This window comes from Novosphingobium arvoryzae (genome assembly GCF_014652615.1).
GTDB classification, from domain to species: domain Bacteria; phylum Pseudomonadota; class Alphaproteobacteria; order Sphingomonadales; family Sphingomonadaceae; genus Novosphingobium; species Novosphingobium arvoryzae.
Genome location: NZ_BMZD01000004.1, coordinates 1 through 56339, shown reverse-complemented (window position 1 = coordinate 56339; position 56339 = coordinate 1). Strand labels below are relative to the sequence as shown.

The following is a 56339-nucleotide window of genomic DNA, read 5'->3' as shown; positions in this document are numbered from 1 at the left end:
TTTCCGGCATCCTCGCCACCCTGTCGGAAGCACTGCGCTTTGCCGAGGCCGCGCATCTCGATCTCGACAAGGTCTACGAGGCGATTTCCGGCGGTGCCTCGCAAAGCTGGCAGATGGACAACCGCTGGCACACGATGGCCCGCGACGAGTTCGACTTCGGCTTCGCGATTGACTGGATGCGCAAGGATCTGGGCCTGACGCTGGAGGAAGGCCGCTCGCTGGGCGTTTCCCTGCCCGTGACGGCGCTAATCGACCAGTTCTATGCCGAAGTGCAGGCCATGGGCGGCGGGCGGCAGGATACCTCCGCGCTCGTGCGCCGCCTGCCACGCCGGGGGAAAGCGTGATCCGTCTCGCGATCACGAGCGCACTCGCGCTTGCCCTCGCTGCCCCCGCCCAAGCTGACACGCTGATCGATAACGTGGACGGCATGACCCTGGACGCAACGGGCGGGGTTGATCGCTTCACCGGACTGCTGGTGGGCGACGATGGCCGCATCGTGCAAGTGCTGCGCCGGGGTGACAAGCGACCGGGCAAAGTCGATTACTTCGTCGACGGCAAGGGCCAGTTCCTGATGCCGGGGCTGATCGACAGCCACGGCCACGTCATGGGGATCGGGTTTGGCGCGCTGACGCTGGACCTGTCGGAAACGACTTCGCTGGCGCAGGCGCAGGCAAAGATCGCCGCCTATGCTGCCGCGCATCCAGACCGCCCGTGGATTCTGGGGCGCGGCTGGAACCAGGAACTCTGGGGCCTTGGCCGGTTTCCGACCGCTGCCGAACTCGACGCGGTGGTGGGCGACAAGCCGGTCTGGCTGACCCGCGTCGATGGTCATGCCGGCTGGGCAAACAGCAAGGCGCTGGCGGCGGCGGGCATTACCGCACTGACGAAAGACCCGGCGGGCGGCAAGATCGAGCGCGTGGCGACGGGCGGCAAGCCGACCGGTGTACTGGTCGATGCCGCAATGGACCTGGTGGAGAAATTCGTGCCCACCCCGCGCCCCGAAGACCGCGATCTGGCGCTCGCCACGGCGCAGGACCTGCTGCTGGCCCGCGGCGTGACCGCGATGGCCGACATGGGCACTACGATCGAGGACTGGCAAGCCTATCGCCGGGCGGGCGACAACGGCACGCTGCGGCTGCGGATCATGGCCTATGCCGGCGGGACCGAGGCGATGGAACTGATCGGTGGCCCCGGCCCTTCCCCCTGGCTCTATGACGACAAGCTGCGCCTCAATGGCGTGAAGCTCTATGTCGATGGCGCGCTGGGATCGCGCGGGGCGTCGCTCAAGGCGCCCTATGCCGATGCGCCGCACACGCGGGGACTGCGCATCACCAGCGACACCCAGCTGAAAAACCTGATGAGCCGTGCCGCGCTCGACCGGTTCCAGCTTGCGATCCATGCGATTGGCGACGAGGCCAACGCCGGCGTGCTGGCCGCGATCGAGGACATGAGCGCGACCTACACAGGTGACCGACGCTGGCGGATCGAGCATGCGCAGATCGTCGATCCGGCGGATTTCGCGCGGTTCGGCCGGCATGGCATCATTGCCTCGATGCAGCCGGTCCACCAGACCTCCGACCGGCTGATGGCCGAAGCCCGACTGGGGCCGCAGCGCCTGACGGGCGGCTATGCGTGGAAATCGCTGGCCACGACCGGCGCAAAGCTGGCGTTCGGATCGGATGCGCCGGTTGAACTGCCGGACCCGTTTGCGGGCCTCGCCGCCGCGATCACCCGGCAGGGACCGGACGGCCAGCCCTTTGGCGGTTGGCAGCCGCAGGAGCGCCTGACCCGAGAGGAAGCGTTGGCGGCTTATACCATGAACGGCGCTTATGCCGGTTTTGCGGAAGGCCGGTTCGGGCGCCTGGTGCGGGGCGAACGCGCCGACTTCCTGCTGGTTGACCGCGATCCGCTGCTCGCCACCCCGTCCGACTTGCGGGCCACACAAGTGCGGCAGGTCTGGATCAACGGGCGATTGGCCTGGGATGCGGCAACGGCCAAACGCTGAGCGACCTCAAGGAGCAGCGGTTTCCTCGGCCTCGGCCGCGGCCGCTTCGGCGGCGTCCTTGCGCTCGCCCAGCCGCATGATCAGTAGCGAGCCTTCGAACAGCAGCCACATCGGCACCAGCAGCATCAGCTGCGAAACAACGTCCGGCGGCGTGATGACCGCCGCCAGTGCGGTGATCGCCACGATCACATAGCGCCGCGCCGCCGTGAGTTGCTGACGGCTGACGATCCCCGCGCGGTTGAGCAGCAGCAGCAGGACCGGCAGCAGGAAGCTGATTCCGAAGGCCAGGATGAACTGCATCACCAGTGACAGGTAATCCCCCGTCCCCGGCAAGGCTTCCAGGCTGAGCCCGCCCTTGTTGCCTTCAAACGTCAGGAAAAACCGGAACGCGGTGGGCATCACCAGGTAATAGGCCAGCGCCGCCCCGGCGGTGAACAGGATCGGGGTGGCGATCAGGAACGGCAGGAACGCCTTTTTTTCCCGCGCGTAGAGCCCCGGCGCGACGAACGCCCAGAGCTGGTTGGCGATAATCGGAAAGCTGACGAAGAATGCCGCGAACAGCGCCACCTTGATCTCCACGAAGAACGCTTCGTAGAGCTTGGTGTAGATCAGCTTGCCCTCGCCCGCCGGGAAAGCGGCGGTCAGTGGCTTGACCAGAAAGCTGAAGATATCGTCCGCAAAATAGAAGCACACGCAGAACGCCAGCCCCAGCGCCAGGAACGAACGCACCAGCCGAGTCCGCAGCTCGATCAGATGGTCGAGCAGCGGGGCCTGCGTTTCATCGATGTCGCGGACGTTGAAGACCATGTGTGTGCGCTCTCAACGCTGCTCTGCGGGCGGCGGGGCGGCCGGTTCGACCGGCGTGGCCGTGCCAGTGCCGGGATCTGTCCCGACCAGCGCGGTTTCCGCCGAGCCGGGCGGATGCTGCGCCATGATCCGCGCGTTCTGTTCGCGCCACTGCTTTTCCATCTCTTCCAGTTCCGCTTCGCGGATCATGGTTTCGATGCCGGTGCGGAAATGGCCGGAAACGCGCCGCACTTTCGCAATCCAGCGCCCCGCCGTGCGCAGCGCGCGGGGCAGTTCCTTGGGACCGATGACGATGATCGCGATGATCACCGTCAGCAGCATTTCATCCCAGCCGATATCGAACATGGCGTGTCTCCGCCGGAACCGGCGGAATTACTGCGGGTTCGACGGCTTCGACGCGTCGATCACGGTTTCGCTGGCCGGGGCAGCCGGACTGGCGGCGGGCGGCGGAATCTGCTGGGCCGGCGGAGCAGGCGGCTGCTGGGCATTGGCTTCATCGGCCATGCCCTGCTTGAAGCTCTTGATGCCCTTGCCAAAGTCACCCATCATTTCGGAGATGCGGCCACGGCCGAACAGCACCAGCACCACCAGCGCCAGAACGATCAGGTGGGGAAGCGACAGACCCATCGAAACAACTCCTGCAAATCACGGGGCACGGCGACAAGGCGCCTGCCGGTTTACCCCTGCCCGGGTGCATTTAGGCGATGTTGCCCCGCATTGCGAGTCAGTCTGCCGATTCTTCGTCAGGTGAAGCCGCCTGCTCATCCCCGGCCTCCATGGCCGAAGCCAGCGCGTCCTCCACCGGATCGAGCAGCCCGGCAGCGCGCAATTCGTCGATCCCCGGCAGGTCGCGGCGCGATTCAAGCCCGAAGTGAGTCAGGAAATCCGCGGTGGTGGCATAGATCACCGGCCGCCCCGGCACTTCACGCCGCCCGGCAATCCGCACCCAGCCTGCCTCCAGCAACACGTCGAGCGTGCCCTTGGCCGTCTGCACACCGCGAATGCTCTCGATCTCGGCGCGGCTGACCGGCTCGTGATAGGCAACGATTGCCAGCACCTCCGTCGCGGCGCGCGACAGCCGGCGCACGTCCTCCTTCTCGCGCCGCAGCAGGTGCGCCAGATCGGGCGCGGTCTGGAAATGCCAGCGCCCGCCGCGCTCCACCAGGTGAATCCCGCGCCCGTCATAGTGCCGCGCCAGCTCCAGCAGCGCCCCCCGGACATCGGCCCCACCCAGATGCGCGCCAATCGCCTCGGCGCTCATCGGCTCTCCTGCCGCAAACAGCGCGGCCTCCACCGCCCGGACCAGATCATCGGGCGGCGGCGTGGTCATGCCCGGATGCCTTTCAGCAGCAACGGACCAAAAGTTTCCTCCTGACGCAGCTCAGCCTTGCCCAGCCGCGCCAGTTCCAGCGCGGCAACAAAGCTGGACGCCAGCGCCGAGCGCTTGAGGCGCGGGTCCGCATGGGGCGGCAGGAAATCGCGCAGCTCCATCCAGTCCAGGTTTACCCCCAGCAGCGAAGACACCCGCGACAGCGCGGAATCCAGCGTCATCACCATCCGGTCGCGGACCATGTGCACCACGGGCGCGGTGCGCGCCTTGACCTGACCATAGGCCTGGATCAGCGCGAACATGTCGCACTGCCACTTGTGTTTGCGCTCCACCCGCAGTCCCTCGGGTGCGCCGCGCAGGAACACGTCGCGGCCCAGCCGGTCCCGCCCCATCAGCCGCGCCGCCGCATCGCGCATCACCGCCAGCCGTTGCAGCCGCAGATGCAGGCGCAGTGCCAGTTCTTCCGGGCTGGGATCAGGCTGCTCCTCACGCGGGAGCAGCAGCGCCGATTTCAGGTAGGCCAGCCAGGCGGCCATCACCAGATAGTCCGCCGCCAGTTCCAGCCGCAGTTCGGTCGCCCGCTCGATATAGGTGAGATACTGATCGACCAGTTCGAGGATCGAAATCCGCCGCAGATCGACCTTTTGCCGCCGGGCAAGATCGAGCAGCAGGTCGAGCGGCCCTTCCCACCCGTCCAGTTCCAGATAGAGCGCGGCATCATCCGGCGCAGCGGCCGTGCCGACGCCTTGCCAGTCATCGTCCAGCGTGATGGCAGGGCCGTCGATCAACTCGCTCACGCCGCTGCCTCCACCAACCGCAGCAGCGCATCGCGCTTTGCCAGCAATTCAACCTGAATGCCCGATGCCCCGTCCAGCCGGGTCACGGCCAGCGCGCGGTCCAGCCGCTGCGCCGCCGCCGCGCTCATCGCCGGACAGCGCGCGGCGATCCCGGCCATGTCGTCCAGCTTGGCCCAGCAGTTGAGCGCAATGTCGCAGCCTGCCGCCAGCGCCACTTCCGCCCGCTGCGGCACCGTGCCGTCCAGTGCCTGCATATCAAGGTCATCGGTCAGCAGCAGCCCGTCAAACCCGATGCGCTTGCGGATGATCTCCGCCACCACGAACGGTGACTGCGTGGCCGGATGATCCGCATCCCACGCGGTAAAGCGGATATGCCCCGTCATCGCCATCGGCGCATCGGCAAGCGCCTTGAACGGGGCGATATCGCTTTCCAGTTCAGCCGCGCTGGCGGTGACGGTCGGCAATTCCTTGTGACTGTCGGCCATGGCGCGGCCATGCCCCGGCATGTGCTTGATCGTGCCGACCACGCCCGCGCGGGCCAGCCCGTCCAGCACCGCCCGGCCAATCGCCGCCACACGCAGCGGCTCGCTGCCATAGGCGCGATCGCCGATTACATCATGGGCGCCGGGCTGGCGCACATCGAGCACGGGGGCGTGCGTGCAAGTGATGCCGACTTCGGCAAGGTCATGACCCAGCGCCTCGGCATTGGCGCGGGCCGCCTCAATCGCGGAAGCGGGGGCGAGGTCAAACAGCCGGTCGAATGCCGCACCGGCCGGATAGGACAACCATTCCGGCGGTTTCATCCGGGCCACCCGCCCGCCCTCCTGATCGATCGTGATCAGCAGGCGGTCCCGTCCGTGCAAGTCGCGCAAACTGTCGGTCAGCGCGCGCAGCTGGGCGCGGCTTTCGACATTGCGGCCGAACACGATATAGCCCGCCGGGTCCGCGTCCTTGAAAAAGGCGCGCTCGTCAGCGGTCAGGGTCAGACCGGACAGGCCGAAGATAGCGGGCGTCATGGACGATCGATTCGCAGCAACCGGCCGATTTCGCAAGCGCAGGCGCGCACCGGAATGTGCAAAAGCCCCGGCCGGTCGCGCCTTATTTGACCTGGCAGGAAATCCCGGCGGCCTTCAGCTTGCCGCAGAGCGCTTGCGCCGAGGCCGCGTCGGGCGCCACCGCCTGCAGGCGATAGACCGTGCCGATATCGGCATTGCCCGCGATCACGCGGTGCGGCACGCCCGACAGGACGGCCCCGGCCTGGCCGACCAGCTTGGTCCAGCCTGCCTCCGCCGTCGCCTTGGACGAGAACGCGCCAACCTGCACGCCAACCCCGCCACTGGCCGCAGCCGGTGCGCCCGTGGGTGCAGCAGCGGGAGCCGCTGTCTGCGCAGGGACCACCGCCGGCGCGGGCGCCGGGGCAACCGGGGCACCAGCCTCACCGCCCAGTTGCGGCGGGCGGTTCTGCCCTTCGGACACGGCAAAGCTGCTGTCGCCGGTGCCATCGAACGTCTTGCCGCCCGGATCCTGCGGTGCCTCCTTGTAAGGCTGGTCGGGCGCTTCAATCACGCTGCCATCGGCCACCAGATCCGGATCGGGGCCGCGATTGGTGATCCACCAGATGCCGCCGACGATCGCTGCCAGCGCCACCAGCCCCATCAGCACGAACCCGGCAAGCTTGCCGTTAGCGGAATCCTGCGGCTCGTCCCAGTCATCCTCGGGCGATTCCAGCCAGGGCAGGCGCTCTTCCTCTTCGGCCAGGGTCAGCTGCTCGGTTTCGAGCGGCTGATCGTCGTGCTCCTGATCCCCGGTTTCCCAAGGCTGGAGTTCGTCATCCCGGTTCCGATCGTCGGTCGCGCCCATCATTCCTACATTTCCTCCACCGCCTCGACGCCCAGCAGCGCCAGTCCGTTGCGGATCAGTTGCCCGATTTGCGTGGCAAGATAAAGCCTTGCACCAGTAAGGTTAATATCCTGTGCCACGATGAAGCGCTTTTCCGGGCGATCGTTGCCAAGGTTCCAGTAACCATGAAGCGCGGCGGCCAGATCGTAGAGGTAGAAGGCCACTCGGTGCGGCTCCCGCGCGGCGGCGGCGGCTTCGATCAGGCGGGGGAACTGCGCGGCCAGCTTGATCAGGCCCAGCTCCTCCTCGCCCAGCAGTTCCAGATGATCAGCAGACGGGGCCATGCCTTCACCCGCGGCCTTGCGCAGGGTCGAACGGATCCGGGCGTGTGCATACTGCACATAGAACACCGGGTTGTCCTTGCTCGCTTCGACCACCTTGTCGAAGTCGAAGTCCATCTGCGCATCGGGCTTGCGGGTCAGCATGGTAAACCGGACGACATCCTTGCCGACCATTTCGACCACGTCGGCCAGCGTGACGAAATTGCCCGCCCGCTTCGACATCTTGAACGGCTGGCCGCCCTTCATCAGCTGGACCATCTGCACCAGCTTGACCTCGAACGGCGTCGGCTTGCCCTCTGCCCCGGTCATCGCGGCAACCGCGGCCTTGATCCGCTTGACCGTGCCGGCATGGTCCGCGCCCCAGATATCGACCAGCGCATCGGCGCTCTGGGCCTTCTGGAAGTGATAGGCCAGGTCCGCGCCGAAATAGGTCCAGCTGCCGTCCGACTTCTTGATCGGGCGGTCCTGATCGTCGCCGAACTTCGTGGAGCGGAACAGCGGCAGTTCGACCGGTTCCCAGTCTTCGGGGGTCTTGCCCTTGGGCGCTTCCAGATGGCCGTCATAGACCAGATCATGCGCGCGCAGCCACGCTTCGGCCTCGTCCGGCTTGCCCGCGGCCTGCAGTTCAGCCTCGGAACTGAACAGGTCATGATGGATGCCAAGCAGCGCCAGATCGGCCTTGATCATCACCAGCATGGCCGCAACCGCGCGGTTGCGGAACAGCGCCAGCCATTCGCTGTCGGGAGCGGCGGCATACTTGTCGCCAAACTCGCGCGCCAGGTCCTGCCCGACCGGGATCAGGTATTCGCCGGGGTAGAGTCCTTCGGGAATGTCCCCGACGTTCTCGCCCAGCGCCTCGCGGTAGCGAACATGGACAGAGCGCGCGAGCACGTCGACCTGCGCACCGGCATCGTTGACGTAGTATTCGCGGATCACCTTGTGCCCGGCCGCTTCCAGCAGGCTGGCCAGCGCATCGCCCACCACCGCGCCGCGGCAGTGGCCCATGTGCATCGGCCCGGTCGGGTTGGCGGAGACGTATTCGACGTTGACCGTGGTGCCCGCCCCGACGGTGGAGCGGCCATAGTCGTTGCCCAGCGCGGCGATCGTGCGCAGCTCGTCCAGCCAGGCGGCGGCGTTCAGGCGCAGGTTGATGAAGCCCGGCCCGGCAATCTCGGCGGCAGTGACGGACGGGATCTTCGCCAGTTCCGTCACCAGCGCCTCGGCCAGCGCGCGCGGGTTCAGGCCGGCGGGCTTGGCCAGCACCATCGCGGCGTTGGTGGCCAGATCGCCATGGGCGGGATCGCGCGGCGGCTCGACCGCCACGGCGGCGCGGCTGAGCCCGGCAGGCAGCGTGCCTGCGGCTTTCAGCGCATCCAGCGCAGCGGCAACATGGCCCGCAAAGGCCGCGTGAAGAGTGGTCTGCTGTGTCATGGCGCGGCGGTTAGCGGGTTTCGGCCCGCTTGCAAATCCTCCGCGTCAGCGCTCCATCACCGCGTGGCGTTGTAGGTCAGCTGATCCTGCGACAACTGGAAGCCCACCAGCACTTCGAAGGTAGCGCGGGTGACAGCCGCCTTGACCTCGGGCCGCGACAGCGGATCGACCGCCGCATCGGCATCGCCCGCCTTGCGCTTGCGGGTGATCTGTTCGCGGATATCGGCCGGAATCGTCGCCTCGGCCTTGTCGATATAGGCCGAACCCGCCCCGCTGGCCGAAGCGCGTTCCTGCCCATCGGCAAAGTTCAGCGTCACTTCGCCCACGCGCTTGGAAATCACGGCGGTGCCGCCGCGCAGCACGGTGACGAAATAGGGCACGGTCACACTGCGCGCGCCGCGCGTGTCGGTGCGGCGGGCCAGCACGTCGAACGTGGCGGTCGCGTAGACCTTGTCGCCCGAATCGTTGCAGGTGTTGCGCACGTTGGTCAGCGCGGCGACCAGATCGATATTGTCCGCCGTGGTCACACCGGGCGTGCGGAACAGGGTGATATCGCCAGTGTAATCGGGCACCCCAACTGCCGGGCAGGCGGTGCGGACCGCGGTGATGCCCACGCCTTCGTCAACCACGATGTCCCCGGTCCCCCGGCATCCGGCCAGGGCAATGGCAAGAACGGTGGCGGTAGTCAGGCGGGTGCGAAGCTTCATCTATTCGGTCCTTCACGCGGATGCGTGCGCCTGCCCTAGCGGTGCGCGCGGCAAAGCGCTAGTGGGGCGAACATGAACGCGCCCTTTCCAGCTTCCGAAAAGCCCTCCCTCCGCCTGCTGCTGGCCGCCCCGCGCGGCTTTTGCGCCGGGGTCGACCGTGCGATCGAGATTGTCGAGCGCGCGCTCGAACGGTTCGGCAAGCCGGTCTATGTCCGGCACGAAATCGTTCACAACCGCTATGTCGTCGATGGGCTGAAGGCCAAGGGCGCGGTGTTCGTCGAGGAACTGGATCAGGTCCCGGATGGCGCGCAAGTGGTGTTCAGCGCCCACGGCGTGCCCAAGTCGGTCCCTGCCGCCGCCACCGCGCGCGGGCTGGACTGGCTGGATGCCACCTGCCCGCTGGTCAGCAAGGTTCACCGGCAGGCCGAACGCCAGATCGAGGCGGGGCGGCACATCCTGTTCATCGGCCATGAAGGCCACCCCGAAGTGATCGGGACGATGGGACAGGTGCCGGCTGGCAGCATCACGCTGGTTGAAACGGTCGCCGATGTGGCCGGGCTGGACTTTCCCGCCGGCACGCCGCTGGCCTTCCTCACCCAGACCACGCTGTCGGTCGACGACACGGCGGAAATCGTCGCGGCGCTGCAGGCGCGCTTTCCCCAGATCGTGGCGCCCAAGGCCGAGGACATCTGCTATGCCACCTCCAACCGGCAGGCGGCGGTCAAGGCGATCGCCCCGCAGTGCCAGCTGGTGCTGGTGATCGGCGCGCCCAACAGTTCCAATTCGCTGCGGCTGGTTGAAGTGGCCGAACGCTGCGGCGCGCGCGCATATCTGGTTCAGCGCGCGACCGAGATCGACCCGGCGTGGTTCGACGGGGTGGAAACCATGGGCCTGACCGCCGGGGCGTCTGCGCCGGAAACGCTGGTCAACGAAGTGGTCGACCGGATTGCGCAGCTGCGCGATGTTACCGTGGAACAGGTCGTTTCGGCCGAGGAGAACATGGTGTTCAAGCTTCCTCGTCAGCTGCTGGACTGAGCGCGCACCATGGCCGTCTACACTCATCTCGGGGCGGAAACGCTGGCCAGCCTGATCGCCGAATTCGACGTCGGTGAACTGATCAGTGCCAAGGGCATTGCCGAGGGGATTTCCAACAGCAACTGGCTGATCGACACCACCGGCCGCGATGGGGCGGGCGCACGCTTCATCCTGACGATGTATGAATACCGCATCGAGCTGGAGGATCTGCCGTTCTTCCTCTCGCTGCTGGATCATCTGGCCGCAAAGGGCTGCCCGGTGCCGCGCACGATCCATGACCGGTCGGGCCAGCTCTATCGCAAGCTGGGCGACAAGGCGGTGGCGCTGATCGAATTCCTGCCCGGCGTTTCGGTGAGCGAACCCACCCCGGGACAGGCCTGCGCGGTGGGTCAGGCGCTGGCGCAGTTGCACCTCGCCGCCGCTGACTTTCCGCAGGCCCGTGCCAACGGCATGGGTCCGGCCGAATGGCTGCGGCTGGCCGATGCCTGCGGGGCAGCTGGCCTGGCCAGCATCGATGCCGGGTTTGCGGCGCAAGTCGCGCAGGAATTGCCGCAACTGGTCGCGCAGTGGCCCGCCGACCTGCCGCGCGGCGTGATCCATGCGGACCTGTTTCCCGACAACGTGCTGATGCTGGGCGATACGGTCAGCGGGCTGATCGACTTCTATTTCGCCTGCACCGACCTCTTGGCCTATGACGTGGCTGTGACCCACGCCGCGTGGTGCTTTGATGGCACGGGTCGCGATTTCGACCCCGCGATCTCCAGCGCCCTGCTGGCAGGCTATGAAAGCGTCCGCCCGCTCACTCCGGCTGAACGCGCGGCCCTGCCGCTGCTGGCGCGCGGAGCGGCCATGCGTTTTGCCATGACGCGGGCGTGGGACTGGATGAACACGCCGGCAGATGCGCTGGTGATGCGCAAGGACCCGCTGGCCTATGCCCGGCGGCTGGCGTTCTATGGCGATCCGGCCAACGCAGGCGTGTTTGAGCAAGGATGACCGACGCCGCCGGCATGAAACGGGTCGAGGTGTTCACCGACGGCGCGTGCAAGGGTAACCCCGGCCCCGGCGGCTGGGGCGCGGTGCTGCGCATGGGCCCGCATGAAAAGGAACTGTCGGGCAGTGAACCCGGCACCACCAACAACCGCATGGAACTGACCGCGGTGATCGAGGCGCTGGGCGCGCTCAAGCAGCCCTGCGAGGTGCACCTGCACACCGACAGCCGCTATGTGATCGATGGCATCACCAGCTGGATTTTCGGCTGGCAGAAGAACGGCTGGAAAACCGCCGCAAAGAAGCCGGTGCTGAACGCCGACTTGTGGCAAGTCCTGCTGGCCGCCACCCGCCCGCACAAGATCAAGTGGATCTGGGTAAAGGGCCACGCGGGCCATCCCGAGAACGAGCGCGCCGACAAGCTGGCCAGTGACGCGGCAGAGAGTTTGCGGCGGTAAGGCGCGGCGGTCAACCGCCCGGCCTTGGCAGGACGGGCGGCCAAGTCATTTATTCAACCGTCGTGTCAACCACTTCGGCTTCAGGTCCGTTCTTCTTGATCGATTCGATCGCGTTCTTCGCGCTGGCCTTGCTGCTGTAGCCTTCGGTCCAGAAAATCGTTTCCGAATTGTAGCAGAAATAGGCCACGAACTCGCCAGCCTTGTTCTTGCGGATTTCAAAACGGTGGGCCATGCCATCCTCCTTCGCGGGTGATGGCACAGCTTACCGTAAATATCCGGATTCGCTAGCGAAAGCGCGCAGGCGTGTATGGCGCGGGATCAACCGTTCCGGCGGCCTGCCCCAGCAACTGGCGCAGCGCCACCTCGGCAGCTGCCGGAGCGGTCTGAATGCCGAACCCGCCCTGCCCCGCAAACCAGAAGAACCCATCCACCGCCGGATCGAAGCCATAGACGGGTAACCGGTCGGGCGCGAAGCTGCGCAGACCGGCCCACTTGTGCTCGATCCGCTGGATCCGCCAATCGACGACATGCTCGAACCGGTCGATCGCCAGTGCCACGTCCAGTTCCTCCGGCGCGGCATCACAGGGCGGGCTGGGGGTTTCGTCATGCGGGCTGAGCCACAGCTTGCCCGCTTCGGGCTTGAAATAGAACAGCTCGTCGATGCCCAGCACCAGCGGCAGATCGGCCGGCGGGGGCGGTTCCAGCCGCAACTGCGCCACCGTGCGGCGATAGGGCTGGATGCCGATGCGCGGCACCCCGGCCCGTTCTGCCACTTCGTCCGCCCAGGCTCCGGCAGCGTTGACCAGCACCGCGGCGCAAAGCTCGCGCCCGTCCGCCAGCGTGATCCGCCAGTGATCGCCGTCCCGCACCGCACCGGTCAGCCGCGCATGGCACAGCAGCTCGGCCCCGCCGCGCCGCGCTTCGCCCAGCCAGTGCTGGTGCAGCCCCGCCACGTCGATGTCGCAGCAGTCCGGCTCCAGCGCGCCGGCTGCCCATTCGCCATGCAGCCCCGGCAGCCGCAGTTCCAGCGCTCCGCGTTCCAGCCGTTCCACCCGCACGCCCAGCGCGCGGTAGGTGGCGATGAAATTGTCCAGCTCGGCCAGTTCGCTGGTGCGCGCCAGAGTCAGCGCGCCGCGTTCCGTCAGGAATCCGTGCTTGTGCAGGAACGGTCCCGACGCGGTGGTCAGCGGCTGCACCCCCGGCCCGCCATAGCTTTCGGTCCAGAACGCCGCAGACCGCCCGGTGGAATGATAGCCCGGCTGCGCCTCTGCCTCCACCAGCGCGACGCGCCCATGCGCCACCAGTCCGGCGGCAAGCGACGCGCCTGCGATCCCGGCCCCTATGACCGCGAAATCAAACTGCTCGGCCATCGTGGTTACTGCTCCCCGCCCCCGGCAATCCGGTCCAGAAAGGCATCGGCAGCGGCCAGTGCTGGCACCCGCACCGCATCCGCCTCACGCAGCACCTCGTGGTGCGAAGCCGTGCCATAGTTGACCAGCTGCGCGTTCGGCAGCCGCGCCGCCGCGCGGGCGATGGCCCCATAGCCGACCAGCTTGTCGTTGTCGGTCGCCAGGATCAGCACCGGCTGGCGCACGCCTTCCAGCGACCGCCCCGCAAACAGCCCGCGCATCGAGGCATAGGCCCGTTCCACCCAGCCCCAGCTGCCCGGCCCCATCACCAGTTCGGGCCGCGCCTCGCGCCACCACAGTTCATCGGCGTAGCGATCCGCATCGTGGGTCAGCAGGTGGGCGCGCGCCTCCAGCGGTTCGCCGGGCTTCTCGCTCCACTTCCAGGCCGGACGGCGCGGATCGCCCAGTGCCTTCATCAGCCGCGCGGCAGTGTGCATCACCGGATCGGGCAGGACACTGGCAGTAAAGCCAAGCATCGGCGCGGACAGCAGCAATCCGGCGGGATCGAGGCGCCCTTCGGCCACCGCGCGCAGTGCCAGGTGCCCGCCCATCGAGTGGCCGGCCAGTACATGCGGCCCCGGCGTGGCCGCCCGCCAATCGGCCCAGAGCGCGGCCAGATCGTTTACCCAGGTGGCAAAGTCATCGATGTGGCCGGTGACGGCATCGTTGCCGAGCCTCCCTGACCCGGCCTGACCGCGCCAATCCGCCGCCGTGACGTGCCAGCCCAGGCCATGCCAGTGATCCAGCGTTTCCAGATACTTCTCGTAGAAGTCCCCCCGCCCCGGCAGGAACAGGATCGAACCCCTGGCGGCTTCTGGGGCGGTCGGCCAGTCAATCCGGCGGATGACATGGCCATCGGGTGCGGACCAGCGGCTTTCGCGCGCGGAAATCGGGATGGAGCGCCGGTCGAACGGGTCTGTCACGTGGCTAATTCCAGCCTCTTGGGGGTGGTTACTTTTTGGTAAGCCCTGCCCTGTACACCCCCTGATGACCTTGGGGGGCGCAATGCCGGACTTCGAATTTCGTTACCTATTGCTGGGGGGCTTGGCAATCGCGCTGCTGATCGCGGCGATTACCGATATTCGCCGCCGCCAGATCGACAACTGGCTGACGCTGACCATCGCCGCCGGCGCACCGCTGTACTGGTGGGCCAGCGGCATGAGCTTCATGCCCGGCATCGCCTGGCAGCTGGGGCTGGCCGCGCTGACCTTTGCCGTTCTGTTCGCCATGTTCGCGCTGGGCGTGATGGGCGGCGGCGACGTGAAATTGCTGACCGCCGTGGCGCTGTGGATCGCGCCCTTGTGGTTCATGCGGCTGGTGATCGTCATGTCGATCATCGGCGGGCTGCTGACGCTGGCGATGTGGATCCACCACCGCGCCACAAAGCGGACCGGCCGCCTCGCCATTCCCTACGGAGTAGCCATCGCCAGTGCGGGATTGTGGGCCCTGTTTGCCCAGCATCGCGCACTGTTTCACCTACCGGTCAATGCGGCCGGGTTCGGGTGAACCGGATTTTAACCAGTTTGCCCGATTGAGACGTCTGAATGTCGGGATTTTTTCTAGGGGGCTTGCACAGCCATGGATAAGAAGAAGCTGATGCTGCTGCTTGGCGCACTGGTCATTGCGATCGGTACGGCCACGGCTGCGCGGAACCTGCTGACGGGTGGCTCCACCCCCGATGCGGAAGCGGCCCAGCAAGTGCCCAAGGGCCCCAAAGTGCTGGTCGCCCAGCGCGGACTGCCGATCGGCACCATCCTGACGGCGGATTCCGTTTCCTTCCAGCAGTGGCCGAAGGAAATGGTGCAGGACGCCTACTTCCTGGATGGCGAAGCGGACATCAACAAGCTGCTCGGCACGGTCGTGCGCTATCCGATCACCGCCGGCCAGCCGCTGACCCAGGGCGCGCTCGTCGCGCCGGGTGACCGCGGCTTCCTGGCCGCCGCCCTCGGGCCGGGCATGCGGGCCATCACCATTCCCGTTTCGCAGAAGACCGGCGTGGCCGGGTTCGTCTTTCCGGGCGACCATGTCGACCTGATGCTGACCCAGACCGTCAAGGCTACCGACGGCGGGGAATCGCTGAAGACCGCCGAGACGATCCTGCGCAACGTCCGCGTGCTGGCCACCGACCAGTCGACCCAAAGCGAAACCAAGGACAACGGCAAGACCGTGGTCCGCGCGTTCCGTACTGTCACGCTGGAAGTGACGCCCAAGATCGCGGAAAAGATCACCGTCGCCCAGACGCTCGGCACGATCAGCCTCGCCCTGCGCTCCATCGCGGACAACCAGGCCGAACTGGATCGCGCGATTGCCAACGGCAGCGTCAAGGTGCCGGCTGGCGCGACCAAGGAGCAGGAAGAAGCCCTGCTCAAGACCGCGCTGGGCCGTCCCAATGATGGCGGCACCACCTTCGTGACCGGCGGCGACGTGTCGCGCTTCCAGCGCCGCACCGTTCCGCCGACCCGGCTGGAAGCGGCCAAGCAGGTCGCCGAGGCTGCCGTTAACGCCTATGCCGACCGCGCGGGCATGCCGCCCGCCGCAGCCGCCAAGCCCGCCGCTCCGGCCGGACCCGTGGTCCGCGTGACGCGCGGCAAGAACACCGTCGAAGAACAGGTGGGCCGTTAACATGAAGCGCAATTCCATCCCCGCCGTTACCGGCGCCCAGAAAGGCACCCCGATGAAGCGCCTTGCCTCCAACCTCGCCGCAGCCGCCTGCCTGGCCGCGCCGCTGGCCATGCTGCCCGTGGCGGCCCAGGCCCAGTCGGTCAGCCGCCCGGCCAGCGATGTCGTCCTGTCCATCGGGCGCGGCCAGCTGATCACCGTTGGCGGGGCGATGGCCGACGTGTTCGTCGCCAACGACCAGATCGCCGACGTGCAGGTGAAATCGCAGCGCCAGCTCTATGTGTTCGGCAAGGCCGGCGGTGAAACCACCGTCTATGCCAGCAACGCGGCGGGCGACATCATCTGGTCGGCCAACGTCCGCGTCGGCTCCAACATCGAGAGCGTCGACCAGATGCTGCGCCTGGCCATGCCGGACGCCAAGGTCGCCGTTTCGACGATGGGCACCAACACGTTCCTGCTGACCGGCACGGTCGGCGCGCCGGAAGACGCCGCCGAGGCCGAGCGCCTGGTCCAGGCCTATGTCGGCAAGGACGCGAACGTCATTTCGCGCCTGAAGATGTCGACCCCGCTGCAGGTCAACCTGCAGGTCCGGTTCGCGGAAGTCAGCCGGTCGCTGGTGAAGGAATTCAGCAGCAACCTGGCGACGCGCGACCTTACCGGGGGCTTCACCTTCGGGATGTCGCGCGGCCGCACCCCGGGCGTGATCGGCAACATGATCGACACCACGATGTTCCCGCGGCTTGACGCGTCGACCGCGCTGGGTCTGCCGGCCGGGTCGATTGCCCTGCCCTACAACCCGCAGACCGGTCAGTTCATCGTCGGCGGAACGTCCTACACCTTTGCCGGCAACCAGGCGTCCCAGACGGCGCTGGGGCTGGCGGGCAAGCTGTTCGGCATGGACATCCTGGCCGGGCTCGACATGGGCGAAAAGGTCGGCCTGGTCACCACGCTGTCCAATCCGAACCTGACCGCGCTGTCGGGCGAGACGGCCGAATTCCTGGCGGGCGGGGAATACCCGATCCCGATCAGCCAGGGCCTGGGTACGACTTCGGTCGAATACAAGAAATACGGCGTCAGCCTGGCCTATACCCCGTTCGTGCTGGCCAATGGCCGGATCTCGCTGCGGGTCCGCCCGGAAGTGTCCGAACTTTCGAGCCAGGGCGCAATCACCATCAACGGCTTCCAGGTGCCCGCACTGACCGTGCGCCGCGCCGAGACGACCATCGAACTCGGCTCTGGCCAGAGCTTCATGATCGCCGGGCTGATGAGCAACAGCGCGCAGAACACGGTTGAAAAGCTGCCGGGCGCAGGCGACCTGCCGATCCTGGGATCGCTGTTCCGCTCCACCAACTTCCGGCGGGGCGAAACCGAGCTGGTGATCATCGTCACGCCGTACCTGGTCAACCCGGTCGACGCGAACGACATCAAGCTGCCGACCGACGGCTATCAGAGCCCGGACGACATCCAGCGCGTGCTGGGCAACATGGGCAGCGACGGGAAGATGGGCGGCAAGCGCCCCGTGCCCACCGCCGCCCCGGACGCCGTCCAGTCGCCCAAGGTCGGCGACCTGATCGAACCCGCCGCCCCGGCCGCCGTGCCGACCGGCAAGAAGCCCAAGCGCAGCAAGACCCGCACCGCCAGCGCGGATGCCGCCGCTGCCGCCCCCGGCTTTGGCCTGAACTGAGAGAGGTGACCATCATGCGCATTCACTCGACCCGCACGGCCCTTGCCGCCGCGATCACCCTCTCGCTGGGCCTGTCCGCCTGTGGCGGCATTCCCACCAACCGTGGCCTGGAAAGCAACCGCCAGCCGGTGGTCCAGCGCACCAATTACACGCTGGACATCACCGCCGGCCCCGGCGGGCTGTCGCTGCCCGAACAGCGCCGTCTGGCCGGCTGGTTCGAGGCGATGGACCTGCGCTATGGTGATCGGATCGCGATCGACGATCCGCTGAAGAACGCAGCCACCCGCGCCGCGATCGAAGCCGTGGCCGGGCGCTATGGCATGCTGCTGGGCGACGAAGCGCCGGTTACCGCCGGATACGTCAACGCCGGGTCGGTGCGCGTGGTTCTGACCCGCTCCACCGCCAGCGTGCCGAACTGCCCGGACTGGTCCGCCAATTCCGACGCCAACCCGCTGAACGCGACCAATCCGAACTACGGTTGCGCCGTGAACAGCAACCTGGCCGGCATGGTCGCGGATCCGGAACACCTGATCAAGGGCGCGACGGCCAAGGGCCAGACCACGATCATGAGCTCCACCAAGGCCATCGAAACCTATCGCGGGGCCACGCCGACCGGTGAAGGCGGCCTGAAGGCCCAGTCCAGCCAGAGCGGGAAGTAAACCATGAATGCTCCTTGGAAACCCGGCACCCCGGGCAATCGCGACGCTTTCAACGCGTTCATCTGCGACGATGCGGCACTGGACGTCCTGCGCCCGGTCGTGATCGAAATGGGCTGGCAGCCTGAAAAGTGCAACAAGGGCGGCCTGCGCAATGCGGTGCAGTCGCTCTCGATCACCGCCAGCCCGAACATCCTGATGGTCGACCTGTCGGAAAGCGGCGACCCGCTGAGCGATATCAACGCGCTCGCGGAAGTCTGCGAACCGGGCACGGTCGTGATCGCGGTCGGCCAGGTCAACGATGTGCGCCTGTACCGCGACCTGCTGGCCAGCGGCATTCAGGACTACCTGCTGAAGCCGCTCTCGCCGGGTCAGGTGCGCGATGCGCTGGTCAACGCGCAGGCGATCTTCACCGCGCCCAAGAACCAGGACGTGTCCGCCGCCAAGCGGCACATCTCCACCGCGGTGATCGGAACGCGCGGCGGGGTTGGCGCTTCGACGCTCGCCACTTCGCTGGCCTGGCTGTTCAGTGCGGATGACAAGATGCCGACCGCGCTGCTGGACCTCGACGTCCACTTCGGCACCGGCGCGCTGGCGCTGGACCTGGAGCCGGGCCGCGGCCTGACCGACGCGATCGAGAATCCGGGCCGCATCGACGGGCTGTTCATCGAACGCGCGATGATCCGCGCCAACGATCACCTCGCGATCCTCTCCGCCGAGGCGCCGATGAACTCACCGCTGATGACCGACGGCGCGGCCTTCGTGCAGCTGGAGGAGGAATTCCGCCAGGCGTTCGAAATGACCGTGATCGACCTGCCGCGCAACATGCTGATCAATTTCCCGCACCTGCTGGCCGACGTGAACGTCGTCCTGCTGGTCACGGAAATGACGCTGGCATCGGCGCGCGACGCGATCCGCATCCTTTCTTGGCTGAAGGCCAACGCCGCCCACGTCCAGCCGATCGTGATCGCCAACAAGGTGCAGCCGGGCGTGGCCGAAATCAGCAAGGCCGATTTCGAAGCCTCGATCGAACGCAAGATCGGCTTCACCATCCCCTACGACATCAAGGCGGCCTCGAACGCAGCCAAGCTGGGCCAGACCTTCGCCGATGCCAACCGCTCGTCGAAGGCCGGCACCGTCATGCGCGACATTTCCAAGGCCGTGCTGGGCGTGGGCGATGGCGCGGCGGCCGATGAAGTGGTCAAGGCCAAGACCTCGCTGCTGGGCAAGTTCGACCTCAAGTCGCTGCTGCCCAAGAAGGACAAGGCCAAGGCTCCCGCTCCAGCCAACGGCTGAGCGCGGGAACCGGAATGATCTTGGGACTCCCGCGCCGCCGCGGCGGACGGGGTCCCGCTAGGGAAAGCGTGATCCGACGATGAACATGTTCCAGATCCTGCTGATCGGCGTGGGCCTGATGGCATTCATGGTCATCGGCTACATGGCGTTTGCCGGGCCGTCGGCCGCGAAGGAAAGCGCCCGCCGCCTTCAGGCCGTGCGGTTCCGCCATTCGGAAAGCACCACGGACCGGGTCGAGGCGCAGCTGCGCAAGGCCGTGGCCTCGCGCAAGCCGAAGATGCACCAGATTGCCGGTTCGGAATCGCGCATCGCCGCCCTGGCGCTGCGCCTGCACCGCACGGGCAAGGGCTGGACGCTGTCGCAGTATGTCTATGCCTCGGTCGGGCTGGGACTGGCGGTGACAGTGCTGGTCTACCTGAAATCCGGCGCGGCGATGCTGTCGCTGGGGGTGGGCCTGCTGGTCGGCGCGGGGCTACCGCACATGATCGTGGGTCACTTCATCAAGAAGCGCGGCAACGACTTCACCGCCAAGTTCCCCGATGCGATCGAGCTGCTGGTGCGCGGTCTGCGGTCCGGTCTGCCGGTGACTGAAACGCTGGGCGTGGTCTCCACCGAAGTCCCCGGCCCCGTGGGCGAAGAATTCAAGCTGGTGACCGACCGCATCCGCGTCGGCAAGACGATGGAAGACGCGCTGCAGGAAACTGCCGACCGGCTCAACACGCCCGAATTCAGCTTTTTCTGCATCACGCTGGCAATCCAGCGCGAAACCGGCGGCAACCTGGCCGAAACGCTGTCGAACCTCGCCGATGTGCTGCGCAAACGCGCGCAGATGAAGCTGAAGATCAAGGCGATGAGCTCGGAATCGAAAGCATCCGCGATCATCGTCGGCTCGCTGCCGTTCATCGTGTTCGGGCTCGTCTACTGGATGAATCCGACTTACCTGGGCGGGTTCTTCACCGATGACCGCCTGATCGTGACGGGCCTGGGTGGCCTGACGTGGATGGGCATCGGCGTGTTCATCATGGCCCAGATGGTCAACTTCGAAATCTGAGCGAGGGACAGGAACAACCGCTATGAACACCCCGCCCGGACCAACACTGCTTGGCGTCGACGTCATCTGGGTCGGCTCGATCCTTGCCGGACTTGCCGCAATGGCCGTGATGTTCGCGATCTATACCGCGGTCACCATTCGCGATCCGATGCAGAAGCGCGTCAAGTCGCTCAACGAGCGGCGCGAACAGCTGAAGGCCGGGATCATCACTCCGGCGACCAAGAAGCGCGCCAAGCTGGTGCGCAAGAACGAAACCACCGACAAGATGCGGGACACGCTGTCCTCGCTGAAGGTGCTGCAGCAAAGCCAGCTGGAAACGATCCAGCAGAAGCTGGCACAGGCCGGGATCCGCAAGAAGGAACTGGGCGTCGCGATCATCTTCGCGCGGATGGTGCTGCCGATCGTGCTGGGCGGGATCGCCGCCTTCATGATCTATGGCATCAACTATTTCCCCGCCTGGGGCGGGATGAAGCGCGTGATGGGCTTCGCCGCCGCCGTCGGCCTTGGTTACAAGGGGCCGGAACTGGTTCTGCAGAACATGATCGCCAAGCGCACCGACGCGATCCGCAAGGGCCTGCCCGATGCGCTCGACCTGCTGGTGATCTGCGCCGAGGCCGGTCTGACCGTGGACGCCGCGTTCAACCGCGTCGCCAAGGAACTGGGCCGCGCCTATCCAGAACTCGGCGATGAATTCGCGCTCACCGCGATCGAGCTGTCGTTCCTGACCGAGCGCCGGCAGGCGTTCGAGAACCTGGCCTACCGCGTCGACCTGGAAGCGGTGAAGGGCGTGACCACGACCATGGTCCAGACCGAGCGTTATGGTACGCCGCTGGCCTCCGCGCTGCGGGTGCTGTCGGCCGAATTCCGCAACGAGCGCATGATGCGCGCCGAGGAGAAGGCCGCGCGCCTTCCCGCGATCATGACCGTGCCGCTGATCCTGTTCATTCTGCCGGTGCTGTTCATCGTGATCCTTGGCCCGGCCGCCTGCTCCATCGCCGACGCCTTTTCGAAGGACTAAGCGCCGAGCCCTTACACCAGCAGAAAGGCCGCCGCGGGACATCTCCACGGCGGCCTTTCTCATTGCAGCCCGTAAGATGCGATGGGTCAGCCCGGCACGATCTCGTTCTCGATCGCCCCGAAGATGGTGTGGCCGCGCGCGTCCTTCATCTCGATCCGGACCACATCGCCATGCCGCAGGAACGGGGTCGACGCCGCCCCGGTGGCGATGGTTTCGATCATCCGCTGCTCGGCAATGCAGGAATAGCCCCGCCCGCCCGCGCTGACCGGACGGCCGGGGGAACCGTCAGGATCGCGGTTGGACACCGTGCCCGACCCGATGATTGATCCTGCCCCGATCCGCCGCGTCTTGGCCAGATGGGCAATCAGGGTGCCGAAATCGAACGTGCATTCCTCGCCCGCCTCGGCCCGGCCAAACGGCTGACCGTTCAGGTCCACTGCCAGCACGCCGTGCAGCCGCCCGCCGTCCCACGCCGCGCCCAGCGCGTCGGGCGTGGCGAACACCGGTGAGAAGTGCGTTGCGGGCTTGGACTGAACGAAGCCAAAGCCCTTGGCCAGCTCATCAGGGATCAGGTTGCGCAGGGACACGTCGTTGACCAGTCCGATCAGCCGCACATGCGCCAGCGCCTCGGCCGGGCTCACCCCTTGGGGGACGTCGCCGGTGACGACGCAGATTTCCGCTTCCATGTCGCAGCCCCACGCCTCGTCCACCAGCGTGACGGGTGCCCTGGCGCCGCGCAGATCGTCGCTGCCGCCCTGATACATCAGGGGATCGTGCCAGAAGCTTTCCGGCAGTTCCGCCCCACGCGCCTTGCGCACCAGCTCGACATGATTGACGTATGCCGAACCGTCCGCCCACTGGTAGGCGCGCGGCAATGGCGCCAGCGCGTGGCGCTCGTGAAACCGCTCACGCGGGATCGCGCCATGTTCGAGGTCGGTCGCCAGCGCGCGCAACAGCGGTTCGTACCGATCCCAGTCATCCAGCGCGGCCTGCAGGGTGGGCACCAGATGGTCCGCATCGGCATACCAGGCCAGATCGTGCGAAACGACGACCAGCCGCCCATCCCGACCATGTCCTTCGCGTGCGGGCAGGGTTGCAAGTTTCATCGCTCAATCGTCCTTCTTGCCGGGGGTCATGCTTTCCAGCTTGTGCACCTGATCGTTGATCCGGGCCAGCACAGCCTTGAAATCGCGGCGTTCCTGCGCGCTCAGCACGGCGAACAGCTGCTTTTCCATGCCCAGCGCCAGCGGCATGATTTCGGCATGCATGGCCTTGCCCGCCGCCGTCAGTTCCAGATGGTGCGAACGGCCATCGCGGTCATTCGGGCTGCGCGCGGCAAGCCCCCGGTCCTCCAGCACCTTGCACGCGCGGTTGACCGCCACCTTGTCCATCCGGGTGGCCCCGACCAGATCGCGCTGGGTCAGCGCCCCGGCATCGCCCAGCACCGCCATCACCCGCCATTCGGGAATTTTCAGGCCAAAGCGCTCGCGATATTTGCCCGCCACCAGATCCGACACCGCATTGGTGGTGACGGACATCAGGTAGGGCAGGAAATCAGACAGACGGGATGATCGGGCAGGCATGGCAAACTGGTTCCTGTTGCAACCAGATGGCTACGCCCTGCCGCAGCAAAGCGCAACGGGAAACGCGCGGACTCAGGCTGGTTTGACCCGATCGGGCGCCGCAGCCGCCACGGCGGGCAGAGCGTTCAGTTCGGCATCGATCCGCACCAGCCGGGGATAGGCGTCGACCGGCACGCCGAAACGACGGGCGCTGAACATCTGCGGCACCAGGCAGACATCGGCAAGGTCGGGCGCACTGCCACCCAGCAGCCCCGATTCCGGCGCGGATGCTTCCAGCGCTGCCAGCCCGTCACCCAGCCAGCGCTGCAGCCAGCCGTCAATCGCCGCCTTGTCCTGCCCCATCTCGTGGCGCAAGTATTGCTGCACGCGCAGGTTCTGCAACGGATGGACTTCCGCCGCGATGGTCAGCGCCCGCGCCCAGGTCAGCGCCCGCACCGCCGGATCGGCGGGCAACAGACGCGGTTCGGGAAAGCGGGCATCCAGATAGTCGATGATCGCCAGCGACTGGCTGATCCGGTGCCCGTCAATCTCCAGCAGCGGGATCAGCCCCAGCGGGTTGAGCGCGCGATAATCGTCCCCGCGCTGGTCTCCGGCGACGAGATCCACCTCCACCGCACGATAGGCCACGCCCTTCAGGTTCAGCGCGATCCGCACGCGATAGGCGGCAGAGGACCGCCAGTAATCGTGCAGCACGACTTCGTCCGCCATCACAACACCCTTCCTGCAACCGCATGCAACCTGGCCCGCAAGACCGGATCGCGCTGCGCCGGGGCGGTCATGACCGCGTTGTCCAGTGCCGTATCGATCGGGCTGGCGCTGCGCTGCGCGGGCAGTGACGCGGCAAAGCGGCGCACCACCCGATGCGCCAGCGCGACGTTGCGGTGCATCACCGCCAGCACATCCTCCACGCTCACCGCCTCGCCCTCGCGCCAGCTGTCATAGTCCGTCACCATGGCCAGCAGCCCATAGGGCAGCTCCGCTTCGCGGGCGAGGCGCGCTTCGGGCATGGCGGTCATCCCGATCACGTCCGCGCCCCAGGTCCGGTACATCCGGCTTTCCGCGCGGGTCGAGAATTGCGGCCCCTCCATCGCCAGATAGCAGCCGCTCCGGTGCACCATTCCGCCTTCGCCCTCGGCCGCATCGGCCAGCCCGGCCGACAGGCGCGGACAGACCGGATCGGCCATGCTGACATGCGCGACGATGCCTGCTTCGAAGAAGCTGTTTTCCCGGCTGCTGGTGCGGTCGATGAACTGGTCCACCGCCACGAAATGGCCCGGCTTCATCGCCTCGTTCAACGAGCCGATGGCCGACAGCGCGATCACGTCGGTCACGCCGCAGCGTTTCAGCACATCGATGTTGGCGCGGTAGTTGACCAGCGCGGGCGGAGTCCGGTGCCCCGGTCCGTGGCGCGGCAGGAAGGTAAAGCGTACCCCGGCCAGCGTCCCGGTCGTCACCGGCGCGGAAGGCGCGCCGAACGGGCTGGAAACATCTATCTCCTGCGCATCGTCCAGCCCGATCCCGGCCGCCAGCCCGGACCCGCCGATCACGCCGATATGCCAGGGCGCGCTCATTGATGCGCCAGGATGCCTGCCATGATGAAGTCGATGCAATGCTCGCGGTACGCTTCGCGCAACTCGTCGGTCAGCGTGTCGGTATCGAAGCAGTGCTTGAGCACCAGCCGGGCGGAAAAGAACCGGTCGGCCGCGCCGGTGGCGGTGAAATAGAACAGCTGCGGGTTCACGTTGCGGAATACACCCTGCTTCACCCCGTCCTTGATCAGGCGGTCATAGGCGCGGTGCAGCGGCATGAGGTAGGCATTGGCGATCCGCTGCGCTTCCTCGTCATCGCTTTCGCGCACCAGCCGCATCAGCAGCCGGTTGAGGTAGGGCGTCTTGAAGAACGTATCGACCATCGCCCCGATGTGCCGCCGCAGCCGGGCATCGGGTGCCATGTCCTTGGCCATCAGCGCATCGACCGAGGTGACGATATCCGCCATGTCCCGATCCAGCAGGGCGCGCATCAGTCCGGCCTTGTTGCCGAAGTAATACTTCACCAGCGCCGAATTGAGCCCGGAGCGCAGCGACAGTTCCGACAGCGAGATATCCACGATGTCGCCCTCGCGCATGATGTCCGATGCGGTCTGCAACAGCAGCTCGCGGGCACCTGCGCCGGCCTCGCCGTCGGTCTTGTGCGCGCTGTCGGTCATTCGTACGGCGGCTCCTCACCCCACCACGGGTAAAAGTCGGGCATATCGGCAGAAACCCGGCCAGGGAAGGCGGGCGGCCGCTTCTCCAGGAAGCTTTGCACACCTTCCTTCGCGTCAACCCCCTTCGACAGGCGATAGATCGCGCGGCTGTCCACCTTGTGCGCTTCCATGGGGTGCGCGCCGGGCGGGATGCGCCACAGCATCGCGCGGGTCATCGCCACCGACACGGCCGAGGTGTTGTCGGCAATTTCCCGCGCCAGCCCGCGCGCCGCATCCAGCAGTTCGCCCTGCGGATGGACTGAACGCACCAACCCGCCGCGCAGCGCTTCCTGAGCGTCGAAAATGCGCCCCGTCATGCACCATTCCAGCGCCTGGCTGGTGCCGACAAGGCGCGGCAGGAACCAGCTGGAGCAGGCTTCCGGCACGATCCCGCGCCGTGCGAAGACAAACCCATAGCGCGCATTTTCCGAGGCAAGCCGGATGTCCATCGGCAGCTGCATGGTGATGCCCACGCCCACGGCCACGCCATTGCACGCGCCGATCAGCGGCTTCTTCGACTGATAGAGCCGCAGCGTCAGCAACCCGCCGCCATCGCGCACGCGCGGATCGGACAGGTCCTCTACCGCCTCGCCGCTGGCGAACACCGCGCGGCCGTCCTCGGGCGTCAGATCGGCACCGGCGCAATAGGCGCGGTCCCCTGCCCCGGTGAAAATCACCGCCCGCACGCTGTCATCGGCGTCGGTACGGTCCATGGCGTCGTTGATTTCCGCCATCATCGTGCCGGTGAAGGCATTGAGCTTTTCCGGCCGGTTGAGCGTCAGCGTGGCGATCCCCTCGCTGATGTCGAGGCTGATCTGCGAATAACCCATTGCCTTCTCCCAGTCATGTTGCCTGCGCGCCCGCTTGGCCGGGCATCGTCAGGTTCCCCGTCCGGACTCCGGCAGAGCGGCGTCCGGACGGGCCAGTTTCCCGCTTAGCGCGGGGTCATGCGAATGCCGCCGTCGAGGCGCACGTCCTCGCCGTTGAAATAGCCGTTCTCGATCATGCACATGGCGAGGTTGGCATATTCCGCCGGGTTGCCCAGGCGCTTGGGGTTGAGCACCGAAGCGCCCAGCGCATCGCGCACGTTCTGCGGCGCACCGGCCAGCAGCGGGGTATCGAAGATGCCCGGCAGGATGGTGTTGACACGGATGTTCTCGCTGGCGAGGTCGCGGGCGATCGGCAGGGTCATGCCAACCACGCCGCCCTTCGAGGCGGAGTAGGCAGCCTGGCCCATCTGGCCGTCTTCGGCAGCGACCGAGGCGGTGTTGACGATAGCGCCGCGATCGCCGTCTTCCTGCGGCTCCAGCGTCATCATGCCGGCGGCCGACTTGGCGATGCAGCGGAACGTGCCGACCAGGTTGATCTGGACGATCCAGTTGAACGCATCGAGCGGGAAGTGCTTAATCGAACCGTCCTCCTTGCTGCGGCTAGCGGTCTTGATCGCGTTGCCGGTGCCGGCGCAGTTGACCAGAATGCGCTCCTGCCCGTGGGCTTCGCGCGCCTTGGCGAACGCGGCATCGACGCTGGCGTCGTCGGTCACGTTGCATTCGCAGAACACACCGCCGATTTCAGCGGCAACGGCTTTGCCCTTTTCTTCCTGCAGATCGAAAATGGCGACCTTCACGCCCTTGGCGGCCAGCGCGCGGGCCGTGGCGGCGCCAAGGCCGGAAGCACCACCGGTAACGACGGCGGCAACAGTGTTGTCGAGCTTCATGTTTGGTATCCTCTTGGATGGAAGGGAATGCAGCCCCCGCACACGGCAGGGGCTGCCGGATGCGTTCAGACCATTTCGACGATCGTGACGTTGGCGACGCCGCCACCTTCGCACATCGTTTGCAGACCATACTTGCCGCCGCGCGCCTTGAGGGCGTTGAGCAGGGTCGACATCAGCTTGGTGCCCGAAGCCCCCAGCGGATGGCCCAGCGCGATCGCGCCGCCGTTGACGTTCAGCTTGTCCGGGTCCGCGCCGGTGTGCTTGAGCCAGGCCATCGGGACCGAAGCGAACGCTTCGTTCACTTCATAGAGGTCGATGTCCCCGATCTTGAGGCCGGCCTTGGCTAGCGCCTTGTCGGTGGCGAACAGGGGTTCTTCCAGCATGATAACCGGATCGCCCGCGGTCACCGTCAGCGTGTGAATGCGGGCCAGCGGGGTCAGGTTGTAACGCTTGAGCGCCGCTTCCGACACCACCAGCGCGGCCGACGAACCATCACAGATCTGGCTGGAGCTGGCCGCCGTCAGCGCGCCGCCTTCGGACAGCAGCTTGACGCCCGAAATGCTTTCCAGCGTCGCGTCGAAACGGATGCCTTCGTCCTGGGTGTGCATGGCCGGGCCATCGGGCGTCTCGATCTCGATCGGCACGATTTCGTTGGCGAACGCGCCTGCGTTGGTGGCGGCAATCGCGCGCTGGTGGCTGGTCAGGGCGAAGCGGTCGAGATCGTCCTTGGTAAAGCCGTGCTTTTTGACGATCATTTCGGCGCCCATGAACTGGGACCACATCACGCCGGGATACTTCGCTTCGAGGCCCGGCGACTTGTACGTGCCCAGCCCTTCCTTGGCGTGGAACATCGCGCTGGTGCCCATCGGCACGCGGGTCATACTTTCGACGCCCGCCGCGATCACCACATCCATCGTGCCCGACATCACCGCCTGCGCGGCGAACTGGATCGCCTGCTGCGAGGAACCGCACTGGCGGTCGATCGTCACCGCCGGGGTCGACTGCGGCAGCCGCTTCGACGCGAGCACGGCATTGCGGCCGACCTGCCCGGCCTGTTGCCCCGCCTGCGTGACGCAGCCCATGATCACGTCCTCGATCCCCGCCGGGTCCACCCCCGTGCGGCCAACCAGCGCATCGAGCGCGGCGGCAGCCAGATCGACCGGATGGACCCCCGCCAGACGGCCCCCACGGCGACCACCGGCCGTGCGCACTGCATCAACGATATAGGCTGTCGCCATGTTCCGACTCCTTCTCCGAAAGCAATTTAATCGATCGATTAAAGGTCCGGGCGACGAGCGTCAAGCGGGACTGCCAACAGGCGGACAATCGCGCCGCCGCAGCAGCGCTGTTGCAGAAACGACACAGCAATGCCGTAAATCCGCCATTCAGGAAATCCTGATTTGCAACCCACCCGCACGTGCAACAATGTGTCGCCATTGGGCTTTTATCCGAAAGTCCTTGGGTTGCTCGCGAACGGACTGGTTCCCCGCAACTCCTTTCCAGACTTTTCCCGTGCATAGCGGGCTGAAGATCAAGGGGCTTAAAAGTATGAAGTTTATCCGGAAGTCTGCGCTCAACAGCGCGACCTGCCTGTCCAGCGCGGCGCTTGCCGTGGCGCTGTTCGGCCTTGGCACCACCGGCACCGCCTTTGCGCAGGAAGCCGCTGCCGATGCCGCCGCATGCGAAGACACCAACAACAACGGCGTGTGCGATTCGGAAGAAACCACGCAGATCGTCGTCACCGGTTCGCGCATCGCCCGCCCGACGCTGAGCTCGCCCGTGCCGCTGACTTCCGTCAACGTGGCCGAGCTGACCGACACCGGCGACGTTTCGCTGGGTGACGCGCTCAACGACCTGCCGTCGCTGCGCTCGACCTTCAGCCAGGGCAACTCGACCCGCTTCATCGGCACCTCGGGCCTCAACATCCTCGACCTGCGCGGCCTCGGCATTTCGCGCACGCTGGTGCTGGTCAACGGCAAACGCCACATCACCGCGCTGCCGGGTGACTATCTGGTTGACGTGAACACCATCCCGGTCGACCTGCTGTAACGCGTCGACGTGGTGACCGGCGGTAACTCGGCCGTGTACGGGTCGGACGCCGTGGCCGGCGTCGTCAACTTCGTGCTGAAGCGCAGCTTCGAGGGCCTCTCGCTGCGCGGCCAGGGCGGTATCTCGTCGCGCGGGGACCGTGGCAGCTACTTCGTGGCCGGCACCTGGGGCAAGAACTTCGCCGATGGCCGCGGCAACATCGCCGTTTCGGCCGAATATGCCCGCCAGGAAGAAGTGCGCTTCCTGTCGCGCGATTATCTGACCGGCGCCCTCTCGGGCCGCTGCCAGTTCCAGACGGTCGAACCGACCGCGGGTGAGCCCAACGGCACCGACGGCATCTTCGATACCGCCTTCGAATGCGGCGTGAAGAACGGCTCGATCTCGGACGGCGGCACGATCGGCCGCGTCGGCGTGGGCCAGTACCTGCGCTTCAACGACGCGGGCCGCCTCTATGTTGACGTGCCGGAAGGCAATTACGAACTCGGTGGTTCGACCAACATCAAGGGCGGCAACGGTTCGACCCTGCGCAACACCGGGCAGATGCTGCCCAAGGGTGAGCGCATGGCCTTCAACCTGCTGACCCACTTCGACGTGTCGGAAGCGTTCCGTCCGTTCCTCGAAGCCAAGTACGTGCGCACCCGCGCCAATCAGGAAGGCCAGCCGACGTTCATTGCCTCGGCCACCTTCAACCCGACCTGGTATTGCGACAACGGCTTCATCACCGCTGCCAACCGCGCAACGCTGGTCGCCAACGGCGTCTGCACGACCGGTGCGACCAATGCGGGCACGTTCCCGCTGTCGCGCTTCAACGTTGACCTGGGCGGCCGTGGCGAAACCCACACTCGCGAAACCTATCGCATCGTCGGCGGTGCTGAAGGCACGTTCAACGATGACTGGAGCTACGAACTCTCGCTGAACTACGGCGAACTGAAGACCAAGATGAACGCGATCAACGTCGCGCGCATCCGCAATGACGCCGGCACCGCGCCGGACGGCATGGCGCTGGCGGTCGATGCCGTGCTGGCCCCGGTCGGCTTCGCCGGCAGCAACTTCGTGCTCAACGGCGATGGGCAGAAGGTGATCTGTCGCGTCAATGCGGTCACCAACACCCGCACGGACTGCGTGCCGCTGAACCTGTTCGGCTATGGCCAGTCGACCGAAGCGGCCCGCGCGTTCTCCAACGGCACCGCGACCCGCAACGAAAAGGCGACCCAGTTCGTCGCTTCGGGCAGCGTCAGCGGCGACCTGTCGCAGCTGTTCGAACTGCCGGGCGGCCCGATCAGCTTCGCGCTGGGCGGCGAATATCGCGAAGAAACCGCGTTCAGCGATTACGACACCGCCTCCAAGAACGGCGCGTTCTTCTTCAACCGCTTCTCCACCTTCGCGCCGCCGAAGCTGACGGTGAAGGAAGCGTTTGGCGAAGTCAGCATCCCGCTGCTGCGCGAAATGCCGCTGGCCCATGAACTGACCGTCAGCGGCGCTGGCCGCGTGTCGGACTACAACACCGCAGCCGGCACCGTCTGGGCGTGGAACGTTCAGGGCATCTATGCGCCGATCCCGGATGTGCGGTTCCGCGCCGCCTACGCGACCTCGGTCCGCGCCCCGACGCAGAGCGACCTGTTCTCCCCGCAAACGCAGAACTTCGCGCAGCTGGGCGATCCGTGCGACACGATCAACATCTCCAGCAACCCGAACCGGGCCGCAAACTGCGCAGCAGCCGGCGTGCCGACCACGTTCAACGCCGCCACGGTGGCTGCGTGCACCGGCAGCTCGGTTCCGGCCGACCAGCGTGAGCTGGGCGATCCCTGGGTGAACTGCACCGCGCGGACTTCGTCGACCGGCTTCGTTTCGGGCGGCAACCCCACCCTGGTGCAGGAACGCGGCAAGAGCCTTACCCTGGGTCTGGTGCTGGAGCCCCGGTTCATTCCGGGCCTGAACCTGACGGTCGACTACTATCGCATCAAGGTGACGAACCTGATCGCCGCCCTGGGCGCCCAGACCATCGTCAACCTGTGCTATGACAGCGCAACGGGCATCAACAACCCGTTCTGCGCGACCGTGAACCGCGATGCGGCCACCGGCCTGTTCGTGCAGCCGGCGGTGATCTCGGGCGGGGTCAACTTTGCCAAGCAGGAAACGCGCGGCATCGACCTTGACCTGAGCTATCGCAAGACCTTCGACAACGGCCAGAAGCTGACCGTGCGTGCGATCGCCACCCGCGTGACCATGCTGGACAACTACACCGATCCCACCAACCCGACTGTGCCGAACCGTCAGCTGGGCGAACTGGGTGACCCGCTGTGGGCTGCCAACTTCTCGGTCGCCTATGACTTCGGCGCGGTCGATGTCGGCTATTCGGTGCGCTACATCGGCAAGCAGGCGATCGGCGCCTGGGAAGCCCAGCACCAGTACACGGGCCTGTGCCCCTCGACCGGTGCGGGCCGTGGCCTGACCGGCCTGTCGGGCCGCAGCTGCACCCCCGGCCAGCTGGCCACGCTGGATCCGCAGAACCTCGATCAGTTCCCGGAAGTCTACTATCCGGGCCGCATCTATCACAACATGCGGATCAACTACGAGCTGCCCGACAAGAAGTTCAACTTCTATGTCGGCATCGACAACCTGACCGACGTGAAGCCGCCGTTCGGCCTGCTGGGCACTGCCAGCGGCGATCCGTACGACACCTTCGGTCGCTATGTGTACGCCGGGTTCAAGGCGAACTTCTAAGTTCGCCGCCCCAGCGCGGGACACATGAAAAGGGCGGCGTGGCACCAGCCACGCCGCCCTTTCTCTTTGGTCCTGGCGGTTGAACCGGATCAGGCCACGCTGATGTTCAGCGCGCCGTCGCCCTCGTCGATCTTCACGGTGCTGCCATCGGGAATTTCCCCGCCCAGCAGCTTTTCCGCCAGTGGATCCTGCAAGTAGAGCTGCACCGCCCGCTTGAGCGGCCGCGCGCCATAGACCGGATCGTAACCGACCCGGCCCAGCCACCGCTTGGCGGCATCGGTCAGGTCCAGCACGATCTTGCGGTCCTTCAGCAGCTTGGCGACCCGGCCGACCTGGATATCGACGATCGGGGCCATATGCTCCTGGCCCAGGCGGTGGAACAGGATGATCTCGTCCAGCCGGTTCAGGAATTCGGGGCGGAAATGCCCGCGCACGACTTCCATCACCTGCGGCTCGACCATTTCCACGCTCTGCCCTTCTTCCAGGTTCGCCAGATACTGGCTGCCCAGGTTGCTGGTCAGGATGATCAGCGTGTTGGTGAAATCCACCACCCGGCCCTGCCCGTCGGTCAGACGGCCATCGTCCAGCACTTGCAGCAGCACGTTGAATACGTCGCTGTGCGCCTTCTCGACCTCGTCGAACAGCACGACCTGATAGGGCCGCCGCCGCACCGCCTCGGTCAGGACGCCGCCCTCGTCATAGCCGACATAGCCCGGAGGCGCGCCGATCAGGCGGCTGACAGAGTGCTTCTCCATGAACTCGCTCATGTCGATGCGGACCATCGCGGTATCGTCGTCGAACAGGAAGCCTGCCAGCGCCTTGGTCAGTTCGGTCTTGCCGACGCCCGTCGGGCCAAGGAACAGGAAGCTGCCGAGCGGCCGGTTCGGATCCTGCAGACCGGCGCGCGCGCGGCGCACCGCCTTCGACACGGCCACGACCGCGTCCTGCTGGCCGATCACGCGCTGGCCGATCACCTGCTCCATCTTGAGCAGCTTTTCGCGCTCGCCCTCCATCATCCGGTCGACCGGCACACCGGTCCACCGGCTGACCACGGCGGCGATGTCGTCAGCGGTGACTTCCTCGCGCAGCAAGGCATTTTCAGCCTGGCCCTGGGCTTCGGCGAGCTGGCGTTCCAGTTCCGGAATGCGCCCGTAAGACAGCTCGCCCGCCTTCGCGAGGTCGCCCGCTCGCTGCGCCTGTTCCAGCTCAAGCCGCGCGGCATCCAGCGCTTCCTTGATCTTGCCCTCGGCGGCGATCTTGTCACGCTCGTTCTGCCAGCGCGTGGTCAGTTCGGCCGACTGCTGCTCCAGGTTGGCCAGTTCCTCGCGCAGGGCGGCCAGACGGTCCTTCGATGCCTGGTCGGTCTCCTTGGCGAGCGCCATCTCCTCGATCTTCAGCTGGATGATCCGGCGATCGAGCACCTCGATTTCCTCGGGCTTGCTTTCCACTTCCATGCGGATGCGGCTGGCAGCCTCGTCCATCAGGTCGATCGCCTTGTCGGGCAGGAACCGGTCCGCGATGTAGCGGTTCGACAGCGTCGCCGCCGCGACAATCGCGTTGTCCGCGATCCGCACGCCGTGGTGCAGCTCGTAGCGGTCCTTGAGCCCCCGCAGGATCGAGATCGTGTCCTCGACCGTGGGTTCGCCCACGAACACCGGCTGGAACCGGCGTTGCAGCGCAGGGTCCTTCTCGACGTGCTTCTGGTATTCATCCAGCGTGGTCGCGCCGATGCAGTGCAGTTCGCCGCGCGCGAGTGCAGGCTTGAGCAGGTTGGACGCATCCATCGCGCCCTCGCCCTTGCCCGCCCCGATCAGGGTGTGCATCTCGTCAATGAACAGGATGATCTCGCCCTCGGCGCCCTTCACTTCGTCGAGCACGGCCTTCAGCCGCTCCTCGAACTCGCCGCGATACTTCGCCCCCGCGATCAGCGCCCCCATGTCGAGGCTCATCAGGCGGCGGTCCTTCAGGCTGTCGGGCACGTCGCCGTTGGCGATGCGCAGCGCCAGCCCTTCCGCAATCGCGGTCTTGCCGACGCCGGGCTCGCCGATCAGCGCCGGGTTGTTCTTGGTCCGCCGGGCGAGGATCTGCACCGTCCGGCGGATTTCCTCGTCGCGGCCGATCACCGGGTCCAGCTTGCCATCGCGCGCGGCCTGGGTCAGATCGCGGGCATACTTCTTCATCGCGTCATAGGCATTTTCGGCGCTGGCATTGTCTGCGCTGCGCCCGCCGGTGACTTCCTGAATCGCGGTTTCCAGCGCCCGCGGATCGACGTTCGCGGCCTTCAGCGCCTGGCCCGCCGGGTTGGTCAACCCCAGCGCCAGCGCCTGCAGGATGCGCTGCACGGCAACATAGCTGTCGCCCGCCTTGGCCGAGAGCTGCTCGGCCTGGTCAAGCATCCGCACCGTGTCGTTGTCGAGCCCCGGCGTCTGCTGCGCGCCGCCACCGGTCACCGCCGGAATCTTGGCCAGCGCCTTGTCGGTTTCGGCCTGCGCGATGCCCACGTTGCCGCCCGCGCGGGTGATCAGCCCGGCCGCCATGCCTTCATTATCTTCCAGCAGCGCCTTGAGCACGTGCTCGGGCGTGATCCGCTGATGGTTCATACGGATCGCAACAGTCTGTGCGCTCTGGAGAAAACCCTTGGCGCGGTCGGTAAATTTTTCGAGGTTCATGGTGTGTCAGCCTCCTGTCACACCCTCAGGTAGTGTTGCCAAATCGCAACACAAGAGGTGCCGACAAGAAATTACACCAGCAGTGTCCCCGGACAAGTGGTGGGCGCTAACGGGCTCGAACCGCTGACCCTCTCGGTGTAAACGAGATGCTCTACCAACTGAGCTAAGCGCCCCCTTGCGGAGAAGGGGCGCTATTACCGGGTTTGGCGGGTCCGTCAATCGGCCTAATTGACCGTCGCGTCATAGGTGACGGCAAAACTGGCCGAGGCACTCAGGGTCGGCCGGGCAATCGTGATCGTGGTGCCCGAAATGCTGGCACCGGTGGGATCGCTCTCGTCGGCGTCGGTGGCGTTGTCATCTTCAACCGTGCTGGCCGCCGCACACGTTGTGCCGCTCAGCATGGAGCCCGGCACGTAGGTCAGCGTCGGGGGCAAGGGATCGGTCGCCAGCACTGTGCCCGCAGTAGCCGGGCCGGCATTGGTGATTGTCAGGCAATAGCGCACCCGTGCACCGGGAATCGCCTTGAACCCCGAACCATTCACCCCATCGCTGACCAGTGTCATGGTCTTGCTGACGCCGATCGATGCCCCTTGCACGGCAAAGCTGCCTTCATCGATGTTCCACCAGTTCGCCATGATCTGCGGCGTTCCCAGACCGTTGCGATGGACCAGACCGTTGTTGCCCGAACCGAATGTGCTGGTACTGGCATCGCGGGCATAGACCCTGACCAGCCAGCCTGTGCTGCTGGGCGTATTGAGGGGAATGATCTGCTGGAAGCTGCCCCATACGGCATCGTTAGCGGCCCCATCGCCGTGCGCGCCGTCGTTATAGAGCACCACGCCGGTCAAATAGGGCGATCCATCAGGGTTGAAGATGTCTGCCAGCACCGGATTGCCAGCGCCGGTCGGGCGGGCATCGACGGTCGCGAGGACGCGAACGCTCTGCCCGGGGGCGAGATTGCCAAGCGGACTGGTCACCGCCACTCCAAAGCCCTGCGCGGCCCCGACTGTGCCTGTGACAACCGACCATTCCACGTCGTCGATATGGAACCAGCTGCGGAACAGTTCCGTCTGGTTGGTGGAAATCCGCAGTGTCACAGTCTGCCCCGCAAACGCGGCGAGCGAATAGCTGCGCGTCCACCACGCTTCCGCACGATAGGCCACCGTCATGCCGGCGGTGTGGACCCCGGCCGACGTCATGTCGAAGCCGTTGTAATGCCCGTAACCGGCAGCGAGAAGTCCGACCGCGTTGGCTCCGATGTTTGGTGAGTTGGGGTAGGTGGTATAAGAAGCCAGGCTATTGCCGACGATTTCGGTGACCGCGCCGCCGGACGTCACGACGCTGATCACCAGATTGTCGAAGCTCTCCGCATCCCAGCCCTGGGTTCGCCAGTTTACGGTCAGATTACCGGGGTTTACGGCGGGCACCGAGATTTGACGGGTCAGGACCGCGGCGTCGACCTGATAGGCCCCGGTCGTTGGTTCATTGTTGGTCCGCGCGCCCAGCAGGTAGGAAAGATTGCCGGTCCGGGGATTTCCCGTGACGTTGCGCGGGTTGTCGTTGATCGGCGAGCCATCGGACGTAATGCTTAGCGTTTCGGCAGGGCGGACCTGCAAGTCGTAGAGTGCATTGCTGCGGGTGGCGCTGGTCCAGCCAGTGGGGAGCTGGGTGCCCGCAGCGCTGTGTTCGAAATTGCCGTTGATCCGCGTCTGGGTGGAAGCGGCCTTGGTACCGTTCTGGGTGATGTCGAAATAGACGTAGTAGGTCTGTGCGCCGCCATCCTCGACCAGCCAGCGCACTTCGCCGCGCGTGGCAGTGGTATCGGTCGCTCCGGCATAGATGCTGTCGTTGTATTCCTGCGTGGCCGCAAGCGTGCCACCCGGGCGCACAACGCGCACAGAGTTGGCATCGAACGTGCCGGAGATGCCCATCTGGGTCATCAAGGCGGCGAAATCGACGTCGACTTTCGCGGTGCTGTTCACGCTTGACCCGGCAGGCAGTGTCACCGGCACGCGGTAGTGCCAGTCCGAGCCAGTGCCCACACCATCCGGGTCCCACCAGCCAGGCGATGACCGTAGCGCCGCATCGGCACGGGTAACGAGCGCGATCAGCGCCAGCACCGCTGCGAACAGGCCCGCAAGAATGGCGAAAGAGCGCCGCATGGCCTTGATATAACGTGGTTAACCGGAAGAAACCGTTTCCCCCAAATTACGGATAACCCCGTATCTTGCACTCAGACGACTGCCAGTCCCCCCGCCCCGACTTGCGCGAAATAGCGGAACATGCCGTCGGCAGCACTATCGGTCAGGGCAATGAATGCCCGGCGGCGGTCCGAGGGGTCCTCCACCCGCTTGAGCAGGCCCGCATCGGTCATCTGCCCGATCCAGCGCAGCGCGGTCGTGGGCGGAACACCGCTGGCGATGCACAGGCTGGTCACCGAAACCTGTGCGTGCTCGGCGCGGGCTGCGGTCAGGTCCAGCAGGATGTCCCAGGCCGGATCGGCAAACAGTTCCCCGTCGAAGAACCGCGCGCGGGCCTGCCGGTTGCGGATGATCTGGCGGATCATGCGCGCATCCGGCAGGGCAGACCGCGCGGGGGCAACCAATCGGTCACCGGGATCGTCACCCTGCGCGGCGAAGGCCGGGCGCGGGCTTTCAAAGCGGAATGCGCCTTTAGCCCGCCCCGCTGTGGCCGGCGCACCTTCCAGTCCGCCCAGCCGCTGGGCCAGTTGGGCCACCTGCTCGGTCAGGCGCAGCAAGGTCAGCCGGTCCTGCTCTTCAAGTTCGCGCACGTGCAGCCCTGGCGCATAGGCGAGCGCCCGCCCCAGGGCGATCATCCGTTCGGCCCGGCTGGGGGCGATCAGGATCTGCGGCGCGGACTGATCAAGGCACCCGAACACCGCATCCAGCGCATCGAGGCTGGTGGAAACGATCAGCTGCGCCCCGGCATTTGCCACGCGCATGTCCAGCCGCGCCAGTGCGGCAAGCCGCGCCCCGGCCATGTCCGGGCAATCCAGCAAGACCACGTCCCCCAGCGGGCGGATCGCGTCATCCAGCAGGCTGTCGACCGGCTCTGCCGCCACGATCCGAAAGCCAGCCAGTTCGGCGTCTTCGCACATTTGCGTTCGCACCATTGCCCGGTCGGCAAACACCGACAAGGCCAGCGGCAAGGTCACCGCGTCGCCCGCTTCCACCGGGGCATACGCGAAATTGGCTGGGGGCATGGCGTTCCGACTCCTGCTCGATACGAACAAGAGTAGAACAAACCGGGATTATGTCAAGAATGGAGCGAAGGCGCGCTCAATCCACGAAGGGATCGCGCACCAGGATCGTGTCTTCGCGCTCAGGGCTGGTGGAAACCAGCGCCACCGGCGTTTCGATCAGTTCCTGCACGCGCTGGATATACTTGATCGCCTGCGCGGGCAGATCGGCCCACGAACGCGCCCCGGCGGTGGTGCCGCTCCAGCCTTCCATTTCCTCGTAGATCGGCTCGACAGCGGCCTGATCGGCGGCGTGGCTGGGGTAGTAGTCCAGCACTTTGCCATGCAGGCGATAGCCGGTGCAGATCTTCACCGTTTCAAATCCGTCCAGCACGTCCAGCTTGGTCAGCGCAATGCCGGTGACGCCCGAAATCGCACAGGACTGGCGCACCAGCACGGCATCGAACCAGCCGCAGCGGCGCTTGCGCCCGGTAACGGTGCCGAATTCGTGGCCGCGCTCACCCAGCCGCTGGCCGGTGGCGTCTTCCAGTTCGGTCGGGAACGGGCCGGAGCCGACGCGGGTGGTGTAGGCCTTGACGATGCCCAGCACGAAGCCGGTGCTCGACGGGCCCAGCCCCGAACCGCTGGCGGCCGTGCCGCTGACGGTGTTGGAGCTGGTAACGAAGGGATAGGTGCCATGATCGACGTCGAGCAGCACGCCCTGCGCACCTTCGAACAGGATGCGCGCGCCAGCCTTGCGAACGGTGTTGAGCCGCTTCCACACCGGTTGGGCGTATTGCAGCACAAACGGCGCAATTTCCTTGAGCTCGGCGAGCAGCGCGGCGCGGTCCACCGGCGGCTGGCCAAAGCCCGCGCGCAGCGCGTCGTGATGGGCGCAAAGCCGGTCCAGCTGGCTGTCCAGCGCATCGAGGTGCGCCAAATCGCACACGCGGATTGCGCGGCGGCCGACCTTGTCTTCATAAGCCGGGCCGATCCCCCGCCCGGTGGTGCCGATCTTGCCCGAACCGGCAGCCGCTTCACGCAGACCGTCCAGATCGCGGTGCAGCGGCAGGATCAGCGGGCAGTTGTCGGCAATGGCGAAGTTGTCGGTGTTGATGACAACCCCCTGCCCTTCCAGCTTTTCGATTTCCGACTTGAGGTGCCAGGGATCCAGCACCACGCCGTTGCCGATGATCGACAGCGTACCGGTGACGATGCCCGACGGGAGCAGGCTGAGCTTATAGACCTGTTCGCCCACAACGAGCGTATGGCCGGCATTGTGGCCGCCCTGAAAACGCACCACGGCATCGGCGCGGCTGGCGAGCCAGTCGACAATCTTGCCCTTGCCTTCATCGCCCCACTGGGCGCCGATCACGGTAACATTGGCCACGGCGGAAAGAATCCTTATCCGACTGAAAATCCGCGCGGGCCGTAGGGGATGCAGCCCACAAGGGCAAGGCGCGGCGGGGCATAAACCGTAACTATTCGTGCCGCGTTCAGGTGCGGCGGGGCATCAACGCCATGCTACCGTGGAGATTGTCGATGCGAAACACCGTGATCCTGTCCCTCGCCGCGCTGGGCCTGATCGGCGCCAGCGTGGCCGATGCCCGCCCCGCCGGAAAATGGCGTGAGCGCATCGCCGAGCGGATCGCCGCACGCAGCCAGGCCTCCAGCGCCCCGGCGGCAGCCGCACCGCAAACGTTGAGCTATGGCAGCAACCCGCTGCAAGTGCTGGACTTCTATCGCGCGCAAGGCACCGCCAAGCCGGCGCCGCTGGTGCTGTTCGTCCACGGCGGCGGGTGGAAACGGGGCAGCAAGGACAATGCCGCGGGCGGATGGAAACAGGTGCACTATCCGGCCAGCGGCTATGCCTATGCCTCGATCAATTACCGACTGGTGCCCGATGCCACGGTGGAACAGCAAGCCGCCGATGTGGCGACCGCGCTGGCGCACCTGCTGAAGCGGGCCGATGCGCTGGGGATCGATCGTGGCCGCGTGGTGCTGATGGGCCACAGCGCCGGCGCGCACCTGGTGGCACTGGTCGGTACGGACGAACAATACTTGCGCGGCGCGGGGCTGTCGTTCGCGGACGTGGACGGGGTGATCCCGATTGACGGAGCGGCCTATGACGTGCCCGCGCAAATGCGCGATGGGCCGCCCATCATGCAGGATACCTATGCCCAGGCGTTCGGCAACGACCCGGCCCGCCAACGGGCACTTTCCCCCACCTTGCAAGCTGCCGCGCCCAATGCGCCCGCGTTCCTGATCCCGCACGTCCAGCGGCCCGACGGCATCCGCCAGTCCGACGCACTGGCAGCTGCGCTGCGCAGCGCCGGGGCGCGGGCGGAAACCGCCAGTTTCGATGGCACCGGGCTGAAAGGCCACGCCGAAATCAACCGCAGCATGGGCGATCCGGCTTATGCCGCAACACCGGTCGTGGATGCGTGGCTGAAGCGGGTGTTCGGGGGTTAGACCCGCACCGCCTCGCCATTTTCCAGCCGGTGGGTGCAGCCCAGCGCCGCCGGATCGCAATCCGCGCAGACCGCCGCAACCGTGCGCCAGCCAACCGCGCGCAGCCGTGCGGCAGCCTCGGCGTCATGGCCCAGCGGCAGGAACAGCGTGTCGCGCGGGGCATCGGCTGCGGCCAGCGCGTCGATCAACTCGTCGGGGTAGAGCGAGAAGCCGATGGCCGGTTCCTGCGCACCCGCGTCCGCGCCCAGAATGGTATAGCTGCCGCCCCGGCCCAGCGCGCCGGACACATCGGCGGCATAGATCGTGAAGCCGAACCAGCTTTGATATTCGAACCCGTGGCGCTCGCTGGGGTCCAGCGTCAGCCGGGCAAGGCTCTTCACCCGCCCCGCGATCTCGCGCAGAGCGGCAATGCGCGAGGCCAGAGCGCCGCCCGCATCGATCGCGGCGAGCCGCTCGATCGCGGCGTCGAACGGGCCGATTGCGGTGAGTAGCGGGAGGTAAGCCTCACCCCCGGCTGCGACCAGTCCGCCCGCGTCCTTGGCATCGAGTTCGCGGCGCACCGCCTCGACCTTGTCCGCGTCCAGCGGCAAGGCCTTGGCGGCCAGCGTATCGACCAGATCGGGCAGCGTGAAATCGACCGACAGGCCGGTTGCGCCCGCCGCGCGCAGGGCTTCCAGCGCCACGGCCAGCACTTCGCCCGCTGCGCTGACGGCATCGCTGCCGATCAGTTCCGCGCCAAGTTGCAAGCGCTCACGCGTGGGGTCCAGCCCGTCGCCCTTGATGGTGATGACCTGGCCCGCATAGCACAGCCGCAGGGGCCGCGAAGCGCCGCCAAGGCCCGTGGCGGCAATGCGGCCAATCTGCACGGTCATGTCGCTGCGCAGCGCCATCATCCGCAGCGAAGCCGGATCGACAAACCGGAACATCCGGCGCGGCTGCACGCCTGCCATGCGGCTGGCCATCGACTTTTCGAACTCGATCGTCGGGGGCTGGACGCGGTCGTAACCGTGGCTGTCCAGCACGTCCATGATCGCCCGCGTTACCCGCGCCGCAGCGGCAGCGCTGGCGGGCAGCCGGTCCTCAAGCCCTTCGGGCAACAGATCGCGATCGGTATCCATATTCCTCAAGCCCCGACGGGTGGCACACATGAAACTCCCCTCCCCAGACCGGGAGGGGAGCCTTTTACCTCAGGCGAAGGACAGCGCCATCACCCGCTTCACGCCCGGCAGGGTGCGCGCGGTGGCGATGACTTCGGCCGGAACCGGGCTATCGACCGACAGCAGCAGCACGGCTTCCCCGCCCGCATTGCGCCGACCCAGGTTGAACGTGCCGATGTTGATGCCGTTCTCGCCCAGCAGAGTGCCGATCCGGCCGATGAAACCGGGGGCGTCCTCGTTGACGATATACATCATGTGGCCTGCCAGTTCGGCTTCGACCTTGATGCCGAACAGTTCGACGAGGCGCGGTTCAGCGTTGCTGAACAGCGTGCCGGCAACCGAACGTTCGCCGGCCTCGGTCTTCACCGAAACGCGGATCAGGGTGTGGTAATCCCCTTCCTTCTCGGTCTTGACCTCGCGCACTTCCATGCCGCGTTCCTTGGCCAGGAACGGTGCATTGACCATGTTCACGGTGTCCGACTGGACGCGCAGGAACCCGGCCAGCACGGCGGCGACGATCGGCTTGATGTTCAGTTCCGCCGCCGCGCCTTCGGCGTGGATCGAGATACGCGGGATCGACCCGGTGGTCAGCTGGCCCATCAGGCTGCCCAGCTGCTGCGCCAGCGCCATGTAAGGCTTCAGCTTCGGCGCTTCCTCGGCCGAGAGCGACGGCACGTTGAGCGCGTTGGTGACGCCGCCGGTGACCAGATAGTCGGCCATCTGCTCGGCCACCTGCAGCGCCACGTTGACCTGCGCTTCGGTGGTCGATGCGCCCAGGTGCGGGGTGCAGATGAAGTTGGGCGTGCCGAACAGCGGCGATTCCTTGGCCGGTTCGGTTTCGAACACGTCGAGCGCGGCCCCGGCTACCTGGCCGCTGTCCAGCGCGTCCTTCAGCGCCGCTTCGTCGATCAGCCCGCCGCGCGCGCAGTTGACGATCCGCACGCCCTTCTTGGTCTTGGCCAGGTTTTCGCGGCTCAGGATGTTGCGGGTCTGGTCGGTCAGCGGGGTGTGCAGCGTGATGAAGTCCGCGCGCGCCAGCAGTGTGTCGAGGTCGACCTTTTCAACGCCCATTTCGACCGCGCGTTCCGGAGTCAGGAACGGGTCGAACGCAACGACCTTCATCTTCAGGCCCAGTGCGCGGCTGGCAACGATCGAGCCGATGTTACCCGCGCCGATCAGGCCCAGGGTCTTGCCGGTCACTTCGACGCCCATGAAGCCGTTCTTTGGCCAGAGGCCCGCCTGGGTCTGCGCGTTGGCTTCGGGGATCTGCCGCGCGAGGGCGAACATCATCGCGATGGCGTGTTCCGCGGTGGTGATCGAGTTGCCGAACGGGGTGTTCATCACCACCACGCCCTGCGCCGAGGCAGCCGGGATATCGACGTTGTCCACGCCGATCCCGGCGCGGCCGATCACCTTGAGGTTCTTGGCGGCCGCCAGAATTTCCTTGGTCACCTTGGTGGAGCTGCGGATGGCAAGGCCGTCATAGTCGCCAATGCGGGCGATCAGCTGTTCGGGGGTTTCGCCGGTGATGACGTCCACATCGCAGCCGCGATCGCGGAAGATCGCTTCGGCGTTGGGGTCCATCTTGTCGGAAATGAGTACGCGGGGCTTGGTCATGGAAAGCCTCTTTCAATCAGAATGGGGAATGCGGGCGGGCGCATGGCCCGCCCGGAAAATCAGGCAGCCTTGGTGGCTTCGTAAGCCCAGTCGAGCCACGGCCCGAGCGCTTCGATGTCGGCGGTTTCAACCGTCGCGCCACACCAGATGCGCAGGCCCGCCGGGGCATCGCGGTAACCCGCGATGTCGTAGGCGGCGTCTGCCTTTTCGAGGAGGCCGGTCATCTTCTTGATGAAGTCCGCATCCGCGCCTTCGACCGAGAGGCACACCGACGTCTTGGAACGGGTGCCCTTGTCCGCCGCAAGGTGGCTCAGCCAGTCGCGTTCGGCCACGATCTTGTTCAGCGCGTCGGCATTGGCGGTGCAACGGTCCTTCAGGCCTTCCAGCCCGCCAACCGACTTCGCCCATTCGAGCGCGAAGATCGCGTCTTCTACCGCCAGCATCGACGGGGTGTTGATGGTTTCACCCTTGAACACGCCCTCGGCCAGCTTGCCCTTGCTGACCAGGCGGAACACCTTGGGCAGCGGCCATGCGGGGGTATAGGTTTCCAGCCGCTCGACAGCGCGCGGGCCCAGGATCAGAACACCGTGGCCGCCTTCGCCGCCCAGCACCTTCTGCCACGAGAAGGTGGCGACATCGATCTTGTCCCACGGAATGTCGTAAGCGAAGACCGCACTGGTCGCGTCAGCGAAAGTCAGCCCTTCGCGATCAGCCGGGATCCATTCGCCATCCGGCACGCGCACGCCGCTGGTCGTGCCATTCCAGGTGAACAGCACGTCATCGGCGAAATCGACCTTCGACAGATCGGGCAGCTGGCCATAATCGGCGCGGTGCACCTTGGGTTCCAGCTTCAGCTGCTTAACCGCATCGGTGACCCAACCTTCACCAAAGCTTTCCCAGGCCAGAGCCGTAACGCCGCGGGCGCCCAGCATCGTCCACATCGCCATTTCGAAGGCGCCGGTATCCGATCCCGGCACAATGCCGATGCGGTGCGTATCTGGCAGGCCCAGCACTTCGCGCATCAGATCGATGCAATAGGCCAGACGCGACTTGCCGATCTTGGCACGGTGCGAACGGCCGAGGCATTCGGTAGCCAGTTTTTCGGGAGCGTATCCGGGCGGCTTGGCGCACGGGCCGGACGAGAAGAAGGGGCGCGCAGGCTTGCGAGCCGGAACAGGTGCAGTCATTTGTAGTCTCTCCTTGCAGAGAGCACGCGCGGCGTTGGGACCGCGTGGCCCGGAGCCGCAGGTAGTGGCGGCCAGCGGGAAGTCAAGCGAATGCTGCACTGAATACGTCAGCAGACCTCTCAAGGCGCGAGGCTTACGGAAAAATTAACCACATCATGGTATCCCGCCTTAACCACGTGCGGGGAATATTGAGCCCATGCGCAAGTTGCTCCTGATCCTGCCCTTGTCAGCCCTGCTGGCAGCGTGCGGCGCGATCCCGCAGGCGTCGAAGCCCGCGCGCCAGGCGATTTCGCAATCGACCGTTCAGGTGACACCGCGCCCGGAAATGCGGGCCTGCCTGTCAAGCCTCAGTGCAGCCCGCGCCGCTTTCACCCCCCTGCCCGACCAGTACTTTGGGGCTGGCTGCTCCACGCTGGGGACGGTCAAGCTCGCCAGCTTGCGCAGCGACGATGCGCAGCTGGCCCTGACCAACCTGGGGCCGGTTACCTGCCCACTGGCGGAAACCTTTGCTGCGTGGGCGCGCTTTGGCGTCGACCGGGCAGCACAGCAGATCCTGGGCAGCCCACTGGTGCGAATCGAAACGATGGGCAGCTATAACTGCCGGAACGTGGCGGGGTCGGACCGCCGCAGCGCCCACGCGACCGCCAACGCGATCGACATCGCCGCGTTCGTGCTGGCGGATGGGCGCCGGATTACGATTACCGGTGACTGGCACGGCGGCACCCCCGCCGAGCGCCAGTTCCTGACCGCGATCCATTCCAGCGCATGCAAACGGTTCGGTACCGTGCTGGGCCCCGCCTACAATGCGGCCCATCGCGATCACCTGCATCTGGAACTGTCGGGCAGATCGTTCTGCCGCTGATCACTACCACCCCGGAAAGGGCGCCCGGCTGGCGACGCCTGAAGATTCGTCACCAGCCGAGCTTGGGTAGGTAAATGGCCTGCCCGGTCTGCACGCTGGAGGGGAGGGGCTATGCAGGCTGGCTTGACCTGTCCGTGGGTGATCCGGACAGGTGCAAGGTGGGCCAGCAACCCGGCTGATCCAACCCGGACCTAAGGTGGTAGGGCTAAAGCCCAGCCTCGACCGCCAGACGCACCGCATCGGCAGAGGTGGCAACTTCAAGCCGCTGCAACAACAGCGCCCGGTGCATTTTCACAGTCTTCTCGCTGAGCGAAAGTTCGTGCGCGATCTGCTTGTTCAGCCGCCCCTGCGCCATCAGCACCAGGATTTCGCGCTGCCGCGGGGTCAGGCTGTCAACCTTCGCCAGGGCGGCAGCACGGCGATCGCTGGAAAATCCGCCATTGTCGCGATCGAGCGGCACCTCGACCTGCGAACCCAGGTAGAACGCCAGTTCCCCGTCGTCGTCGAACATCGGGGCGACCATCACCACGTTGCGGAACGGCACGCCATCCTTGCGGTAATTGACCGTTTCGAACAGCACACCGCGCTTTTCGCGCCTCGCGATCTCGATCTGCGCGCGCACTTCGGGGCGAGTCGGTTCGCGCGAAAGGAACCGGCAGTTGAGCCCGATGATGTCCTCTTCGCGATAGCCGGTCAGATCGGTAAAGGCCTGGTTGCAGGCGATCACCGGATTGTCCGGCAGACGCGGATTGGTCAGGCACATGGCCATCGGGCTTTGCCGGATCAGGGCCGGCAGCGGCGCATCAGCGTCACCGGACTGCATTTCTTGTTCCATCGTCCCGCTTGCATTCGCCGTCATGCGGCGAGCAATGCCCTAAATACCGTATTGAGGCAACGCCGCGAATGAGCATGGCCGCTTACCCACCGCTACGGTGATAAAAGCTATAGTCAGGTAGGGATTCGAACGCGAGTTTCAACGCCTCGCTCCAGCCCGCAGAAATCGCCCGGTAATACGAATCATCCGCCGCGATCCGGCGGGCGTGGGCGGCCTCGAATCGGTCACGGGCAATCACCAGCAGGTCCAGCGGCATCCCGACCGAGAGGTTCGCCTTGATCGTGGAGTCGAAGCTGACCATCAGCAGCTTGACCGCGTCTTCAAAGCTCATCCCCGGCTCATACCCCCGGATCAGGATCGGTCGACCATACTTGGTTTCGCCAATCTGGAAGAACGGCGTGTCGAAGCTTGCCTCGATGAAATTGCCTTCGGGGTAGATCAGGAACAGGCGCGGCTCCATTCCCCTGATCTGTCCGGCTAGGATGATCGACGCGGTGAAGGTGGCCGATCCTTCCTGCCCGTTGTGCGCATCGATCCGGGCAATGGTATCACGCAGCAACTTGCCCACGATCGTCGCGACCTGGAACATCGTCGGCGCTTCCAGCAGCGAGTTATGCCGGTCTTCAGGCGCCTTGTTGCGCTCTTCCAACTGGCTGATCACCGACTGCGTGGTCGCCAGGTTGCCCGCCGTCATGATCGAAATGATCCGCTCACCCGGCACAGACCAGTGGTGCATCTTGCGGAAGGTGGAGATGTTGTCGACGCCCGAATTGGTGCGGGTGTCGCTCATCAACACCAGACCCTTGTCGAGCATCATGCCAACACAATACGTCACGCGCAGCCCCCTTTTGCCCCGCGCCTACTGGTTGGCGTGCTGTTGTTCAACCGCAAGCTGCACCGCCAGCCGGGTTTCATGGGCGCCCCACGACATTCCGGTCACCGGTGCCGCCTCGGCGTAATCACGGCCCGTGGCGACGCGGACATAACGCTCGTCAGGACTGATGCCGTTGGATACATCGAACCCGACCCAGCCCAGTCCATCGACATGAGCCTCGGCCCAGGCATGGCTGGCTTCCTGCTCGATCCGGTCATCCATCATCAGATAGCCGCTGACATAGCGCGCGGGCACGCCCAGTGCGCGGGCCGCGCCGATGAAGATGTGGGCATGGTCCTGACACACCCCCAGCCCCAGCGCCGCCGCTTCCTCACCCGAGGTATGCACCCCGGTCTCGCCCGGCGCATAGGCGACATTGGCCAGCACCAGCGCCGAAAGCCGGTGCAAAGCGGCCAGCGTTTCGTCCTTCGACACGTCCAGCTGCGACAGAATTGCGCGCATCCGTGGCCCCGGCCGGGTCAGCGGCGATTGCGCCAGAAAGCTCCACATCGGCATATGCCCGGAATGATGGCCGGTAATTCCGTGGTTGTCCGCCGTCGCCACCAGCCCTTCGCAGTGGACCACCACCTCGCTGACCCCGGGGACTACCGAGACAAGCGTCACGCGGTTGTGGTTATGGTCCTCGTAACTGACTTCCTCGACCGCGCCATCATACTGCATCCGCCAGTCCAGCACCTGCTGGCCGGCGGTCGATTTGGGAGTCAGCCGCAGGCGTTGCAGCCCATGCGAGACCGGCTGCGAAAATTCATACCGGGTGGTGTGGGCAACTTTCAGGCGCATCAGGCGTAGAACCTGTAATCCTGTTCGATCGCCTGCGCCACCTGCTGGTTGCTGGCGATGAAGGCGGTGATGAATTCGTGCAGCCCGCCCTCCAGGATCGTCTCGATATTGCTCTGGTGAAAGGTCGTTCCCAGTTCGCGCATCAACTGGTGGGCCGTGGATTCGCAGCCGTATTCGTGCGCCAGCCCGAACAGGTTGGAGCGCAGCTTGTCGACGCAGAACGCCAGGCTGCGCGGGAAACGCTGGTCCAGGATCAGGAAGCTGGCGATCCCGCGCGGGTCCATCTTGCCCGCATTGAGCCAACGATAGGCCCGCTCCCCCGCCACGGCGCGCAGCACCGATTCCCACTGCACGTTATCCAGGCTGGAGCCGACCCACGCGACCGAGGGCAGCAGCACGTAATACTTAACGTCCAGAATGCGCGCGGTATTGTCGGCGCGTTCCACGAACGTGCCGATCCGGGTGAAGTTGTGGATCTCGTTGCGCAGCATCGATCCGTCCATCGCGCCGCGCACCAGCGTCATCTGCCGCCGCACCGCGCCCAGCACTTCGCCCAGCGCGGCTTCGCGCACGGGCCGGGCCAGCACGTCCTTCAACGACATCCAGCTTTCGTTGACCGCTTCCCAAACCTCGCGGGTCAGCGCGGTGCGGACAGAACGGGCGTTGGTGCGCGCCGCCTCGATCATCGCCAGCACGCTGCCGGGGTTAGCCTTTTCACGCAGCAGGAAATTCCAGACCTTGTCGCCACTGTAATCGCAGCCATGCGCCGCTTCATAAGCGGCGGTCGCGCCGACGGTGATGATGACCGAGCGCCACTCCTCATGAGCAGTGATCGCATCGCGGGTCAGCGCCATGCGGAATCCCGCCTCCAACAGGCGCGAGGTGTTTTCCGCGCGCTCCAGATAGCGGGCCATCCAGAAAGTGCCGTTGGCAGTGCGTCCGAGCATGGCCATCAGTCCTCCAGCACCCAGGAATCCTTGGTCCCGCCGCCCTGCGACGAATTGACCACCAGCGACCCCTTTTTCAGTGCCACGCGCGTCAGCCCGCCGGGCGTGATGTCGATCCCCTGCGGGCTTACCAGCACGAACGGGCGCAAATCGACATGGCGGGGAGCCAGGCCCGCCTTGGTGAAGATCGGCACGGTCGATAGCGCCAGGGTCGGCTGGGCGATGTAGTTGTCCGGCTTTGCGCGCAGCTTGAGTGCGAAATCGGCGATTTCCTTCTTCGAGGAAGTCGGCCCGATCAGCATCCCGTATCCGCCCGAGCCGTGCACTTCCTTGACCACCAGCTCAGCCAGATTGTCGAGCACATAGGCCAGGCTGTCCGGCTCGCTGCAGCGCCACGTCGGCACATTCGCCAGCAGCGGCTTTTCGCCGGTATAAAACTCCACGATTTCCGGCATGAAGCTGTAGATCGCCTTGTCGTCGGCGATCCCGGTGCCGGGGGCATTGGCGATCGTGATGCGCCCGGCACGATAAACGTCCATGATCCCCGGCACGCCCAGAGCCGATTCCGGATTGAACGTCAGCGGATCGAGATATTCGTCATCGACCCGGCGATAGATCACGTCGATCGGCGTGTACCCGCGCGTGGTGCGCATCGCGACCCGCCCATCGATCACGCGCAGGTCGCTCCCCTCCACCAGTTCCGCACCCATCTGGTCGGCCAGAAACGAGTGCTCGAAATAGGCGGAATTGTAGATCCCCGGCGTCAGCACCGCGACCACCGGGCTCTCCCCCGCACAACTGGGCGCACAGGCCGCGAGGCTCTTCGCCAGTCGGCGCGGATAGTCCTGCACGGGACGAACCGGAACCTTGCTGAACAGTTCCGGGAACATCGCCATCATCGTCTCGCGGTTCTCCAGCATGTAGGAGACCCCCGACGGCGTGCGCGCATTGTCTTCCAGCACCATGAACTCGTCGGGGCCGGTGCGGACCAGATCGATCCCGACAATGTGGGTATAGACCCCGCCCGGCGGCACCATTCCCACCATCTGCGGCAGGAACGCGGCGTTTTCCGCAATCAGCCGCTGTGGCAAACGCCCCGCACGGACGATTTCCTGGCGGTGATAGATATCGTGCAGGAACGCGTTAAGCGCCCGCACCCGCTGCTCGATCCCCTTGGACAGCTTGCGCCATTCGCGCGCGGTGATGATCCGGGGGATCATGTCGAAAGGGATCAGCCGCTCCTCGCCCGCGTCGTCGCCATAAACGTTGAAGGTGATGCCAGTCTTGCGAAAGAACCCTTCGGCCTCCTTGCCCTTGCGCCGCAGCACCGCCTGGTCCTGTCCGTCATACCATTCGCGGTAGCCGGTATAGGCTTCGCGGATCGATCCATCGGCGGCGATCATCTCGTCAAACGACGAGGGCAAGTGACTCATCGGCTTGCGTCCCCTTCGCCGCCTATGACTGCCGCGTGACGGAACGAAGTCAAGCGCAATAATGCTGCAAGTGCGAAAAGAAGTGCGGTCAGGCTCGCCAGCGCAGCGACATGCAGGTGAACCCGGCGTCGATCTTCGCAATTTCAGCGTTGGGCAACACCGTGACCTTCGCCCCATAACCGTCCAGCATCTCCGCCAGCCGGGGATAGCCTGTTCCCACCAGCAACGTATCACGCACGCGCAGCACGTTGGCTCCGCCCTCTTCACCGGCCGGGACCTCCAGCACGCGGTAACCGGCAAAGATCCCGCTGGCGACGAGGGGCGCGGTGGCCAGAACGGTTTCCTCATCCACCAGCGAACTGGCCGTCTTGAGGTGAAGCACCTCCGCCGGGGTTTCGGCCACTTGCCAGCGAATGCCCAGTTCCTCCAGCAACGCGCCCAGCGCTGCCGCGCCGGTCCGGTCGGTGCGGGCGGACAGGCCGATCCAGGCCCGATCCGGCATGACCAGCACATCGCCGCCATCGGCATAGCCATCGGCCTGCTGCAATACGCGCGGGAAGCGGCGGTTGAGCGCATCTCGCAGATACTGCCCCTCCGCCTCGCGGCTGGGCGCGCCGGGGCGCAGCAGGATCGCCCCTTGCGTAAACACCAGCGCCGGGTCCTCGACAAAGATCGCGTCGGGGAAGTCCTCCAGCGGTTCCAGTTCCTCCACCGTCAGCCCGGCGCTGCGCAGCGCCGCGACATATCCGGCATGTTCGGCCAGCACGCCATCCAGCGTGGGATCGTCTCCCCCGCCCGCGCGCAGACCCTTGACCACGCTGGCGCCAGGGCGGCGCACGATGGCATCGGTGAAATCGAAGATGCGGGACATGACGTTCCTTACTTGCAGTCGCCGATGCGCTGGGTGCTGATCGAGCCAGACATCTTCATCGTCTCACCCGGCATATCGGGTGCGCTTGCTTCAGACTTCATCGTCAATTCCGATCCGGTCGGCGTGAACGTGCCCGCTACTTCGGACTTCGTAACCATGCCTTGCCCGGTCTTGCAGGTCATCGCCGCGTCCAGCCTGCCATCCTGCGCCCTGAAGCGCTCATAAGTGCAATTGCCCTCGGCGCTGCGGCGGGTCATCTCCTCGAACCCCTTGGCGGCATCTTCAGGCGTCAGGCAGTATTCCACGGTCTGGCCCGTTGCGCTGAACATGCCCTTGGCCTGCGCGGCCATTTCGGGCGGCATGCCGGGGATCGCCAGATCTGTGATTTTCGTCACCATGCGGTACTGCCCCGGCTGCGGCTGGGCGATCCCGGCCGCGGCTGCTTCTGTCGGCATGATCTCGGCAGATTCCGCTTCGTCCTTGGCTTGCTGGCAAGCACCCAGCAGCGCTGCCCCGGCGAGTCCGATCACAATCGAGATGCGCATGCTATCCTGCCTTTCGTAAAGACCGCGGCGGAACGCTAACAGCCGCAACCGCTTCTGCCAATGCCGGCGCGCGGACTGCGATTCGCCGCATTTCCCGTGCCAGAGCGTCAGTCGGAGGCTTCGACACAAGCGCACAAAAATTGTCCTGTCGGCTGCTCATGCCGGCCCGCAGCATGCAAACCATCAGCATGCCGTAACGGCAGCGCCGGAGACGGCAGAAAGACCGTGCTGATTGCCGCCCTTCGCGCTGGCAGGAAAGCGGCCGTTACTGCAACGCATGCCTTGCGAAACGCGCTTTTCCGCGCCACTTTGCACGGCAACATCACAAACCGGAGAGAGACCGTGGACCTTGAATTCAGCCCGGAGGACATCGCCTTCCGCGACGAAGTGCGCACCTTCATCGCCGAAAACTATCCCGCCGAACTGCGCGGCAAGCAGGACGAGGGGGACGAGCTTTCCAAGGAAGATTTCCTGTCGTGGCACAAGGTGCTCTACAAGAAGGGCTGGGTCGCCCCGGCTTGGCCCGTGGAATACGGCGGCACCGGCTGGACCGTGACGCAGCGTTACATCTGGTCGGAAGAAACCGCTCGTGCGGACTGCATCCGCCTGATGCCGTTCGGCCTGACGATGGTCGGCCCGGTGATCTACACGTTCGGCACGCCTGAGCAGAAGGCGAAGTTCCTGCCCCGCATCCTGTCGGGCGAGGACTGGTGGTGTCAGGGCTATTCCGAACCGGGTTCGGGCTCTGACCTTGCGTCGCTGCGCACCCGCGCCGTGCGCGATGGCGATCACTACATCGTCAACGGGCAGAAGACCTGGACGACGATGGCCCAGCACGCTGACTGGGGCTTCTTCCTGGTCCGCACCAACCCCGATGCCAAGCAGCAGGAAGGCATCTCGTTCCTGCTGGTCGACATGAAGACCCCCGGCATCGAAGTGCGCCCGATCATCACGCTGGGCGGCGAGCACGAAGTCAACGAAGTGTTCCTCGAAGACGTCCGCGTGCCGGTCGAGAACCGCGTGTACGAGGAAGACAAGGGCTGGACCTGCGCCAAGTTCCTGCTCGCCCACGAACGCGTCGGCATTGCCGGCGTCGCCGCATCGAAGCGCGGGATCGAACGCATCCGCCAGATCGCCGCGAACGAGCTGGACGGTGAAAAGCCGCTGCTCGCCAACCCGTTCTTCCGCCGCAAGGTGGCCGAGCTGGAAATGGACCTGACCGCGCTGGAATACACCGAGTTGCGCACGCTGGCCGGTGAAGCGGCGGGCAAGGGTCCGGGCGCGGAAAGCTCGGTCCTCAAGATCAAGGGCAGCGAAATCCAGCAGCGGCTGACCGAACTGACGCTCGAAATGGCGGGCCATTACGGCGCCCCCTATTTCCGCAGCTTTGGCGAGGGCGACAACGAGCATGGCATCGGCCCGGCCTGGGCCAACCGCGCCGCGCCGACCTACTTCAACACCCGCAAGACCACGATCTACGGCGGCTCGAACGAAATCCAGCGCAACATCATCGCCAAGATGGTGCTGGGGCTCTGACCCGGCTGGCCCGCCGCCCGCGCACAAGCGGGTGGCGGGCCGCCAGCGCTGCAACATACCATTCCGGGTGAACGCGCGCCGCGACGCGCGGAACGAGAGGGACTTTCAATGGATCTGAGCTTCACCGAAACCCAGGACATGCTGCGCGACACGCTCGCGCGCTTTCTGGCCGATACGTATGACTTCGAAACCCGCAAGAAGATGCTGGCCAGTCCCGAAGGCCGCGATCCCGGCATCTGGCGCGCGCTGTCGAGCGAGCTGGGACTGACCAGCGCCCCCTTTGCCGAGGAGCACGGCGGCATGGGCGGCGGCGCGATCGAGAACATGATCATGATGGAGGAACTGGGCAAGGTCATCGCGATCGAACCCTGGCTCCAGACGGTCGTGATCGGCGGCGGCGCGCTCAAGGCCGTGGGCGGCGCGGTGGCCGATGCGGTGATCCCCGGCATCATCGCGGGCGATACCACCATCGCCTTCGCCTATGCCGAACCGCAGGGCCGCTACAACCTGGCCGACATCGGCACCACCGCGAAGGCGGACGGCGCGGGCTATGTCCTCAATGGCCACAAGGCCAGCGTCTATGCCGCGCCGTGGGCCACGCACCTGCTGGTCACTGCCCGCACTGGCGGCAGCCGGCGGGAGCGCGCGGGGGTGGAGCTGTTCCTGATCGATGCGAACAGCCCCGGCATTTCCCGCCGCGACTATGCCACGGTCGATGGCTTCCGGGCCTCGGAAGTCTACTTCGAAAACTGCGCCATCCCCGGCGATGCGTTGCTGCCCGGCGGGATCGACCTGATTGAGCGGATCGTCGATGAAGCCACCGTCGCGGTCTGCGCCGAAGGGTCCGGCATTGCCCGCAAGCTGCTGGAAGGCACGGTGGAATACACCAAGCAGCGCAAGCAGTTCGGCCAGCCGATCGGCAAGTTCCAGGCGCTCCAGCACCGCATGGCCGACATGCTGATCGAGGCGGAGCAGATCGCCTCGATGACGCTGATGGGCACCCTGCGGCTCAACATTCCGGCGGCCGAGCGCAAGGCGGCGGTCAGCCTGGTCAAGGCCAAGGTATCGCGCGGCCTGAAGATCGCCGGGCAAAGCGCGGTGCAGACCCACGGCGGGATCGGCATCACGATGGAACTGGCCATCGGCCACTACTTCAAGCGCGCGACGATGATCGAGAGTCAGTTCGGCACCGCCGACTATCACCTCGAACGCTATGAGGCGCTGACGCTGCCCGCGTAAGCCTTCAACCCAAAACACCACGTGACGGCCGCGTCATCCAACCCGGATGGCGCGGCCGTTCAGCTATAGGCCACGCCCCGCAAATCCAGCTCCGGCGCCGTCACCATGCCCCCGCGCACCAGCCGGGGCCGCGTGTGGGTGGACCATTGCCACGTCCCCACGCGGATGAAGGTGTGATGCGCCAGCGTGCGCGCGCCCATCCGCTTGTGCGAGAGGATCGCGGACAGGTTGTAATCGCTCACCCGGCTGAGCGAGTGGGTCAGCCCCCGCGCCGCCATCCACGCCCCCGTCCCGGCCCACAGCGCGGCAAAGGCGCGGCCCAGCCGGAACTTCGGCGCGATCCACAACCCCGTGTCCCAGCAGCAATGCTCTGGCAGCAGGAACCGCACCTGCACCTCGTCCTCGTCATAGCGCCCCGTCCCCAGCCAGATCACGCCGGTCAGCTGGTCCTTGCGGTTGAACGCCCCCAGGCAGGTCAGCCCGGCGGCAAAGCGCAGCGCCTGCACCTCGGCCGGAGCATCGATCCGCTGCCCCGCCGCCGCCAGCGCGCCCAGCGCCGCCGCGTCCAGCGCCTCCACCCGGTATCCGGCGGGCATGTCCGGCAGTTGCGCGCGCGGCTGCGAGACGATCGCATAGCGGTGAAACGCGGCCACGCCCGATGCCTGCGCCGCGCGGGCGAGGACATAGGAGAACGTGCCGAGCATTCCCAGCAACTGGATCGTCTGTATCGCCGCCAAGGCGGTGCCTCCGTTCGTGGTGGACGCAGTATGGTCAAATAGTCCTAAAGAACCGCAAACCGCGCCTTCGGGGGGCATTCCGCGCCCGTTTAGGCCTGCGCGGGTATCAACCAGCGCACCCTGCCCCCCACCGGCCCGGCCCGCCCCGCGCGCGCCAAACCCCCGTTTCCTGCGGCTTTGGCTCCCGCGCGGGGCAGGTGCAAAAAACGCAAGTTGATGAAAGTCATGCTTTGGGCACTCTTTCCCAAACCGAAATCGCACCCCGCCCCCGGCGCGGACCGGCGCGGGCGGGATCGGGACGAGGCGGGAGAGCAGGGAGAGAGGCGACGGCACGGCAATTCCTCCGATGGACGGGACGGAACTGGCCAGCCTAACGGGTTTGGGCGGTGTAGGAAAATGGGCGCGCGGAGAGACGCGGAGCCGCAGAGAGTCTAACACTCGCCCCCGGCGTCCTTGATCGCCGTCAGCAAGGCGCGCCTGGACGGGGTGCGGTTTGTGCCGGAATTGCGGGACAGATCCGGCTCGGCCAGTTCAGCCCGGCGCCCGGTCTATGCCGGGGCGGTTTCTTCCGGATCAGTCTTCAAGCGCCGCGATTCCATGTTCGCCTATCGTTTCTTCGCGGATGCGGCGCTCAAGATGCACCCGGTCCAGCGTCAGGTGAACGACTACTTCTTTGGACTCCCTGCGCCGGAGTTACCACTGCCCGCGTTTCCGTTTCCGCCATTACCTGCAGGCGGTGTCCCCAAGCTCCCTCGTGGGCCTTGATAGCCAAGATTCACATTACCCGGCGTCACATTGGCTTTGGTGTTTGAATTCGGGTTGCTTTTACTATTCACAACTCAGTCCCTTCACTCAATCACTTCTTATCACCCTGAGCAGGCTTCGAAACCGCAGTGCCGGAGGTAGGCGGAGTTCCAAGCTGGACGCCTCGAAAAACTCTGGCGTTTGAAGGTCGGATTTGATTCACTTCGCCGACGAGGCGTCGGAGGCGGTGATGGCAGGGCAGCCGGGTTTCTTTGATCTTTCGGACCGGTACGAGGCGCTGAGCGCGGCGGGCGATCCGCTGGAGCGCTTGGGTTCGGTGGTTGATTTTGAGGTGTTCCGCGGTCCATTGATTGCCGCCTTGCGCCGGAGCGTCCGAGGTAAGGGCGGGCGCCCCCCGTTCGATCCGGTCCTGATGTTCAAGATTCTTGTGCTGCAGGCGCTTTATTCGCTGTCGGACGAAGCGACGGAATTTCAGATCAAGGATCGGCTGTCGTTCCAGCGGTTTCTCGGCCTTGGGCTCGATGGCACCGTGCCGGATGCGACGACGGTGTGGTTGTTCCGGGAGCGTCTGGTCCAGGCCAAGGCGATCGACCGATTGTTTGCCCGCTTCGACGCTGCGCTGAAGGATCGGGGGTATCTCGCCATGGGCGGCCAGATCATCGATGCTACGGTGGTGCCGGCGCCCAAACAGCGCAACACTGAAGCAGAGAAGGCAGCCATCAAGGAAGGCCGTGTGCCCGAGGACTGGAAGCCGGCCAAGACCCGACAAAAGGACCGCGATGCGCGTTGGTCGATCAAGTACAGC

General features: G+C 65.9%; 55 protein-coding genes and 1 tRNA gene (1 of these 56 running past the window's edge). 20 read left to right on the top strand and 36 right to left on the bottom strand.

Annotation, left to right across the window (positions count from 1 at the left end; all coding sequences use genetic code 11):
• Positions 1-344, top strand: the 3' end of a protein-coding gene (locus IE113_RS09505; protein ID WP_189540812.1) for an NAD(P)-dependent oxidoreductase. It extends 553 nt beyond the left edge of the window; 344 of the gene's 897 nt are visible here — the last part of the coding sequence; the start codon falls outside the window, past its left edge; its stop codon occupies positions 342-344.
• Positions 341-2005, top strand: a complete 1665-nt coding sequence (locus IE113_RS09500) for an amidohydrolase (RefSeq protein ID WP_229822260.1) — start codon at positions 341-343, stop codon at positions 2003-2005. The genes IE113_RS09505 and IE113_RS09500 overlap by 4 nt, the downstream gene beginning before the upstream one ends.
• A gap of 6 nt (positions 2006-2011) precedes the next feature.
• Here the strand turns inward: IE113_RS09500 and tatC are convergent, their stop codons facing one another.
• From tatC to IE113_RS09455, 9 genes are all read right to left on the bottom strand, one after another.
• On the bottom strand, positions 2012-2812 hold the full coding sequence (gene tatC / locus IE113_RS09495) for a twin-arginine translocase subunit TatC (RefSeq protein WP_189540810.1): 801 nt from the start codon (positions 2810-2812) through the stop codon (positions 2012-2014).
• Positions 2813-2824: 12 nt separating this feature from the next.
• Positions 2825-3157 (bottom strand): Sec-independent protein translocase protein TatB, encoded by a 333-nt coding sequence (tatB, locus tag IE113_RS09490; protein WP_189540808.1) that lies wholly within the window; start codon positions 3155-3157, stop codon positions 2825-2827.
• Positions 3158-3184: 27 nt separating this feature from the next.
• Entirely contained in the window at positions 3185-3439 is a 255-nt protein-coding gene (gene tatA / locus IE113_RS09485) for a twin-arginine translocase TatA/TatE family subunit (protein ID WP_189540806.1), read from the bottom strand.
• A gap of 97 nt (positions 3440-3536) precedes the next feature.
• Positions 3537-4142, bottom strand: coding sequence for an SMC-Scp complex subunit ScpB (scpB, locus tag IE113_RS09480; RefSeq protein ID WP_189540804.1), 606 nt, complete (start codon positions 4140-4142; stop codon positions 3537-3539).
• Positions 4139-4930, bottom strand: a complete 792-nt coding sequence (locus tag IE113_RS09475; RefSeq protein WP_373297862.1) for a segregation and condensation protein A — start codon at positions 4928-4930, stop codon at positions 4139-4141. The genes scpB and IE113_RS09475 overlap by 4 nt, the downstream gene beginning before the upstream one ends.
• A gap of 5 nt (positions 4931-4935) precedes the next feature.
• The gene (gene nagZ / locus IE113_RS09470) at positions 4936-5955 is read right to left on the bottom strand and encodes a beta-N-acetylhexosaminidase (protein WP_189540802.1); all 1020 of its coding nucleotides are present in this window, start codon (positions 5953-5955) and stop codon (positions 4936-4938) included.
• Positions 5956-6037: 82 nt separating this feature from the next.
• On the bottom strand, positions 6038-6799 hold the full coding sequence (locus IE113_RS09465; RefSeq protein ID WP_229822258.1) for an SPOR domain-containing protein: 762 nt from the start codon (positions 6797-6799) through the stop codon (positions 6038-6040).
• Between the two features lie 5 nt (positions 6800-6804).
• Positions 6805-8550: an arginine--tRNA ligase gene (gene argS / locus IE113_RS09460; RefSeq protein WP_189540800.1), complete on the bottom strand. Its 1746-nt coding sequence runs from the start codon at positions 8548-8550 to the stop codon at positions 6805-6807.
• Positions 8551-8606: 56 nt separating this feature from the next.
• Entirely contained in the window at positions 8607-9257 is a 651-nt protein-coding gene (locus tag IE113_RS09455; RefSeq protein WP_189540799.1) for a hypothetical protein, read from the bottom strand.
• Positions 9258-9329: 72 nt separating this feature from the next.
• Between IE113_RS09455 and ispH the strand changes: the two genes are divergently transcribed.
• Genes ispH through rnhA form a run of 3 tightly spaced genes read left to right on the top strand, consistent with a single transcriptional unit; the run spans position 9330 to position 11737 of the window.
• Positions 9330-10292 carry a 4-hydroxy-3-methylbut-2-enyl diphosphate reductase gene (gene ispH, locus IE113_RS09450; RefSeq protein ID WP_189540798.1) on the top strand — a complete coding sequence of 321 codons (963 nt, stop codon included), beginning with the start codon at positions 9330-9332 and terminating at the stop codon, positions 10290-10292.
• Positions 10293-10301: 9 nt separating this feature from the next.
• Positions 10302-11285 carry a homoserine kinase gene (thrB, locus tag IE113_RS09445; protein ID WP_189540797.1) on the top strand — a complete coding sequence of 328 codons (984 nt, stop codon included), beginning with the start codon at positions 10302-10304 and terminating at the stop codon, positions 11283-11285.
• A 14-nt stretch (positions 11286-11299) separates the two neighbouring features.
• Positions 11300-11737, top strand: a complete 438-nt coding sequence (gene rnhA / locus IE113_RS09440; protein WP_189541353.1) for a ribonuclease HI — start codon at positions 11300-11302, stop codon at positions 11735-11737.
• Between the two features lie 49 nt (positions 11738-11786).
• Here rnhA and IE113_RS09435 read toward each other — a convergent pair whose 3' ends face one another.
• From IE113_RS09435 to IE113_RS09425, 3 genes are read right to left on the bottom strand one after another with little or no spacing between them, the layout of a single operon-like run.
• Positions 11787-11969 (bottom strand): YegP family protein, encoded by a 183-nt coding sequence (locus IE113_RS09435; protein WP_189540795.1) that lies wholly within the window; start codon positions 11967-11969, stop codon positions 11787-11789.
• Between the two features lie 52 nt (positions 11970-12021).
• Entirely contained in the window at positions 12022-13107 is a 1086-nt protein-coding gene (locus IE113_RS09430) for an NAD(P)/FAD-dependent oxidoreductase (protein ID WP_189540793.1), read from the bottom strand.
• A 5-nt stretch (positions 13108-13112) separates the two neighbouring features.
• Positions 13113-14069 carry an alpha/beta hydrolase gene (locus IE113_RS09425; RefSeq protein WP_229822255.1) on the bottom strand — a complete coding sequence of 319 codons (957 nt, stop codon included), beginning with the start codon at positions 14067-14069 and terminating at the stop codon, positions 13113-13115.
• Between the two features lie 121 nt (positions 14070-14190).
• Here IE113_RS09425 and IE113_RS09420 point away from each other — a divergent pair, with 121 nt between their 5' ends.
• From IE113_RS09420 to IE113_RS09390, 7 genes are all read left to right on the top strand, one after another.
• Positions 14191-14652, top strand: coding sequence for an A24 family peptidase (locus tag IE113_RS09420; protein ID WP_308430056.1), 462 nt, complete (start codon positions 14191-14193; stop codon positions 14650-14652).
• A gap of 72 nt (positions 14653-14724) precedes the next feature.
• Positions 14725-15768, top strand: a complete 1044-nt coding sequence (gene cpaB, locus IE113_RS09415) for a Flp pilus assembly protein CpaB (RefSeq protein ID WP_189540789.1) — start codon at positions 14725-14727, stop codon at positions 15766-15768.
• A 1-nt stretch (position 15769) separates the two neighbouring features.
• Positions 15770-17449, top strand: coding sequence for a type II and III secretion system protein family protein (locus IE113_RS09410; protein WP_373297859.1), 1680 nt, complete (start codon positions 15770-15772; stop codon positions 17447-17449).
• Positions 17450-17463: 14 nt separating this feature from the next.
• A complete protein-coding gene (locus IE113_RS09405) occupies positions 17464-18108 on the top strand; it encodes a CpaD family pilus assembly protein (RefSeq protein WP_189540787.1) in 645 nt (214 codons plus the stop codon).
• A gap of 3 nt (positions 18109-18111) precedes the next feature.
• A complete protein-coding gene (locus tag IE113_RS09400) occupies positions 18112-19401 on the top strand; it encodes a P-loop NTPase family protein (RefSeq protein ID WP_189540785.1) in 1290 nt (429 codons plus the stop codon).
• 79 nt (positions 19402-19480) lie between these two features.
• A complete protein-coding gene (locus IE113_RS09395; protein WP_189540782.1) occupies positions 19481-20452 on the top strand; it encodes a type II secretion system F family protein in 972 nt (323 codons plus the stop codon).
• A gap of 22 nt (positions 20453-20474) precedes the next feature.
• Positions 20475-21470 carry a type II secretion system F family protein gene (locus tag IE113_RS09390; RefSeq protein WP_189540780.1) on the top strand — a complete coding sequence of 332 codons (996 nt, stop codon included), beginning with the start codon at positions 20475-20477 and terminating at the stop codon, positions 21468-21470.
• A gap of 86 nt (positions 21471-21556) precedes the next feature.
• Here the strand turns inward: IE113_RS09390 and IE113_RS09385 are convergent, their stop codons facing one another.
• From IE113_RS09385 to IE113_RS09350, 8 genes are all read right to left on the bottom strand, one after another.
• Positions 21557-22576 carry a fumarylacetoacetate hydrolase family protein gene (locus IE113_RS09385; RefSeq protein ID WP_189540777.1) on the bottom strand — a complete coding sequence of 340 codons (1020 nt, stop codon included), beginning with the start codon at positions 22574-22576 and terminating at the stop codon, positions 21557-21559.
• Between the two features lie 3 nt (positions 22577-22579).
• Complete coding sequence (locus tag IE113_RS09380) at positions 22580-23053, bottom strand: MarR family winged helix-turn-helix transcriptional regulator (protein ID WP_189540775.1); 474 nt, start codon at positions 23051-23053, stop codon at positions 22580-22582.
• Positions 23054-23125: 72 nt separating this feature from the next.
• On the bottom strand, positions 23126-23761 hold the full coding sequence (gene maiA / locus IE113_RS09375; RefSeq protein WP_189540773.1) for a maleylacetoacetate isomerase: 636 nt from the start codon (positions 23759-23761) through the stop codon (positions 23126-23128).
• Entirely contained in the window at positions 23761-24624 is an 864-nt protein-coding gene (mtnP, locus tag IE113_RS09370; RefSeq protein WP_189540771.1) for an S-methyl-5'-thioadenosine phosphorylase, read from the bottom strand. Before mtnP ends, maiA begins: the two co-directional genes overlap by 1 nt.
• Positions 24621-25259, bottom strand: coding sequence for a TetR family transcriptional regulator (locus IE113_RS09365; RefSeq protein ID WP_189540769.1), 639 nt, complete (start codon positions 25257-25259; stop codon positions 24621-24623). Before IE113_RS09365 ends, mtnP begins: the two co-directional genes overlap by 4 nt.
• Positions 25256-26128, bottom strand: a complete 873-nt coding sequence (locus IE113_RS09360) for a crotonase/enoyl-CoA hydratase family protein (RefSeq protein WP_189540767.1) — start codon at positions 26126-26128, stop codon at positions 25256-25258. Before IE113_RS09360 ends, IE113_RS09365 begins: the two co-directional genes overlap by 4 nt.
• Positions 26129-26232: 104 nt before the next feature.
• Positions 26233-27015 carry an SDR family NAD(P)-dependent oxidoreductase gene (locus tag IE113_RS09355; RefSeq protein WP_189540766.1) on the bottom strand — a complete coding sequence of 261 codons (783 nt, stop codon included), beginning with the start codon at positions 27013-27015 and terminating at the stop codon, positions 26233-26235.
• 65 nt (positions 27016-27080) lie between these two features.
• A complete protein-coding gene (locus tag IE113_RS09350; RefSeq protein WP_189540763.1) occupies positions 27081-28253 on the bottom strand; it encodes an acetyl-CoA C-acetyltransferase in 1173 nt (390 codons plus the stop codon).
• A 310-nt stretch (positions 28254-28563) separates the two neighbouring features.
• Here IE113_RS09350 and IE113_RS09345 point away from each other — a divergent pair, with 310 nt between their 5' ends.
• Complete coding sequence (locus IE113_RS09345) at positions 28564-29064, top strand: TonB-dependent receptor plug domain-containing protein (RefSeq protein WP_189540761.1); 501 nt, start codon at positions 28564-28566, stop codon at positions 29062-29064.
• 12 nt (positions 29065-29076) lie between these two features.
• Positions 29077-31788, top strand: coding sequence for a TonB-dependent receptor domain-containing protein (locus IE113_RS09340; RefSeq protein WP_189540760.1), 2712 nt, complete (start codon positions 29077-29079; stop codon positions 31786-31788).
• An 89-nt stretch (positions 31789-31877) separates the two neighbouring features.
• Here IE113_RS09340 and clpB read toward each other — a convergent pair whose 3' ends face one another.
• The 5 genes from clpB to IE113_RS09315 all read right to left on the bottom strand — a co-directional run bounded on the left by clpB (position 31878) and on the right by IE113_RS09315 (position 39046).
• Complete coding sequence (gene clpB / locus IE113_RS09335; RefSeq protein ID WP_189540758.1) at positions 31878-34457, bottom strand: ATP-dependent chaperone ClpB; 2580 nt, start codon at positions 34455-34457, stop codon at positions 31878-31880.
• A gap of 97 nt (positions 34458-34554) precedes the next feature.
• Positions 34555-34630, bottom strand: a tRNA-Val gene (locus IE113_RS09330).
• 51 nt (positions 34631-34681) lie between these two features.
• Complete coding sequence (locus tag IE113_RS09325) at positions 34682-36619, bottom strand: DUF11 domain-containing protein (protein WP_189540756.1); 1938 nt, start codon at positions 36617-36619, stop codon at positions 34682-34684.
• A 71-nt stretch (positions 36620-36690) separates the two neighbouring features.
• Complete coding sequence (locus IE113_RS09320) at positions 36691-37680, bottom strand: winged helix DNA-binding protein (RefSeq protein ID WP_189540754.1); 990 nt, start codon at positions 37678-37680, stop codon at positions 36691-36693.
• A gap of 76 nt (positions 37681-37756) precedes the next feature.
• Positions 37757-39046 (bottom strand): adenylosuccinate synthase, encoded by a 1290-nt coding sequence (locus IE113_RS09315; protein WP_189540753.1) that lies wholly within the window; start codon positions 39044-39046, stop codon positions 37757-37759.
• A 152-nt stretch (positions 39047-39198) separates the two neighbouring features.
• On the opposite strand from IE113_RS09315, the gene IE113_RS09310 reads away from it, so the two are divergent.
• Positions 39199-40128 (top strand): alpha/beta hydrolase, encoded by a 930-nt coding sequence (locus IE113_RS09310; RefSeq protein WP_189540751.1) that lies wholly within the window; start codon positions 39199-39201, stop codon positions 40126-40128.
• Here the strand turns inward: IE113_RS09310 and IE113_RS09305 are convergent.
• The 3 genes from IE113_RS09305 to IE113_RS09295 form a co-directional block, all read right to left on the bottom strand.
• Positions 40125-41246, bottom strand: a complete 1122-nt coding sequence (locus tag IE113_RS09305) for an ATP phosphoribosyltransferase regulatory subunit (protein WP_189540749.1) — start codon at positions 41244-41246, stop codon at positions 40125-40127. The two genes, IE113_RS09310 and IE113_RS09305, sit on opposite strands and share 4 nt — an antisense overlap.
• Before the next feature lie 69 nt (positions 41247-41315).
• Positions 41316-42902 carry a phosphoglycerate dehydrogenase gene (serA, locus tag IE113_RS09300; protein ID WP_189540747.1) on the bottom strand — a complete coding sequence of 529 codons (1587 nt, stop codon included), beginning with the start codon at positions 42900-42902 and terminating at the stop codon, positions 41316-41318.
• Positions 42903-42961: 59 nt separating this feature from the next.
• Complete coding sequence (locus tag IE113_RS09295) at positions 42962-44089, bottom strand: phosphoserine transaminase (protein WP_189540745.1); 1128 nt, start codon at positions 44087-44089, stop codon at positions 42962-42964.
• Between the two features lie 196 nt (positions 44090-44285).
• On the opposite strand from IE113_RS09295, the gene IE113_RS09290 reads away from it, so the two are divergent.
• A complete protein-coding gene (locus tag IE113_RS09290) occupies positions 44286-44951 on the top strand; it encodes an extensin family protein (protein WP_189540743.1) in 666 nt (221 codons plus the stop codon).
• A gap of 205 nt (positions 44952-45156) precedes the next feature.
• Here the strand turns inward: IE113_RS09290 and IE113_RS09285 are convergent, their stop codons facing one another.
• From IE113_RS09285 to IE113_RS09255, 7 genes are all read right to left on the bottom strand, one after another.
• A complete protein-coding gene (locus IE113_RS09285; protein WP_229822254.1) occupies positions 45157-45786 on the bottom strand; it encodes a LuxR C-terminal-related transcriptional regulator in 630 nt (209 codons plus the stop codon).
• Positions 45787-45868: 82 nt separating this feature from the next.
• On the bottom strand, positions 45869-46621 hold the full coding sequence (locus tag IE113_RS09280; RefSeq protein WP_189540741.1) for a proteasome-type protease: 753 nt from the start codon (positions 46619-46621) through the stop codon (positions 45869-45871).
• 24 nt (positions 46622-46645) lie between these two features.
• Positions 46646-47461: a transglutaminase family protein gene (locus IE113_RS09275; RefSeq protein WP_189540739.1), complete on the bottom strand. Its 816-nt coding sequence runs from the start codon at positions 47459-47461 to the stop codon at positions 46646-46648.
• Positions 47461-48408, bottom strand: coding sequence for an alpha-E domain-containing protein (locus IE113_RS09270; RefSeq protein ID WP_189541344.1), 948 nt, complete (start codon positions 48406-48408; stop codon positions 47461-47463). Before IE113_RS09270 ends, IE113_RS09275 begins: the two co-directional genes overlap by 1 nt.
• Positions 48409-48413: 5 nt before the next feature.
• A complete protein-coding gene (locus IE113_RS09265; RefSeq protein WP_189540737.1) occupies positions 48414-49841 on the bottom strand; it encodes a circularly permuted type 2 ATP-grasp protein in 1428 nt (475 codons plus the stop codon).
• A gap of 88 nt (positions 49842-49929) precedes the next feature.
• The gene (locus tag IE113_RS09260; RefSeq protein WP_189540735.1) at positions 49930-50712 is read right to left on the bottom strand and encodes a dimethylarginine dimethylaminohydrolase family protein; all 783 of its coding nucleotides are present in this window, start codon (positions 50710-50712) and stop codon (positions 49930-49932) included.
• An 8-nt stretch (positions 50713-50720) separates the two neighbouring features.
• Positions 50721-51257, bottom strand: a complete 537-nt coding sequence (locus tag IE113_RS09255; protein WP_189540733.1) for a DUF3617 domain-containing protein — start codon at positions 51255-51257, stop codon at positions 50721-50723.
• A gap of 342 nt (positions 51258-51599) precedes the next feature.
• Here IE113_RS09255 and IE113_RS09250 point away from each other — a divergent pair, with 342 nt between their 5' ends.
• Complete coding sequence (locus IE113_RS09250) at positions 51600-52793, top strand: acyl-CoA dehydrogenase family protein (protein WP_189540731.1); 1194 nt, start codon at positions 51600-51602, stop codon at positions 52791-52793.
• Positions 52794-52901: 108 nt separating this feature from the next.
• Positions 52902-54032, top strand: a complete 1131-nt coding sequence (locus IE113_RS09245; RefSeq protein WP_189540729.1) for an acyl-CoA dehydrogenase family protein — start codon at positions 52902-52904, stop codon at positions 54030-54032.
• A gap of 59 nt (positions 54033-54091) precedes the next feature.
• Here IE113_RS09245 and IE113_RS09240 read toward each other — a convergent pair whose 3' ends face one another.
• A complete protein-coding gene (locus tag IE113_RS09240) occupies positions 54092-54769 on the bottom strand; it encodes a hypothetical protein (protein ID WP_189540727.1) in 678 nt (225 codons plus the stop codon).
• A gap of 453 nt (positions 54770-55222) precedes the next feature.
• Between IE113_RS09240 and IE113_RS09235 the strand changes: the two genes are divergently transcribed.
• Together IE113_RS09235 and IE113_RS09230 are read left to right on the top strand one after the other, a co-directional pair.
• On the top strand, positions 55223-55534 hold the full coding sequence (locus tag IE113_RS09235) for a hypothetical protein (protein WP_189540726.1): 312 nt from the start codon (positions 55223-55225) through the stop codon (positions 55532-55534).
• A 229-nt stretch (positions 55535-55763) separates the two neighbouring features.
• A partial coding sequence (locus IE113_RS09230) for a transposase (RefSeq protein ID WP_189541342.1) occupies positions 55764-56339 on the top strand: 576 nt, incomplete at its 3' end.

Excerpts from the sequence above, each read along its gene's own strand:
- tatC (WP_189540810.1), bottom strand. The coding sequence starts at position 2,812 with ATGGTCTTCAACGTCCGCGACATCGATGAAACGCAGGCCCCGCTGCTC.
- tatB (WP_189540808.1), bottom strand. The coding sequence starts at position 3,157 with ATGTTCGATATCGGCTGGGATGAAATGCTGCTGACGGTGATCATCGCG.
- tatA (WP_189540806.1), bottom strand. The coding sequence starts at position 3,439 with ATGGGTCTGTCGCTTCCCCACCTGATCGTTCTGGCGCTGGTGGTGCTG.
- scpB (WP_189540804.1), bottom strand. The coding sequence starts at position 4,142 with ATGACCACGCCGCCGCCCGATGATCTGGTCCGGGCGGTGGAGGCCGCG.
- nagZ (WP_189540802.1), bottom strand. The coding sequence starts at position 5,955 with ATGACGCCCGCTATCTTCGGCCTGTCCGGTCTGACCCTGACCGCTGAC.
- IE113_RS09465 (WP_229822258.1), bottom strand. The coding sequence starts at position 6,799 with ATGGGCGCGACCGACGATCGGAACCGGGATGACGAACTCCAGCCTTGG.
- argS (WP_189540800.1), bottom strand. The coding sequence starts at position 8,550 with ATGACACAGCAGACCACTCTTCACGCGGCCTTTGCGGGCCATGTTGCC.
- IE113_RS09455 (WP_189540799.1), bottom strand. The coding sequence starts at position 9,257 with ATGAAGCTTCGCACCCGCCTGACTACCGCCACCGTTCTTGCCATTGCC.
- ispH (WP_189540798.1), top strand. The coding sequence starts at position 9,330 with ATGAACGCGCCCTTTCCAGCTTCCGAAAAGCCCTCCCTCCGCCTGCTG.
- thrB (WP_189540797.1), top strand. The coding sequence starts at position 10,302 with ATGGCCGTCTACACTCATCTCGGGGCGGAAACGCTGGCCAGCCTGATC.
- rnhA (WP_189541353.1), top strand. The coding sequence starts at position 11,300 with ATGAAACGGGTCGAGGTGTTCACCGACGGCGCGTGCAAGGGTAACCCC.
- IE113_RS09435 (WP_189540795.1), bottom strand. The coding sequence starts at position 11,969 with ATGGCCCACCGTTTTGAAATCCGCAAGAACAAGGCTGGCGAGTTCGTG.
- IE113_RS09430 (WP_189540793.1), bottom strand. The coding sequence starts at position 13,107 with ATGGCCGAGCAGTTTGATTTCGCGGTCATAGGGGCCGGGATCGCAGGC.
- cpaB (WP_189540789.1), top strand. The coding sequence starts at position 14,725 with ATGGATAAGAAGAAGCTGATGCTGCTGCTTGGCGCACTGGTCATTGCG.
- IE113_RS09410 (WP_373297859.1), top strand. The coding sequence starts at position 15,770 with ATGAAGCGCAATTCCATCCCCGCCGTTACCGGCGCCCAGAAAGGCACC.
- IE113_RS09405 (WP_189540787.1), top strand. The coding sequence starts at position 17,464 with ATGCGCATTCACTCGACCCGCACGGCCCTTGCCGCCGCGATCACCCTC.
- IE113_RS09400 (WP_189540785.1), top strand. The coding sequence starts at position 18,112 with ATGAATGCTCCTTGGAAACCCGGCACCCCGGGCAATCGCGACGCTTTC.
- IE113_RS09395 (WP_189540782.1), top strand. The coding sequence starts at position 19,481 with ATGAACATGTTCCAGATCCTGCTGATCGGCGTGGGCCTGATGGCATTC.
- IE113_RS09390 (WP_189540780.1), top strand. The coding sequence starts at position 20,475 with ATGAACACCCCGCCCGGACCAACACTGCTTGGCGTCGACGTCATCTGG.
- IE113_RS09385 (WP_189540777.1), bottom strand. The coding sequence starts at position 22,576 with ATGAAACTTGCAACCCTGCCCGCACGCGAAGGACATGGTCGGGATGGG.
- IE113_RS09380 (WP_189540775.1), bottom strand. The coding sequence starts at position 23,053 with ATGCCTGCCCGATCATCCCGTCTGTCTGATTTCCTGCCCTACCTGATG.
- maiA (WP_189540773.1), bottom strand. The coding sequence starts at position 23,761 with ATGGCGGACGAAGTCGTGCTGCACGATTACTGGCGGTCCTCTGCCGCC.
- mtnP (WP_189540771.1), bottom strand. The coding sequence starts at position 24,624 with ATGAGCGCGCCCTGGCATATCGGCGTGATCGGCGGGTCCGGGCTGGCG.
- IE113_RS09365 (WP_189540769.1), bottom strand. The coding sequence starts at position 25,259 with ATGACCGACAGCGCGCACAAGACCGACGGCGAGGCCGGCGCAGGTGCC.
- IE113_RS09360 (WP_189540767.1), bottom strand. The coding sequence starts at position 26,128 with ATGGGTTATTCGCAGATCAGCCTCGACATCAGCGAGGGGATCGCCACG.
- IE113_RS09355 (WP_189540766.1), bottom strand. The coding sequence starts at position 27,015 with ATGAAGCTCGACAACACTGTTGCCGCCGTCGTTACCGGTGGTGCTTCC.
- IE113_RS09350 (WP_189540763.1), bottom strand. The coding sequence starts at position 28,253 with ATGGCGACAGCCTATATCGTTGATGCAGTGCGCACGGCCGGTGGTCGC.
- IE113_RS09345 (WP_189540761.1), top strand. The coding sequence starts at position 28,564 with ATGAAGTTTATCCGGAAGTCTGCGCTCAACAGCGCGACCTGCCTGTCC.
- clpB (WP_189540758.1), bottom strand. The coding sequence starts at position 34,457 with ATGAACCTCGAAAAATTTACCGACCGCGCCAAGGGTTTTCTCCAGAGC.
- IE113_RS09325 (WP_189540756.1), bottom strand. The coding sequence starts at position 36,619 with ATGCGGCGCTCTTTCGCCATTCTTGCGGGCCTGTTCGCAGCGGTGCTG.
- IE113_RS09320 (WP_189540754.1), bottom strand. The coding sequence starts at position 37,680 with ATGCCCCCAGCCAATTTCGCGTATGCCCCGGTGGAAGCGGGCGACGCG.
- IE113_RS09310 (WP_189540751.1), top strand. The coding sequence starts at position 39,199 with ATGCGAAACACCGTGATCCTGTCCCTCGCCGCGCTGGGCCTGATCGGC.
- IE113_RS09305 (WP_189540749.1), bottom strand. The coding sequence starts at position 41,246 with ATGGATACCGATCGCGATCTGTTGCCCGAAGGGCTTGAGGACCGGCTG.
- serA (WP_189540747.1), bottom strand. The coding sequence starts at position 42,902 with ATGACCAAGCCCCGCGTACTCATTTCCGACAAGATGGACCCCAACGCC.
- IE113_RS09295 (WP_189540745.1), bottom strand. The coding sequence starts at position 44,089 with ATGACTGCACCTGTTCCGGCTCGCAAGCCTGCGCGCCCCTTCTTCTCG.
- IE113_RS09290 (WP_189540743.1), top strand. The coding sequence starts at position 44,286 with ATGCGCAAGTTGCTCCTGATCCTGCCCTTGTCAGCCCTGCTGGCAGCG.
- IE113_RS09285 (WP_229822254.1), bottom strand. The coding sequence starts at position 45,786 with ATGGAACAAGAAATGCAGTCCGGTGACGCTGATGCGCCGCTGCCGGCC.
- IE113_RS09275 (WP_189540739.1), bottom strand. The coding sequence starts at position 47,461 with ATGCGCCTGAAAGTTGCCCACACCACCCGGTATGAATTTTCGCAGCCG.
- IE113_RS09270 (WP_189541344.1), bottom strand. The coding sequence starts at position 48,408 with ATGCTCGGACGCACTGCCAACGGCACTTTCTGGATGGCCCGCTATCTG.
- IE113_RS09265 (WP_189540737.1), bottom strand. The coding sequence starts at position 49,841 with ATGAGTCACTTGCCCTCGTCGTTTGACGAGATGATCGCCGCCGATGGA.
- IE113_RS09260 (WP_189540735.1), bottom strand. The coding sequence starts at position 50,712 with ATGTCCCGCATCTTCGATTTCACCGATGCCATCGTGCGCCGCCCTGGC.
- IE113_RS09255 (WP_189540733.1), bottom strand. The coding sequence starts at position 51,257 with ATGCGCATCTCGATTGTGATCGGACTCGCCGGGGCAGCGCTGCTGGGT.
- IE113_RS09245 (WP_189540729.1), top strand. The coding sequence starts at position 52,902 with ATGGATCTGAGCTTCACCGAAACCCAGGACATGCTGCGCGACACGCTC.